The organism is Pseudonocardia acidicola (assembly GCF_012911935.1).
In the GTDB taxonomy this organism is placed as follows: domain Bacteria; phylum Actinomycetota; class Actinomycetes; order Mycobacteriales; family Pseudonocardiaceae; genus Pseudonocardia; species Pseudonocardia acidicola.
The window spans coordinates 1-57,391 of the sequence record NZ_JAAXLA010000029.1 but is presented as its reverse complement, the minus strand read 5'-3'; the positions used below and the strand labels follow the sequence as shown (position 1 = coordinate 57,391).

51 protein-coding genes and 1 tRNA gene (1 of these 52 cut by a window edge) are annotated in these 57,391 nt (G+C 72.1%); 37 read left to right on the top strand and 15 right to left on the bottom strand.

Going from position 1 to position 57,391, the window contains the following annotated elements; translation table 11 throughout:
* The 5 genes from HF526_RS16870 to HF526_RS16850 all read left to right on the top strand — a co-directional run.
* Positions 1 to 292: the end of an MFS transporter gene (locus HF526_RS16870; protein ID WP_169382409.1), read on the top strand. It extends 1,262 nt beyond the left edge of the window; the window shows 292 of its 1,554 coding nt (coding positions 1,263-1,554); its start codon lies off the left edge, out of view; it ends in the stop codon at positions 290 to 292.
* A gap of 470 nt (positions 293 to 762) precedes the next feature.
* Positions 763 to 2,598: a phosphoenolpyruvate carboxykinase (GTP) gene (locus HF526_RS16865; RefSeq protein WP_169382408.1), complete on the top strand. Its 1,836-nt coding sequence runs from the start codon at positions 763 to 765 to the stop codon at positions 2,596 to 2,598.
* 177 nt (positions 2,599 to 2,775) lie between these two features.
* Positions 2,776 to 3,063, top strand: coding sequence for a DUF3311 domain-containing protein (locus tag HF526_RS16860; RefSeq protein WP_169382429.1), 288 nt, complete (start codon positions 2,776 to 2,778; stop codon positions 3,061 to 3,063).
* Entirely contained in the window at positions 3,060 to 4,772 is a 1,713-nt protein-coding gene (gene mctP, locus HF526_RS16855; RefSeq protein ID WP_169382407.1) for a monocarboxylate uptake permease MctP, read from the top strand. Before HF526_RS16860 ends, mctP begins: the two co-directional genes overlap by 4 nt.
* A gap of 308 nt (positions 4,773 to 5,080) precedes the next feature.
* Positions 5,081 to 7,003, top strand: coding sequence for a hypothetical protein (locus tag HF526_RS16850; RefSeq protein ID WP_169382406.1), 1,923 nt, complete (start codon positions 5,081 to 5,083; stop codon positions 7,001 to 7,003).
* A gap of 21 nt (positions 7,004 to 7,024) precedes the next feature.
* Here HF526_RS16850 and HF526_RS16845 read toward each other — a convergent pair whose 3' ends face one another.
* Positions 7,025 to 7,387, bottom strand: a complete 363-nt coding sequence (locus tag HF526_RS16845) for a DUF3024 domain-containing protein (RefSeq protein ID WP_169382405.1) — start codon at positions 7,385 to 7,387, stop codon at positions 7,025 to 7,027.
* Between the two features lie 41 nt (positions 7,388 to 7,428).
* Here HF526_RS16845 and HF526_RS16840 point away from each other — a divergent pair, with 41 nt between their 5' ends.
* The 6 genes from HF526_RS16840 to HF526_RS16815 all read left to right on the top strand — a co-directional run bounded on the left by HF526_RS16840 (position 7,429) and on the right by HF526_RS16815 (position 12,784).
* Entirely contained in the window at positions 7,429 to 8,013 is a 585-nt protein-coding gene (locus HF526_RS16840) for a peroxidase-related enzyme (protein ID WP_169382404.1), read from the top strand.
* Between the two features lie 196 nt (positions 8,014 to 8,209).
* Positions 8,210 to 8,482 carry an antitoxin gene (locus HF526_RS16835; protein WP_169382403.1) on the top strand — a complete coding sequence of 91 codons (273 nt, stop codon included), beginning with the start codon at positions 8,210 to 8,212 and terminating at the stop codon, positions 8,480 to 8,482.
* 201 nt (positions 8,483 to 8,683) lie between these two features.
* Positions 8,684 to 9,868 carry a thiamine pyrophosphate-dependent enzyme gene (locus HF526_RS16830; RefSeq protein WP_169382402.1) on the top strand — a complete coding sequence of 395 codons (1,185 nt, stop codon included), beginning with the start codon at positions 8,684 to 8,686 and terminating at the stop codon, positions 9,866 to 9,868.
* The gene (locus HF526_RS16825; RefSeq protein WP_169382401.1) at positions 9,868 to 10,842 is read left to right on the top strand and encodes an alpha-ketoacid dehydrogenase subunit beta; all 975 of its coding nucleotides are present in this window, start codon (positions 9,868 to 9,870) and stop codon (positions 10,840 to 10,842) included. The genes HF526_RS16830 and HF526_RS16825 overlap by 1 nt, the downstream gene beginning before the upstream one ends.
* Positions 10,843 to 10,866: 24 nt before the next feature.
* Positions 10,867 to 12,210: a dihydrolipoamide acetyltransferase family protein gene (locus tag HF526_RS16820; protein WP_239028779.1), complete on the top strand. Its 1,344-nt coding sequence runs from the start codon at positions 10,867 to 10,869 to the stop codon at positions 12,208 to 12,210.
* Positions 12,211 to 12,262: 52 nt separating this feature from the next.
* Entirely contained in the window at positions 12,263 to 12,784 is a 522-nt protein-coding gene (locus tag HF526_RS16815; protein ID WP_169382399.1) for an FxsA family protein, read from the top strand.
* Between the two features lie 88 nt (positions 12,785 to 12,872).
* Here the strand turns inward: HF526_RS16815 and HF526_RS16810 are convergent, their stop codons facing one another.
* Both HF526_RS16810 and HF526_RS16805 read right to left on the bottom strand, forming a co-directional pair.
* Positions 12,873 to 13,100, bottom strand: coding sequence for a hypothetical protein (locus tag HF526_RS16810; protein WP_169382398.1), 228 nt, complete (start codon positions 13,098 to 13,100; stop codon positions 12,873 to 12,875).
* A gap of 252 nt (positions 13,101 to 13,352) precedes the next feature.
* Entirely contained in the window at positions 13,353 to 13,988 is a 636-nt protein-coding gene (locus HF526_RS16805; protein WP_169382397.1) for an SIMPL domain-containing protein, read from the bottom strand.
* Positions 13,989 to 14,090: 102 nt separating this feature from the next.
* Between HF526_RS16805 and HF526_RS16800 the strand changes: the two genes are divergently transcribed.
* The 5 genes from HF526_RS16800 (at position 14,091) to HF526_RS16780 (ending at position 19,796) form a co-directional block, all read left to right on the top strand.
* Entirely contained in the window at positions 14,091 to 14,930 is an 840-nt protein-coding gene (locus HF526_RS16800; RefSeq protein ID WP_169382396.1) for a DUF1206 domain-containing protein, read from the top strand.
* A 193-nt stretch (positions 14,931 to 15,123) separates the two neighbouring features.
* Positions 15,124 to 16,314 carry an ATP-binding protein gene (locus HF526_RS16795; RefSeq protein WP_169382395.1) on the top strand — a complete coding sequence of 397 codons (1,191 nt, stop codon included), beginning with the start codon at positions 15,124 to 15,126 and terminating at the stop codon, positions 16,312 to 16,314.
* A gap of 243 nt (positions 16,315 to 16,557) precedes the next feature.
* The gene (locus HF526_RS16790; protein ID WP_211177351.1) at positions 16,558 to 16,851 is read left to right on the top strand and encodes a GroES family chaperonin; all 294 of its coding nucleotides are present in this window, start codon (positions 16,558 to 16,560) and stop codon (positions 16,849 to 16,851) included.
* Between the two features lie 128 nt (positions 16,852 to 16,979).
* A complete protein-coding gene (locus HF526_RS16785; RefSeq protein ID WP_211177339.1) occupies positions 16,980 to 19,262 on the top strand; it encodes a VanW family protein in 2,283 nt (760 codons plus the stop codon).
* A 108-nt stretch (positions 19,263 to 19,370) separates the two neighbouring features.
* Positions 19,371 to 19,796: a CBS domain-containing protein gene (locus tag HF526_RS16780; protein WP_169382393.1), complete on the top strand. Its 426-nt coding sequence runs from the start codon at positions 19,371 to 19,373 to the stop codon at positions 19,794 to 19,796.
* Between the two features lie 58 nt (positions 19,797 to 19,854).
* Here the strand turns inward: HF526_RS16780 and HF526_RS16775 are convergent, their stop codons facing one another.
* Positions 19,855 to 21,699 (bottom strand): acyl-CoA dehydrogenase, encoded by a 1,845-nt coding sequence (locus HF526_RS16775; RefSeq protein WP_169382392.1) that lies wholly within the window; start codon positions 21,697 to 21,699, stop codon positions 19,855 to 19,857.
* Positions 21,700 to 21,967: 268 nt separating this feature from the next.
* On the opposite strand from HF526_RS16775, the gene HF526_RS16770 reads away from it, so the two are divergent.
* Both HF526_RS16770 and HF526_RS16765 read left to right on the top strand, forming a co-directional pair.
* Positions 21,968 to 22,984, top strand: a complete 1,017-nt coding sequence (locus HF526_RS16770) for a peptidoglycan recognition protein family protein (RefSeq protein WP_211177338.1) — start codon at positions 21,968 to 21,970, stop codon at positions 22,982 to 22,984.
* Between the two features lie 82 nt (positions 22,985 to 23,066).
* Positions 23,067 to 24,257: a methyltransferase domain-containing protein gene (locus tag HF526_RS16765; RefSeq protein WP_169382390.1), complete on the top strand. Its 1,191-nt coding sequence runs from the start codon at positions 23,067 to 23,069 to the stop codon at positions 24,255 to 24,257.
* 10 nt (positions 24,258 to 24,267) lie between these two features.
* Here HF526_RS16765 and HF526_RS16760 read toward each other — a convergent pair whose 3' ends face one another.
* Positions 24,268 to 25,083 carry a glucose-1-phosphate cytidylyltransferase gene (locus tag HF526_RS16760; RefSeq protein WP_169382389.1) on the bottom strand — a complete coding sequence of 272 codons (816 nt, stop codon included), beginning with the start codon at positions 25,081 to 25,083 and terminating at the stop codon, positions 24,268 to 24,270.
* Positions 25,083 to 25,844 carry a 2-C-methyl-D-erythritol 4-phosphate cytidylyltransferase gene (locus tag HF526_RS16755; RefSeq protein WP_169382388.1) on the bottom strand — a complete coding sequence of 254 codons (762 nt, stop codon included), beginning with the start codon at positions 25,842 to 25,844 and terminating at the stop codon, positions 25,083 to 25,085. Before HF526_RS16755 ends, HF526_RS16760 begins: the two co-directional genes overlap by 1 nt.
* Before the next feature lie 309 nt (positions 25,845 to 26,153).
* Here HF526_RS16755 and HF526_RS16750 point away from each other — a divergent pair, with 309 nt between their 5' ends.
* Entirely contained in the window at positions 26,154 to 28,862 is a 2,709-nt protein-coding gene (locus tag HF526_RS16750) for a helix-turn-helix transcriptional regulator (RefSeq protein WP_338051530.1), read from the top strand.
* Between the two features lie 12 nt (positions 28,863 to 28,874).
* Here HF526_RS16750 and HF526_RS16745 read toward each other — a convergent pair whose 3' ends face one another.
* From HF526_RS16745 to HF526_RS16730, 4 genes are all read right to left on the bottom strand, one after another.
* On the bottom strand, positions 28,875 to 30,371 hold the full coding sequence (locus HF526_RS16745) for a dynamin family protein (protein WP_169382387.1): 1,497 nt from the start codon (positions 30,369 to 30,371) through the stop codon (positions 28,875 to 28,877).
* Positions 30,368 to 32,200 (bottom strand): dynamin family protein, encoded by a 1,833-nt coding sequence (locus HF526_RS16740; RefSeq protein WP_169382386.1) that lies wholly within the window; start codon positions 32,198 to 32,200, stop codon positions 30,368 to 30,370. The genes HF526_RS16745 and HF526_RS16740 overlap by 4 nt, the downstream gene beginning before the upstream one ends.
* A gap of 188 nt (positions 32,201 to 32,388) precedes the next feature.
* On the bottom strand, positions 32,389 to 33,249 hold the full coding sequence (locus HF526_RS16735; RefSeq protein ID WP_169382385.1) for an IniB N-terminal domain-containing protein: 861 nt from the start codon (positions 33,247 to 33,249) through the stop codon (positions 32,389 to 32,391).
* A gap of 296 nt (positions 33,250 to 33,545) precedes the next feature.
* Entirely contained in the window at positions 33,546 to 34,412 is an 867-nt protein-coding gene (locus tag HF526_RS16730) for an IniB N-terminal domain-containing protein (protein WP_169382426.1), read from the bottom strand.
* A gap of 307 nt (positions 34,413 to 34,719) precedes the next feature.
* On the opposite strand from HF526_RS16730, the gene HF526_RS16725 reads away from it, so the two are divergent.
* The 4 genes from HF526_RS16725 (at position 34,720) to HF526_RS16710 (ending at position 38,851) form a co-directional block, all read left to right on the top strand.
* Entirely contained in the window at positions 34,720 to 36,810 is a 2,091-nt protein-coding gene (locus tag HF526_RS16725; RefSeq protein WP_169382384.1) for an Hsp70 family protein, read from the top strand.
* Between the two features lie 194 nt (positions 36,811 to 37,004).
* Positions 37,005 to 37,295: a hypothetical protein gene (locus HF526_RS16720; protein WP_169382383.1), complete on the top strand. Its 291-nt coding sequence runs from the start codon at positions 37,005 to 37,007 to the stop codon at positions 37,293 to 37,295.
* Positions 37,296 to 37,336: 41 nt separating this feature from the next.
* On the top strand, positions 37,337 to 37,795 hold the full coding sequence (locus HF526_RS16715) for a GNAT family N-acetyltransferase (RefSeq protein WP_169382382.1): 459 nt from the start codon (positions 37,337 to 37,339) through the stop codon (positions 37,793 to 37,795).
* 225 nt (positions 37,796 to 38,020) lie between these two features.
* Positions 38,021 to 38,851, top strand: coding sequence for a hypothetical protein (locus HF526_RS16710; RefSeq protein ID WP_169382381.1), 831 nt, complete (start codon positions 38,021 to 38,023; stop codon positions 38,849 to 38,851).
* A 102-nt stretch (positions 38,852 to 38,953) separates the two neighbouring features.
* Here the strand turns inward: HF526_RS16710 and HF526_RS16705 are convergent, their stop codons facing one another.
* Positions 38,954 to 39,547, bottom strand: coding sequence for a cadmium resistance transporter (locus HF526_RS16705; RefSeq protein ID WP_169382380.1), 594 nt, complete (start codon positions 39,545 to 39,547; stop codon positions 38,954 to 38,956).
* Between the two features lie 115 nt (positions 39,548 to 39,662).
* Between HF526_RS16705 and HF526_RS16700 the strand changes: the two genes are divergently transcribed.
* The 3 genes from HF526_RS16700 to HF526_RS16690 are packed head-to-tail and all read left to right on the top strand — an operon-like array spanning position 39,663 to position 41,260.
* On the top strand, positions 39,663 to 40,388 hold the full coding sequence (locus HF526_RS16700; protein ID WP_169382379.1) for an alpha/beta fold hydrolase: 726 nt from the start codon (positions 39,663 to 39,665) through the stop codon (positions 40,386 to 40,388).
* A 60-nt stretch (positions 40,389 to 40,448) separates the two neighbouring features.
* Entirely contained in the window at positions 40,449 to 40,808 is a 360-nt protein-coding gene (locus tag HF526_RS16695; protein WP_169382378.1) for an MmcQ/YjbR family DNA-binding protein, read from the top strand.
* 14 nt (positions 40,809 to 40,822) lie between these two features.
* Complete coding sequence (locus HF526_RS16690) at positions 40,823 to 41,260, top strand: DUF7677 family protein (protein WP_211177337.1); 438 nt, start codon at positions 40,823 to 40,825, stop codon at positions 41,258 to 41,260.
* Here the strand turns inward: HF526_RS16690 and HF526_RS16685 are convergent.
* Positions 41,257 to 41,958 carry an SRPBCC family protein gene (locus HF526_RS16685; RefSeq protein WP_169382377.1) on the bottom strand — a complete coding sequence of 234 codons (702 nt, stop codon included), beginning with the start codon at positions 41,956 to 41,958 and terminating at the stop codon, positions 41,257 to 41,259. The two genes, HF526_RS16690 and HF526_RS16685, sit on opposite strands and share 4 nt — an antisense overlap.
* A 1-nt stretch (position 41,959) precedes the next feature.
* Positions 41,960 to 42,571, bottom strand: a complete 612-nt coding sequence (locus tag HF526_RS16680) for an ArsR/SmtB family transcription factor (RefSeq protein WP_338051529.1) — start codon at positions 42,569 to 42,571, stop codon at positions 41,960 to 41,962.
* A 242-nt stretch (positions 42,572 to 42,813) separates the two neighbouring features.
* On the opposite strand from HF526_RS16680, the gene HF526_RS16675 reads away from it, so the two are divergent.
* Positions 42,814 to 43,407, top strand: a complete 594-nt coding sequence (locus HF526_RS16675) for a dihydrofolate reductase family protein (RefSeq protein ID WP_169382376.1) — start codon at positions 42,814 to 42,816, stop codon at positions 43,405 to 43,407.
* Positions 43,408 to 43,582: 175 nt separating this feature from the next.
* On the opposite strand, the gene HF526_RS16670 is transcribed toward HF526_RS16675, so the two are convergent.
* Positions 43,583 to 43,653 (bottom strand) — tRNA-Gly (locus tag HF526_RS16670).
* 186 nt (positions 43,654 to 43,839) lie between these two features.
* Between HF526_RS16670 and HF526_RS16665 the strand changes: the two genes are divergently transcribed.
* The 3 genes from HF526_RS16665 to HF526_RS16655 all read left to right on the top strand — a co-directional run bounded on the left by HF526_RS16665 (position 43,840) and on the right by HF526_RS16655 (position 46,639).
* Positions 43,840 to 44,970: a UDP-N-acetylglucosamine 2-epimerase gene (locus HF526_RS16665; RefSeq protein ID WP_169382375.1), complete on the top strand. Its 1,131-nt coding sequence runs from the start codon at positions 43,840 to 43,842 to the stop codon at positions 44,968 to 44,970.
* A gap of 34 nt (positions 44,971 to 45,004) precedes the next feature.
* A complete protein-coding gene (gene dcd, locus HF526_RS16660; protein WP_169382374.1) occupies positions 45,005 to 45,586 on the top strand; it encodes a dCTP deaminase in 582 nt (193 codons plus the stop codon).
* Between the two features lie 102 nt (positions 45,587 to 45,688).
* A complete protein-coding gene (locus tag HF526_RS16655; RefSeq protein WP_169382373.1) occupies positions 45,689 to 46,639 on the top strand; it encodes a hypothetical protein in 951 nt (316 codons plus the stop codon).
* Between the two features lie 75 nt (positions 46,640 to 46,714).
* On the opposite strand, the gene HF526_RS16650 is transcribed toward HF526_RS16655, so the two are convergent.
* Entirely contained in the window at positions 46,715 to 49,012 is a 2,298-nt protein-coding gene (locus HF526_RS16650) for a heterodisulfide reductase-related iron-sulfur binding cluster (protein ID WP_169382372.1), read from the bottom strand.
* A 537-nt stretch (positions 49,013 to 49,549) separates the two neighbouring features.
* Between HF526_RS16650 and HF526_RS16645 the strand changes: the two genes are divergently transcribed.
* From HF526_RS16645 to HF526_RS16615, 7 genes are read left to right on the top strand one after another with little or no spacing between them, the layout of a single operon-like run.
* On the top strand, positions 49,550 to 49,813 hold the full coding sequence (locus HF526_RS16645) for a hypothetical protein (RefSeq protein WP_169382371.1): 264 nt from the start codon (positions 49,550 to 49,552) through the stop codon (positions 49,811 to 49,813).
* A gap of 4 nt (positions 49,814 to 49,817) precedes the next feature.
* Positions 49,818 to 50,276, top strand: coding sequence for a hypothetical protein (locus HF526_RS16640; RefSeq protein WP_169382370.1), 459 nt, complete (start codon positions 49,818 to 49,820; stop codon positions 50,274 to 50,276).
* Positions 50,263 to 53,310 carry an ATP-binding protein gene (locus HF526_RS16635; protein WP_169382369.1) on the top strand — a complete coding sequence of 1,016 codons (3,048 nt, stop codon included), beginning with the start codon at positions 50,263 to 50,265 and terminating at the stop codon, positions 53,308 to 53,310. The genes HF526_RS16640 and HF526_RS16635 overlap by 14 nt, the downstream gene beginning before the upstream one ends.
* On the top strand, positions 53,307 to 55,253 hold the full coding sequence (locus tag HF526_RS16630) for a hypothetical protein (protein WP_338051528.1): 1,947 nt from the start codon (positions 53,307 to 53,309) through the stop codon (positions 55,251 to 55,253). Before HF526_RS16635 ends, HF526_RS16630 begins: the two co-directional genes overlap by 4 nt.
* Positions 55,243 to 55,851 (top strand): hypothetical protein, encoded by a 609-nt coding sequence (locus HF526_RS16625; RefSeq protein ID WP_169382368.1) that lies wholly within the window; start codon positions 55,243 to 55,245, stop codon positions 55,849 to 55,851. The genes HF526_RS16630 and HF526_RS16625 overlap by 11 nt, the downstream gene beginning before the upstream one ends.
* A gap of 50 nt (positions 55,852 to 55,901) precedes the next feature.
* The gene (locus tag HF526_RS16620) at positions 55,902 to 56,921 is read left to right on the top strand and encodes a C40 family peptidase (RefSeq protein WP_169382367.1); all 1,020 of its coding nucleotides are present in this window, start codon (positions 55,902 to 55,904) and stop codon (positions 56,919 to 56,921) included.
* A gap of 38 nt (positions 56,922 to 56,959) precedes the next feature.
* Entirely contained in the window at positions 56,960 to 57,388 is a 429-nt protein-coding gene (locus tag HF526_RS16615) for a hypothetical protein (protein WP_169382366.1), read from the top strand.
* The last annotated feature ends 3 nt before the right edge of the window (positions 57,389 to 57,391 follow it).

Sequence of the window (57,391 nt, the reverse complement as noted above, 5' to 3'; positions counted from 1 at the left end):
GCTCGGCACCGCGGTGCTCGGCAGCGCGCTCACCGCCGCCTACCGCTCGTCGGTGCAGGTGCCGGCCGTCCTCGACCCCGCCGCCGCGGCCGCCGCACGGGAGACCCTGGGCGGCGCCGTCGACGCCGCGGCCGGGCTGCCCGTCCCGGAGGGTCCCGCCCTGCTCGCATCCGCGCAGGAGGCCTTCGCCGCCGGAGTCGACCTCACCGCCTGGCTCGGCGCCGCCGTGCTCATCGCCGTCGCGACCGTGGCCGCGCTGACGCTGCGTCGCTACCCCGCGCCCTCGCAGTGAGCCGGTGCCGGCCGGGCCCAGCGGGGCCGAGAACATCCCCGGCGACCTCATGATCGAGGCCGGGGAGGCCGAGGGCACCTGGCCGATCTGACGGCGAACCTGCTCGGCGGCGCCAACCTCCCCCAGGGTGTCCGCCCGCTCAACCGACCTCCCGGCCCGGCGGCGCACTCGTCCGTCCGCCGCCGTGCCGAACGTCTCCGGGAAGCGGGCCGGAGGGCCCCGGCGGACTCGTGACCTCCTCCTCTTGTGTCCCGGCGCAAGGAGAAAAAGGGCTGCTCCTTACGCTTCTGAATCGATTACATGATCGGTCTTGTGAGTGAGCCGACAGTTGCCGCCGGTGGGTAAACGGGTATCTCGCCGGTAGCCTCTTGACTCATCTTTCCCAGCCACATCCGGCCGGCCCCCGGCTTGGATGGGCGCAAGCATTCCCGCGGTCGGGTGATGGCCCGGCCAGCTAGGAGACAAACGAGATGACTGCAGCGACCGTGCCAGGGATCGACGACGCACCCACGACCAACGCTCGCCTGCTGTCATGGGTGCGCGAGGTCGCAGACCTGACGACGCCGGACCGGATCGTGTGGTGCGACGGTTCGGACGCCGAGTGGGAGCGCATGACGTCCCAGCTGGTCGCGGCCGGGACATTCGTCAAGCTGGACGAGGAGAAGAAACCGAACTCGTTCTGGGCTGCCTCCGACCCCAATGACGTCGCGCGGGTCGAGGAGCGCACCTTCATCTGTTCGGTCGACGAGGCCGACGCCGGGGTCACCAACAACTGGATGGACCCGGCCGAGATGAAGTCGATCATGACCGGGCTGTACCGCGGGTGCATGCGCGGCCGGACGATGTACGTCATCCCGTTCTGCATGGGCCCGGTCACCGCCGAGAAGCCGATGCTCGGTGTCGAGATCACCGACTCCGAGTACGTCGTCGCCTCGATGAAGATCATGACGCGCATGGGTGCCTCGGTGCTCCCGCTGTTCGACGGCCCGAACGGGGACGACTTCGTCCCCGCGCTGCACTCCGTCGGCGCCCCGCTCGAGCCGGGTCAGAAGGACGTTCCCTGGCCCTGCAACGAGACCAAGTACATCACCCACTTCCCCGAGGAGCGGCTGATCTGGAGCTTCGGCTCCGGCTACGGCGGCAACGCCCTGCTGGGCAAGAAGTGCTACTCGCTGCGCATCGCCTCGGCGATGGCGCGCGACGAGGGCTGGCTCGCCGAGCACATGCTGATCCTCAAGCTGATCAGCCCCGAGGACAAGACGTACTACGTGGCCGCGGCGTTCCCGTCGGCCTGCGGCAAGACCAACCTCGCGATGCTCGAGCCGACCATCCCGGGCTGGAAGGTCGAGACCCTGGGCGATGACATCGCCTGGATGCGCTTCGGCGAAGACGGCCGGCTCTACGCGGTCAACCCGGAGTACGGCTTCTTCGGTGTCGCGCCGGGCACCAACTGGAAGACCAACCCGAACGCGATGCGCACCATCGAGAAGGGCAACTCGCTGTTCACCAACGTCGCGCTGACCGACGACGGTGACATCTGGTGGGAGGGCATGGAGAACGAGCCCGCCCACGCCACCTCGTGGAAGGGCAAGGACTGGACCCCGGCCGACGGTGAGGCCGGCGAGCCGTCCAGCCACCCGAACTCCCGTTACTGCACCCCGATGGCGCAGTGCCCGGTGCTCGCGCCCGAGTGGGATGACCCGAAGGGCGTGCCGATCTCGGCGATCTTCTTCGGCGGCCGCCGCAAGGAGACCATCCCGCTGGTCACCGAGTCCCGCGACTGGCAGCACGGCACCTTCATGGGCGCCACGCTGTCCAGCGAGAAGACCGCCGCCGCGACCGGTGGGCTCGGCCAGGTCCGCCGCGACCCGATGGCCATGCTGCCGTTCATCGGCTACAACGTCGCCGACTACTTCCAGCACTGGATCAACGTCGGCAAGGGCGCGGACGCCGACAAGCTGCCGAAGATCTTCTACGTGAACTGGTTCCGCCGTGGCGAGGACGGCCGCTTCCTGTGGCCGGGCTTCGGCGAGAACAGCCGCGTCCTCAAGTGGGCCATCGAGCGGATCGAGGGCAAGGCGGCGGCCACCGAGACCGCCATCGGCTACGTCCCGACCGCCGACGCGATCGACATCGACGGCCTCGACACGCCGATCGAGGACGTCGAGGCGGCGCTGAGGGTCGACGTCGAGGAGTGGAAGGCCGAGATCCCGCTGATCGAGGAGTGGTTCGACAAGATCGGCGACAAGCTGCCGACGTCGATGCGCGACGAGCTGGAGGCCCTGAAGCTGCGTCTCGGCGCCTGAGCACGAGGACCTGACGGGGTCTGACACACCCGATCCGACCGGCCCGCCGCGCACCCGCGCGGCGGGCCGTCGTCGTGTTCGGGTCGTGGGTTTCGTGACCGCAGGAGTGCCCCACGGTCGGTGACCGTGATCTACGATTCCTCCCGCCCGGCCACCGGAACGGGGGAGGTCCACCCGATGTCACCGACGACGTCCCGGCCACCGCACGAGCGCTCCGGGCTGCAGTGGAGCTGGTGGAACCTGCTCCTGTTGGTCCCATTTCTCATGCTCGTCACGCCGTGGTTCAACTCGATCGAGCCGCAGTTGTTCGGAATGCCGTTCTTCTACTGGTCGCAGTTCGCCTGGGTGCCGGTCGGCGTGATCTGCGTGGCGATCGTCCACCTCAAGACCCGCGACGAGGCGACGACGCCCGCGGGCCCGGGCCGCCCCGACGTCGACGATCCGGCCGAGAGGACGGCGCGATGATCCAGTGGACCCAGCTCGTGGTCTTCGCGGTGCTGTTCGTGGTGGTCACCGTGATGGGCTTCCTGGCCTCGCGCTGGCAGCGCGGCGGCGACCTCGGCCACCTCGACGAGTGGGGCCTGGGCGGGCGCAAGTTCGGTTCGTGGGTCACCTGGTTCCTCGTCGGTGGTGACCTCTACACGGCGTATACGTTCGTCGCAGTGCCCGCGCTGCTGTTCGGCGCCGGGGCGACCGGCTTCTTCGCGTTGCCGTACACCGTGATCCTCTATCCGCTGGTGTTCCTGCCGGTGCTGCGACTGTGGTCGGTGTCGCGGGTGCACGGCTACGTGACCCCGGCCGACTTCGTCCGCGGCCGCTACGGCAGCGCGCTGCTCGCGTTCCTCGTCGCGATCACCGGGATCGTCGCGACGATGCCCTACATCGCGCTGCAGCTCGCCGGGCTGGAGGCGGTGCTGCGCACGATGGGGCTGAACGGGGCCGGGGTCGGCGGGCATCTGCCGCTGCTGGTCGCGTTCGTCATCCTGGCCGTCTACACCTACCAATCGGGGCTGCGCGCCCCCGCGCTGATCGCGTTCGTCAAGGATCTGCTGATCTACCTGGTGATCGTGGTGGCGGTCGTCTACCTGCCGGCGAAGCTCGGCGGCTGGTCGGCCGTCTTCGGCGCCGCCTCGCAGAAGCTCGCCCAGCCCAGCCCCGCCACCGGTGCCCCGCAGGGCTCGATCCTGCTCACGCCGAACAACCAGTTGCAGTACGTCACGCTGGCGCTGGGTTCCGCGCTCGCGCTGTTCCTCTACCCGCACTCGGTGACCGGGATCCTGGCCTCCCGCGGCCGCAACGTCATCAAGCGCAACATGATGGCGCTGCCGGCCTACTCGCTGCTGCTCGGGCTGCTGGCGTTGCTGGGCTACGTGGCCATCGCCGCGCACGTCAAGCCGATCACCAACAACGCCACCGGACGACCCGACACCAACACGATCGTCCCGGTGCTGTTCGACAACCAGTTCGGCTCGGTGTTCGCCGGTATCGCGTTCGCGGCGATCGGCATCGGCGCCCTGGTCCCCGCGGCGATCATGTCGATCGCGGCGGCCAACCTGTGGACCCGCAACATCTACAAGGAGTACCTCAAGCGCGACGCCACCCCGGCGCAGGAGGCGAAGCAGGCCAAGCTGGCCTCGCTGGTGGTCAAGTTTGGTGCGGTGGCCTTCATCCTGTTCATCGACCCGCAGTTCTCCATCGACCTGCAGCTCATCGGCGGCGTGATCATCCTGCAGACGCTGCCCGCGGTGGCGATCGCGCTCTACACCCGCTGGCTGCACCGCTGGGGTCTGGTCGCGGGCTGGATGGCCGGCATGGCCTACGGGCTGTACCTGCTCTACCTGATCCCGAACCCGGCGGTGAACCGCCAGCACTTCGGCGGTTCCGCGCTCAGGCTGGAGGAGCTGACGCTGCTGGGCTGGCACCCGTTCGCGGGCTCCCAGGTGCAGATCTACGTCGGTTTCGTGGCACTGTCGGTGAACATCGTCGTCGCGGTCGTGGTGTCGGCCCTGGCGCGGTACCGGAAGGTGTTCAACGGCACCGACCAGACCGATCCGGCCGACTACCACGCCGATGAGGGCTCGCCACGGCTGCGCCCGGTGGCCGGTGCGCTCGCCGGGCACGGTGGTGGCCGGGTGGTCGCCGGCGGCGGCAGCCCGGCGCCGGCCGGCGACTGATCCGGTGACCTGCGAAAAAGATCTTACGGTGAGTAACGGTTGGACTTAAGCCGGGCTGTGACCAGGGTAAACGTGCTGCGCCGTTCAAACGTCGAGCGGTCAATCTCACCCGGCGAGTGACATGTGAGCCGCCGTTTGGCACCCTGCGGTGTGATGAACGCCCGTTTCCGCGCTCCCTCCGCCGCTGAGAGTCACCGTCGGTCGTCCCTCGGTTGCGGATATACACCATTGGGGTGGAACATTTCGGGGTTCTGCGCGATACAACCTGTGACCGCCGGCCCGGCGGCGGCCAGGCGGAGGTGACCGAAGTGCTGGATGTCGGACCGTCGAGCAATGTCGACGACGAGGCGCATCTGACGACGTTCCTGGACCGGCTCGCCGGCGCCGGCCCGGACGAGCCCACCGCCGCAGCGCAGAAGCAGATCCGCACGAGCATCGAGGCCGGCTCCCCGCCGGCGGGGCTGCGCAGGCTGGCCGAGGCGTTGGCGGCTTCGGCCGCAGACGGCCCGCCGCCGCCGCGCCGCCCCACCGACGACCTGCCCTCCGTCGTCGCCGCCGTGGGTGAGAACAACCTCGTGGTGCTCGACGAGTTCGGGCCGGAGGCGGTCGCCGCCGCGGTCACCGCACTGCTCGTCGACGGCCGCCGCGTCGTGGTGACCGCCGCCGACCGCGCCGAGCTGATCGCGCTGCGCGACGTGCTGCCGGCCGAGGTGTACGACCGCTGCCTGGACGTGCTGCCCCCGCTCTCCCCCGCCGAGCAGCGTGAGCTGCGGCGCCTGCTGGCGACCGCGACCCCGGGGCGGCGGGCCCGGAGCGGGCAGCAGCTGCCCGCGCAGGAGGCGGTCCCCGAGATCCAGCAGGTCGGCGAGCTGTGCCGGCGCGCGCGCCGGGCGCGGGGCGGTAACAGCGCGCCGGACCTCATCCCCGGTCTGCTGGCCGGCCTGGAGCCGGAGCGCCGGACCGCGGTCACCCAGGTCGCGCGCTGTGTCGACCGGTCGCTCGAGGCGCTGCGTCCCCGGGAGAATCGGTCGTGGGCCTGGGCGTTGTTGTCCGATCTCATCTACAGCCGGCACCGCGCCACGTTCGAGCGGCTGCTCGAGGACACCGCGCAGGCGACCGCGGCGGCGGACCGGTCCCGCAACAGCCCGCCGATCACCGTTGTCGGGCCGCTGCCCGCGGAGGCGGGCGAGCTGCTGCGGCGCTACCTCGGGTTCCTGCAGTCCGGCGGCCGCGCCCGGTCCTACTTCCGCAGCGGCGTGCAGCGCGACGTGCAGCCGGTGCTGAGCCAGCTCCGCATCGGGGGTGCGATCCCCGAGACCGCCGAGCAGATCCAGCTGACGGTCGAGCACGTGGATCTCGCCGAGCGGCTGACCCGCATCGACGCGGGCTGCCGGGAGGTCGGGATCCCCGCCCCGCGCAACGCCGACGAGCTCGCCGAGCTCGCCGACGGGCTGACCGGGATCAGCGCCGCCGCGCGATCAGTGGGCGCGCTGCGTCACGACGTCCTGTTCATCCACCCGAACTCGCCGATCGCGGTCCCCGACCTCGCCACCGCCGAGCAGATCGCGACCGCGATCATCGACTACGCCGAGCACGGCTCGGTCGCCGAGGCCGAGCAGCGGCTCGACCGGCTCGCCGCCGAGCTCGCCGGCCAGGTCCCGGCGCAGATGACCGCCCCCGAGCACGAGTGGGCCGTCAACGCCGTGCGTGAGCGGGACGCGGCGGCGTACACCGCCGCGGTGGAGGCGCTGCTCGCCGCCCGCCGGGAGGTGCAGGACCAGGAGCGCTGCACCGCGCTGCTCGACCGGCTGCGGGCCAGGACCCCACGGCTGGCCGACGCCTGGGCCGCGGCCAGCGAGACCGGCTCCGGTGGGTTCGGACTGGCCTGGTTCGTCGAGGTGGACCGGCTGCTGCAGGACCTGCCCGCGGCCGACAGTGCCGACGTCGTGATGGTGTTGGGCGCGGCCGAGCTCGGCGTCGATCGGTTGCTGCTGACCGCGGTCGCCCCGCGGCTGGTCGCCGTCGTCGGCTCCGGGGCGCGCCCGCCCGCCGGCGGGCCGACCTTGCTCACCGTGCTGCAGCGGGCCGCCGCCCTGGTGATCCGGGGCCGCACCCCCGCCCAGGACACGACGGGGCGGGTCGTCCGGCTGCCCTCGGGTGCCGCCGCAGGCGGGCCGCGGGCGGTGGGCGTGGCCGGCAACCGTGGGCCGGTGGAGCAGGCGGGCGCCTGAGCCGGCCGGCTCGGTCCGCGGTCAGTCGGCTCCGGGTTCCCGGGCCGGGGGTGCGCTGACGCGGATCGCGTCTTCGATGCGGGTGAGCAGGGCCAGCGGGTCCTCCGCGGAGCCGCCGCCGTCGGGTTCCCACGCATCCGGGTCGTCGGTGGCGGCGGGCCGCCACAGCGACCAGCGGCCCGGCTCGTCGTTGCGCAACTGCGCGACCGGCGTCGAGATCCACGCTGCGCCGAGTTCGGGGAACGTCGGCGGCCGGCGGTCCAGCAGCGTCACCTGCTCGCCGGAGGTCGTGTAGCCGATCTGGCGCTGTGAGCGTTCGGCGTCGGGCACCTGATCGGCGCACCATCGGGACAGACGGACACGGATCTCCTCGGGGACCGGCATGCCGGGGATGATCCCGCGGGCAGCGGCTACCGTCGACTCCTATGAGCGAGCAGCACGCGATCAGCCGCTTCGGCGCGGTCGAACTCGAAGACATGCCGGAGGATCTCCGGGAGCGCATCGGCGCGATCGCGGAGAAGTCCGGCTTCGTGCCCAACGTGTTCCGGGCCCTGGCTCGCCGCCCGGCCGAGTTGCGCGCGTTCCTCGACTACCACGACGCGCTGATGGAACGCAGCGACGGGCTGAGCAAGGCCGAGCGCGAGCTGATCGTGGTGGCGACCTCCGGGGCGAACCACTGCACCTACTGCGTCGTCGCGCACGGCGCGATCCTGCGGGTGCGCACCAAGGACCCGGAGATCGCCGACCGGGTGGCGACCAACCCATGGGGTGTGGAGCTGAGCCCGCGGGAGCGGGCGATCGTCGACCTCGCACTGCTGATCGCGACCGACTCGGCCGCACTCACCGAGGCCGAGCTCGACGACGCGCGCGCGGCCGGGCTGAGCGACGACGAGATCTGGGACATCGGCGCCATCACCGCGCTGTTCGCGATGTCCAACCGGCTCGCCCACCTCACGGCGCTGCGTCCCAACCCGGAGTTCTTCCTGATGGGGCGGCTGCCGCGCGGGTAGGTCGGCGCGGCTCGGGAAGCGGGGGTCCGGCCGCCGAGTGCCACACCACGGTGGTCGGCGCATGATCGAACTACCGTGACGCAGCACTCGGCGTGCAGGAGCCGGGGATTCGCCGGTGGCCTCAGCGGGTAGGGGAACTCGGACAATCTGCCCGTTCGTTCGGCAGTCGAGAAGCACACGATCACCGGAGGACACAATGCCGCTGTTCAGGAAGCTCGCGACGCTGGCCGGTGCGGCCGAGGCCGCTCGCCGTTACGCCAAGAAGAACCCCGACAAGGCAGCGCGGTTCGTCGACCAGGCGGCCCAGTTCGTCGACAAGCAGACCAAGGGTAGGTACTCGGGCCAGATCGACGGCGCGGCGCGCAAGGTCAAGGACGCCGCCGGCGCCGGCCGGCCGGGTCAGGGCCGGCAGGCCGACGGCTACCCCGGCGGGTACGGCACCGATCGGGGCCGTCGCCCCGGCTCCTGACCCACCTCCGGGCTGCGGTTTCGCCACAACCTTCGAGCCGATCATGTGGTTCGGCGCGCTGCCCACAGCGCGCCGGGCGTGCCAGGATCGTGGTCACGAACACAGTTCGCTGCCGGGGCGGCCCCCTACACCGAGGTGGGGCCGTCCCGGCACGACCGGGGACGCCACGAGCGGACCGGGTCGTGACCACGAGGAGGCACCGTGTCCACACCACAGGCCTGGAACCCTGCCGATCCCCGATCCCGGCCGAGTCGCGAGCAGGTCCTCGCCGGGCTCCGGGGCACCGACGCCGGCGGTGAGGAACTCGTCCAGTTGCTGACCCCGGAGGGTCAGCGGCTGTCCGACCCTCGCTTCGACGCCTACGCCGACGACGTCGACGCGGAGTCGATCAAGGCGCTCTACCGGGACATGGTCCTGGTCCGCCGGGCCGACCGCGAGGGCAACGCGCTGCAGCGGCAGGGCCAGCTCGGCATCTGGGTTCCGCTGCTCGGCCAGGAGGCCGCGCAGATCGGTGCAGGCCGGGCGCTGCAGCCACAGGACATGGCGTTCCCGAGCTACCGCGAGCACGGCGTCGCCTGGTGCCGGGGCATCGACCCGACCGACCTGCTCGGCATCTTCCGCGGGACCGACAACGGCAGCTGGGACCCCCTGGCCACCCGGTTCAACCTGTACACGATCGTCATCGGCAACCAGTGCCTCAACGCGGCCGGCTACGCCATGGGCCAGCGCTTCGAGGGCAAGGTGGGTGACGGACCGGACGCCGAGGCGACGATCTGCTTCTTCGGCGACGGCGCCACCTCCCAGGGCGACGTGCACGAGGGCTTCGTCTGGGCCGCAGCCTACGACGCGCCCGTCGTCTTCTACTGCCAGAACAACCAGTGGGCCATCTCGGTGCCGCTGGAGCGTCAGACCCGGGTGCCGCTCTACGAGCGCGCCCGCGGCTACGGCTTCCCCGGCATCCGGGTCGACGGCAACGACGTGCTCGCCTGCCTCGCCGTCACCCGCTGGGCCCTCGAGGAGTGCCGCACCGGCAACGGCCCGGTGCTCATCGAGGCCTACACGTACCGGATGGACGCGCACACCACCTCCGACGACCCGAGCCGCTACCGGTTGGCCGACGAGCTCGAGCTGTGGAAGCTCAAGGACCCCATCGAGCGGGTGCGGGTCAACCTGGTCCGCGAGCACCACGTCGGGAGTGAGTTCTTCGACGGCGTCGCCGCCGAGGCCGACGAACTGGCCGCGCGACTGCGCGAGTTCTGCCTGGCCATGCCCGACCCGGCGCCGGACCGGATGTTCTCCGAGGTCTACACCGAACCGTCGCCGCTGGTGGAGGCGGAGCGCGCGGAGTTCCTGGCGTACCACGCTTCGTTCGAGGCGGTGGACTGATGGCGACCCTGACCATGGCGAAGGCCCTCAACGACGGCCTGCGCGCCGCGATGGAGCGCGACCCCAAGGTGATCATCATGGGCGAGGACGTCGGCAAGCTCGGCGGCGTCTTCCGCATCACCGACGGGCTGCAGAAGGACTTCGGGGAGCAGCGCGTTCTGGACACCCCGCTGTCGGAGTCGGGAATCATCGGCACCGCGGTCGGGCTGGCGGTACGCGGCTTCCGGCCGGTGTGTGAGATCCAGTTCGACGGCTTCGTGTTCCCCGGTTTCGACCAGATCGTCTCCCAGCTCGCGAAGACCCATTTCCGGTCGCAGGGCAAGGTCCGGATGCCGGTGGTGGTGCGCATCCCGTTCGGCGGTGGGATCGGCGCGGTCGAGCATCACAGCGAGTCCCCGGAGTCGCTGTTCGCGCACGTCGCCGGGCTCAAGGTCGTCGCGTGCTCGAACCCGTCGGACGCCTACTGGATGATTCAGCAGGCCGTGGCCAGCGACGACCCGGTGATCTTCTTCGAGCCCAAGCGCCGGTACTGGGAGAAGGCGGAGGTCGATCCCGGCGCGACCCCGCCGCCGTTGTTCTCCTCACGGGTGCTGCGTACCGGGTCGTCGGTCACCGTTGCCGGCTACGGGCCGCTCGTCCGGACCTGTCTGGACGCGGCGGTCGCGGCCGAGGCCGACGGCGTCGAACTCGAGGTGATCGACCTGCGCACGCTGTCACCGCTCGACCTGGGCCCGGTGTTCGACTCGGTCCGGCGCACCGGCCGGCTCGTGGTGGTGTCCGAGGCGCCGTCCGAGTCGTCGATCACCTCGGAGGTCGCGGCCCGCGTGCAGCAGGAGTGCTTCTTCTCCCTGGAAGCGCCGGTGCTGCGGGTGACCGGGTTCGACACCCCGTACCCCCCGTCGAAGTGCGAGGAGGACTACCTCCCCGATCTCGATCGGGTGCTCGACGCCGTCGACCGTTCGCTGGCCTGGTGATCCGGCATGCGACATGAGTTCCGAATGCCCGATGTGGGCGAGGGCCTGACCGAGGCCGAGATCATCAGCTGGCACGTCGCGCCGGGCGACATGGTGGCGGTCAACCAGATCATCGTGGAGATCGAGACCGCCAAGGCGGCCGTTGAGCTGCCGTCACCGTTCGCGGGCACGGTCGGCGAACTGCTGGCCGAGCCGGGGCAGACCGTCGAGGTCGGCACGCCGATCATCGCCATCGAGACCGGGGCTCCCGCGGCCGGGGCCGCCGCCGCGTCCGAGGGTGGCACGAGGATCGGGGAAGCCGGCGCGGGCAGGCGCATCCCCACCCTGGTCGGCTACGGGCCGCGGCAGGGCACGGTGACCCGCCGGCCGCGCCGGGCGGGCGCCCCGGGAAGCACGGCCCCGCCCTCCCGCGGTGATCAGCAGCTGGGCGGCGGTGGCCGTGCACAGCGCGGCTCCACGGTCCCGGACGCCGATCATGTGGACGCGAGGGGCGGGCTGGTGCCGCTGGCCAAGCCCCCGGTGCGCAAGCTGGCCCGCGACCTGGGCGTCGACCTGCACGCTGTCACCGGATCCGGACCGGGCGGCGTGATCACCCGCGACGACGTGCAGGCTGTGGCGGCGGGGGCCGCGGCCGAACCGGAAGCGGTGCCGGCACCTGCACCGGTGGCCGGCGGCGTACGCCGGGAGCCGATCCGCGGGGTCCGCAAGGCCACCGCGGCGGCCATGGTGTCCAGCGCGTTCACGGCCCCGCACGTCACCGAGTTCCTCGCCGTCGACGTGACCGCGACGATGGCGCTGCGCGACCGGCTGCGCGGTTCGCGGGCGTTCGCCGGGATCAAGCTGACCCCGCTGGCGTTCGTGGCCAAGGCGGTCTGCCTGGCCGCGCGGCGCACCCCGGAGGTCAACGCGAGCTGGGACGACGCGGCGGGCGAGATCGTCTACTACGACCGGATGCAGCTCGGCATCGCCGCGGCGACCCCGCGCGGGCTGATCGTGCCGAAGATCCGCGACGCCGACATGCTCGACCTGCTCGGGCTGGCGACCGCGCTCGGTGAGCTCACCGAGACCGCGCGGGCGGGCAGGACCCCCCCGGCGGGCCTGGTCGGCGGCACGTTCACGATCACCAATGTCGGCGTGTTCGGGGTGGACACGGGCACCCCGATCGTCAACCCGGGAGAGGCGGCGATCCTGGCCGTCGGGGCGATCAAGCCGACGCCCTGGGTGGTCGACGGCGAGCTCGCCGTGCGGACCGTGTGCCAGCTCGCGCTGTCCTTCGACCACCGGCTGGTCGACGGCGAGCAGGGCTCCCGGTTCCTGGCCGATGTCGGTGCGCTGCTGGAGGATCCGGGCATCGCGCTGACCTGGTGACACCGATTCCCACAGCCGGGAGCACGAGCGGCATCCCGTTCGTTGTACGGGTATGCCGTTCGTGCTCTTGTATCTCGTTGTCGAGATCGTCGCGCTGGTCGCCCTCGGCTCCTGGATCGGGGTGGGCTGGACGCTGCTGGTCCTGCTGGCCGGTTCGCTGCTGGGCCTGTGGCTGGCGCGGCGCGAGGGTGTGCGAGCGGCACAGGCCCTGGCCGAGGCGACGCGCAGCAGGCGGATCGCGCATGTGGAGCTGACCGACGGATTGCTGGTCGCCGCCGGTGGCCTGCTGCTGTTCCTGCCGGGCCTGGTCAGCGACCTGGCCGGCCTGCTGCTGGTGTTGCCGCCGACCCGGGCGCTGGTCCGGCAGTGGATCGTCCGGGTGGCCGAACGCCGGGCCCCGGGGCTGCGCACGGCCCGGATCCGGGCCGACGGCCCGATCGTCGACGGCGACGTCGTGCCGAGTCCCGGCCCCGCGGAGCCCACCGGCTCCGGCGACCGGTCGCGGCGGGCCCCGCTGGTCATCGAGGGCACCGTCGCAGAGGAGCCGACCGAGCGCGGTCGGGCCGCCGGCTGACCCGGCCCCGTCCGCCGGGGCGCCGAACACCGTCCGAGCGGCGAGTTCGAATTCGCGCCGGCGGACGGCCGGCCTCCCGCGGAGGTTCTTATTCGCCGCTCGGCGACGAGACGGGAACGATTTCCCCGGGGACGACGCCGTTGTTGAAGCCGGTCGCCGTCCCGGTCACGATCAATAGGGCCACAGTGCCGGCGAGAAGTGCTCGGGTCGCGGCCAGCACGCCGGCCTTTCGCTGCGACTTCTTCTGCGGATACCGCAGCGGCAGTTCGTTCCTGGTCTTTCGAGCCAGTCTGTGCTTTCCCCGGCGTCGGTTCATGAAATGCACCCCCAACGACTCGATTAGGCCAAACGAGTGTCTGCTTTCGCGGGATGCTCGCGCTACTCCGAGCGCGGATACCACCCCATCGAGAACGTGCCGGGCTCGCGTCGCAACCGTTGGTGTGTGATCGATGCCTGGAATAGGTTCGTGATCGGCATTTTCCGATCCGGGTCCACTCCACAGTGGTTCGTCACGGCGCGCCCGTTCGCCCACCGCAAGCATCCGATGCGGCGCCGGCGTGCGGCCGGCTCAGCTCAGCAGTGACCAGGACGTGGTGCAGCGGGCGGTGATCCGGACCGGCTCGGGCTCCAGGCCGAGTTCCTGCACGTCGACGGCGGCCTCGGCCCTGGCGGCCATCCGGAACGCCACCGGGGAGGCGTGGTCGGGTGCCTCGGACAGCCGGCGCAGCGGCCCGAGCAGCCCGCCCAGCGCCGCTGCGTATCCCTCGGCGCGGTCCCGGGCGTCGGCGACCGCGCGCTGCTGGGCCTCCCGGAGCGCGGCCGACGGGTCCCGGAGGGTCCAGCGTGGACCGTTGACGGCGGCGGGCTCGGTGCTGATCAGCCTGCCCAGCACATCCTCCAGCGACTCCACCTCGGTGATCAGCAGGGCGATCTCCTCGTCGGCCCGGCAGCCGGCAGTCCTGCTGCCGCGCCAGTCGGTGTGCACCCAGAGGCGGCGGTGGCGCACGGTCAGCCCGGGCCGCGACAGCACCGGCTCGGCCGCGGCGACCCGCCGGCCGAGTTCGCGGACGGCCGCGGCGCGGGTCTTGCCGGTCGCGGAGAAGCTGACGTCGATCTCGGCCTGGTCGGCCCGCTGCTCGAACCAGCCGGTGCCCTCGGTGATGATCTCGGGGCGGTCGGCCGCTCCGGGCGCGGTGGCAGTCACGCCCCTCAGCCAACCAGATCGTCTTCCCTACGGCCGTCTAGCAACCATCCAAGATCGTCCGATACAGCGGTAGCGGCGCGGTCCGAGTAACCTCGAGCGATCATGTCCGGTCCGTTGCCGCGCCTGCGCCGCCTGGTGCGCGAGGGTCGCTCGGATGCCCCGGGCCGGGCCGTCGACCTGCTCGGCCGGGTCGGGCTCGTCGGCTACGGGGTGGTGCACCTGCTCGTCGCCTGGCTGGCACTGCAGATCGTGGCCGGGGCGCTGCCACGCGGTTCGGCTGACGCGCAGGGTGCCGTGGCCGCCGTCGCGGTGACGCCCTACGGCGCGGTGGCGCTCGTGGTGACCACGGCCGGGCTGATCGCCTTCGCGGTCTGGCAGTTCACCGCGGCGGTGATCGGTTTCCGCTGGGTCACCGGCGGCGAGCGGACCCGCAAACGCGCCGGGGCGATCGCGAAGGCCGTCGCGATGGTCGGGCTGGCCACGGTGTCGGCCGGCTTCGTCGATGGCCGCGGAGCCCCGTCCGGCGACCCGGGGGCCCGGACCCTCACCGCCGACCTGCTGGCCGTTCCGGCCGGGCGCGTGCTGGTCGCGCTGGTCGCCGCGGTGCTGTTCGTGATCGCCGGGACGATGACCTACACCGGGACCCGCCGCACGTTCATGGGAGATCTCGACGTGCGCAGGCTCCGCCCTGCGGCGCGGCGGGGCATCGAGTGGCTGGGTGTCGCGGGGCATCTGTCGCGGGCGCTCGCGCTGGCCGTCGTCGGGTTGCTCATGGGCGCGGCAGCGTTCGCGTCGGATCCCCGCCTCGCCGGTGGCCTGGACGCGGCGCTGCGCGCGATCGGGGCCACCGCACCGGGCCGGGTGCTGCTGGCCGTCGTCGCGCTGGGCTTCGGTGCGTTCGGGCTGTTCTGCCTGGCCGACGCGGCGACCCGGCGCGCCTGATCCGCTCCCCCGGATCGCGAGGTATCGGGCCCTCTCGGGTTTTTCCGAGAAAGCGCGATAGTCGGCGATCGGCCTGTCTCGTGGACTCTCGGGGATCCACTAGACAGTCGTAGACACGGCGATCGCCGACACGCCGTCGCGGTCGATAGCGAAATCTAGGAACCAGGCAAGACGGCCGGATACCGTCCGATCCATGGATCCCGTGCGCAATCCCTTCGCTCCCGGCGCAGGTCAGCGGCCTCCGGAGCTGGCCGGCCGGGACAAGGAGGTCGACGCGTTCGAGATCGTGCTGGAGCGCGTGGCGCGCGGGCGCCCGGAACGCAGCCTGGTGCTCACCGGACTGCGCGGGGTGGGCAAGACGGTACTGCTCGGAGAGCTGCGCTCGATGGCGCTGCGGCAGGGCTGGGGTACCGGCAAGATCGAGGCCCGGCCGGACGCCGATCTGCGCCGGCCGCTGTCGGCGGCGCTGCACCGGGCGATCCGGGATCTCGCCGTCCGGCACCGCGCGCCCGACCGGGTCGACGCGGTGCTCGGCGTGCTCAAGGCGTTCGCGCTGCGCTCCGCGCCGGACGGTGCCAAGCTGCGGGACCGCTGGCAGCCCGGCATCGACGTGCCGGTGAAGAACGGCCGCGCCGACTCCGGGGACATCGAGATCGACCTGGTCGAGCTGTTCACCGAGGTCGCCGAGCTCGCCGCCGACGTCGGCACCGGTGTCGCGCTGCTCATCGACGAGATGCAGGACCTGCGCCCCGACGACGTGTCGGCGCTGTGCGCGGCCTGCCACGAACTGTCCCAGCTGCGCGCCCCGCTCGTCGTGGTCGGCGCCGGGTTGCCGCACCTGCCGGCGGTGCTCTCGGCGTCCAAGTCGTACTCCGAGCGGCTGTTCACGTACGCCCGGATCGGACAGCTCGACCGCGCCGACGCCGACTTCGCGCTGCTCGCCCCGGCGCAGCGGGAGGACGCCGGCTTCGACGGCGAGGCCCTCGAGTCGCTGTACGAGCGCTCCGGCGGCTACCCCTACTTCGTCCAGGCCTACGGGAAGGCCGCCTGGGACGCCGCGCCGACCAGCCCGATCGGTGCCGCGGATGTCGCGATGGCAGCCCCGGAGGCGGACGCGGAGCTCGCCGTCGGGTTCTTCGGGTCCCGGTTCGAGCGGGCCACCCCGGCCGAGCGCGAGTACCTGCGCGCGATGGCCGAGCTGACCGACGGGCATGACGAGCCGGTGGTCACCTCGAGCATCGCGGAACACCTGGCCCGGCGCGCGTCCTCGCTGTCCCCCGCGCGTGACAGCCTGCTGAAGAAGGGTCTCGTGTTCTCGGCCCAGCGCGGCCAGATCGCCTTCACCGTGCCCCACTTCGGCCGCTACCTGCTCACCCATACCTGACCGAGCGGCTGCGCCGAACGGGTGAAACCGGGGCAACCGGCCGGACGCTGTAACGCGGCGGCCCCGGTCCCCGATTCCCTGTATAGCCCCGCGGCGCTGTCGGACCCCCGACCTGGCAGCGCTGCGGGGTTTTCCATTGCCCCGGCGCTCGGCGGCCGGTCAGGGCGGGTGCGGGCGCTCGCAAGTCGGTCATCGGTGACCCGTAGCATCAACCGGGTGCCGGACCCACGATTCGAGATCCAGATGCTGCACGACCGCGTCATGATCAAGATCGTCGAGGGCGGCGGCGAACGTCGGAGCAACGCGGGAATCGTCATCCCGGCAACCGCTCAGGTCGCCAAGCGTCTGCTCTGGGGGGAGGTCTTCGGGATCGGGCAGCACGTCCGCACCGTCAAGGTGGGGGACCGGGTGCTGCTCAGCCCGGACGACCAGTACGAGGTCGAGGTGCAGGGCACTGCCTACCTGGTGATGCGGGAGCGCGACCTGCACGCCGTCGCTTCCGAGCGTATCGAGCACGGGACCGGCCTGTACCTGTGACGGCCCGGCCCCGAGGGGCCGAACCGGAGTTGTGCGGTGAAGGGAAGACGGACTTCATGCCCGAGCGCCAGCCCTCGCCTGGCGAGGTGACGCAGCGCCCGACGTCGACGGAGCCCGAGGTCTCTCCGTTGCCGGGCGATCGGACGAACGGTGCCGCCGACGGTGCGGCCCCCGACGGTGCCCCGGACGGTCACGGCACGCCGGCCGAGGATCCGGCGGCCGCCGAGCCCGGGGAGCCCGCGCCCGCCGCGGCGGACTCCGCGGTGTCCGGCGAGGGGGCCGCCGATCCGGCCGCCGCCGACGGCGCGAGCGCCGTCGCTGCGCAGGTCCCGGCGCCGTCTCCGCGCCCCCGGCCGCGCCCGGCCGCCGACGAGAACGCCGACGAGAACGCCGACGCCGCCGATCCGGCACCGGCCGGCACACCCGACCCGGCGGACGCCGCTGCGGCCGATGTCGAGGAGACCACGGTGCGCACCGCTGCGGTCGGCGCCGACCCTGCCGTGACGCCCGCACCGGCCGCCGGCGCAGCCTGGTTCAGGCCCTCGGACGCTGAGGCCACCCAGGCGATCCCGCTCGCCGGGGCCGCGCGGCCGGCGCCGCCGCAGTCCGAGCAGCCGACCCAGCAGTTGCGGCGTGCCGCCTCGTTCGACCCGCCGACCGAGCGGATCCAGCTGCCGGCCGCCGGGTCGCCGCCGCCCACCGGGCCGGCCGGGCCCGCGGATGCCGGGGAGGGCCCGGCGCCGCGGCGGCGTAGGCGGCTGCTGGTCGGTGTCGCGCTGGTGGCGCTGCTGGCCCTGCTCTACGTCGCCGATCTGGCCTTCAGCATGGGCGGTGTGCCGCGCGGGGTCAGCGTGGCCGGGCTGCAGGTCGGTGGCTTGACGCGCGGCGAGGCCGAGCAGAGACTGCGCGCGGCGATCGAGCCGCGGGCCACCCGGCCGGTGGCCGTGACGGCGGGCGACGTGCGGACCGAGATCGATCCGCAGGCGGCCGGCCTGCAGGTGGACTGGGGGGCGACGCTCGACCAGGCCGGTTCCCAGCCGCTGAACCCGATCACCAGGATCGCCTCGTTCTTCACCACCCGCGAGGTCGGCGTGATCAACAGCGCCGACGAGCGTTCGGTGACCACGGCGCTGGAGCAGCTCGCCCCGCTCGTGGACAGACAGCCGGTCGAGGGCTCGGTGCGCTTCGAGGGCCTGAAGCCGGTGCCGGTGGCGCCGGTCGACGGCCGACGACTCGACCTGCCCGCCGCCGTCGGCGTGCTGGAGCGGGATTGGGCCGGCGGCGCCCCGGTCGCGCTGCCGCTGGTCCCGCTGCGGGCCGCCACCACCACCGACGACGTGCAGCAGGCCATCGACGCGGTGGCCCGGCCGGCGGTCTCGGCCCCGGTCACGGTCAACGGCGAGGGCGCGCAGGCGACCCTGGCCCCGGAGGTCGTCGCCTCCGCGCTGAGCTTCCGGGCCGACCCGGCCGCCGACCCCAAGCTGGTTCCCGAGATCAACGAGGAGAAGATCACCGACGCGCTGAACCCGCAGCTCGCCGCGACCGAGAAGCCGAACCGGGACGCCACGCTCGACTTCTCCTCCGGCTCACCGGTCGTCGTCCCGTCGCAGGACGGCCGCGGTGTCGACTACGACACGACGCTGCGGGACCTGCTCAAGGTGCTGACCCAGCCCGCGCCGCGGCAGATCACCGCGGTCTACGCCGACCAGCCGGCCAAGGTGACCACCGACGACATCAACAAGCTGGGCATCGTCGGGGAGATCAGCTCCTTCACCACCGGCGGCTTCGCGGCCGACTCCGGGCAGAACATCAAGCGGGCCGCCGAGCAGATCGACGGCAGCATCGTGGAGCCGGGCGAGACGTTCAGCCTCAACGCGAAGACCAACCCCCGGGACGCCGCGCACGGGTACGTCGAGGCCGGGATCATCGAGGACGGGCACCCGGCCCGTGGCGTCGGCGGCGGGGTCTCCCAGGTCGCGACCACGCTCTACAACGCCGCCTACTTCGCCGGCATGGTGAACGTCGCGCACAAGGAGCACAGCTTCTACATCAGCCGCTACCCGGTGGCCCGTGAGGCGACGGTCTTCGACAACGTGATCGACCTGAAGTTCCGCAACGACGGCCCGACCGGCGTGCTGATCAAGACGATCTGGACCCCGTCCTCGCTGACCGTGAAGATGTTCGGGACCAAGCGGTACGAGGTCACCTCGACGACCGGGCCGCGGACGAACGTGACGCAACCCAACACGGTCACCATCCCGCCGGGCCAGCCGTGCAGCCCGAGCAACGGCGCGCCGGGCTTCACCGCGACCGACACCCGGACCCTGCGGAACATCCAGACCGGTGAGACCCGCAGCGAGACCCGGACGGTGAAATACAACCCGTCACCGATCGTCGTCTGCGGACGGTGACGGTGCGCCGATCGGAGTAACCCGGTCGTGGCCCACGTCTTCCGAGACCTGTGTCACACTTCGTACCCTCGACGGCATCGGTGCTGGTCACGAGGATCGGGGGTTCGGATGCGGATCGCGGATGTCCTACGGGGCAAGGGCGACTCGGTTGCGACGGTCGGCCCGGCGGCCACCGTCGCCGAGGTGATCGCCGCACTCGTCGACGGCAACTATGGAGCGTTACCCGTCGTCAACGGCGGGCGGCTGGTCGGCATCGTCTCGGAACGCGACGTGGTGCGCCGCCTGCACGAGCACGGGCCGGATCTGCTCCGGCGACCCGTCACCGAGATCATGGTCACCGACGTGGTGACCTGCCTGCCCACCGACAGCACGGTGGACCTGGCCCGGATCATGACGTCGCGGCGGATCCGGCACCTGCCGGTCGTCGTCGAGGGCGAGCTACGCGGCATCGTCAGCATCGGCGACGTCGTGAAGGCGCGCATCGACACCCTGGAAGAGGAACGCGGACAACTCGAGTCCTACATCGCCGGCTGACCCCGACATGCGAACGGCGGGTGGCGCCTTCGGGCGCCACCCGCCGTTCCGGGTCTGATCAGAACGCGGCTTCGGGCAGGTCCATCAGCGCGTTGTCGGCGGTCTCCACGATCGCTCGCTGCGCGGTGAGCTGCGGCAGAACCGTCTTGGCGAAGAACCGGGCGGCCCCGACCTTGCCCTCGTAGAAGGCCTGGTCCTTGGCGGACACCTCGCCGCCCAGGGCGGTGAGTGCGACCTCCGCCTGGCGCAGCAGCATCCAGCCGACCAGCAGATCACCGACGGCCATCAGCAAGCGCACGGTGTGCTGACCGACCTTGTACATGTTGGCCGGGTCCTCGGCCGAGGCCATCAGGTAGCGGGTCAGCGCGCCGAGGATGCCCTGCACGTCGCCCAGTGCGGTGGCCAGCAGCGCACGTTCCTCCTTGAGCCGGCCGTTCCCGGACTCGGCGTCGAGGAAGGCCTGGATCTCGCCGGCCACGTGGGTCAGCGCCTGGCCGTTGTCCCGGACGATCTTGCGGAACAGGAAGTCGAGCGACTGGATCGCCGTGGTGCCCTCGTAGAGGGAGTCGATCTTGGCGTCGCGGATGTACTGCTCGATCGGGTAGTCCTGCAGGTAGCCCGAACCGCCCAGGGTCTGCAGGGACAGCAGCAGCATCTCGCTCGCGCGCTCGGAGCCGACGCCCTTGACGATCGGCAGCAGCAGGTCGTTGACCTTCTCGGCCAGCGAGACGTCCTGGCCGGCGGCCTCGCCGACGCGGATCTGGTCCTGGAACGTCGCGGTGTAGGTGTAGACGGCGCGCAGGCCCTCGGCGTAGGCCTTCTGCAGCATCAGGAGGCGGCGCACGTCGGGGTGGTGGGTGATGGCCACCCGCGGGGCGGTCTTGTCGAGCATCCTCGGCAGGTCGGCGCCCTGCACGCGCTCCTTGGCGTACTCCAGCGCGGCGAGGTAGCCGGCCGACAGCGTGCCGATGGCCTTGGTGCCGACCATCATCCGGGCGTACTCGATGACCTGGAACATCTGCGCGATGCCGTCGTGCACCTCGCCGAGCAGCCAGCCGACGGCCGGAGTGCCGTGCTGGCCGAAGGTCAGCTCGCAGGTGGTAGAGGCCTTGAGGCCCATCTTGTGCTCGACGTTCGTGACGAAGGCGCCGTTGCGCTCGCCCGGCTCGCCGGTCTCGGGGTCGAAGTGGAACTTCGGCACCAGGAACAGCGACAGGCCCTTGGTGCCCGGCTTCGGGTCGAGGCCGGGACCCTCGGGACGGGCCAGCACCAGGTGCAGGATGTTCTCGGTGATGTCCTGCTCGGCCGAGGTGATGAAGCGCTTGACGCCCTCGATGTGCCAGGTCCCGTCGGCCTGCTGCACGGCCTTGGTGCGGCCGGCGCCGACGTCGGAGCCCGCGTCCGGCTCGGTGAGCACCATCGTGGCGCCCCAGCCCCGGTCGATCATGATCTCGGCCCAGCGCTTCTGCTCGTCGGTGCCGTTGCGGTGCACCACGGAGGCGAAGTTCGGGCCGGCCATGTACATGAAGGCGGGTGCGTTCGAGCCGAGGATCAGCTCGGCCGCGGCCCACTGCACCGACGGCGGGATGCCGTAGCCGCCCAGCTCGTTGGGCAGGCCCAGTCGCCACCACTCGCCGTCCCAGAGGACCTTGTAGGCGTCCTTGAGCGACTGCGGCAGCGTGACCGAGTGCGTGGCCGGGTCGAAGACCGGCGGGTTGCGGTCGGCGTCGACGAACGACTCGGCCAGCGGGCCGGTCGCGACCGCGTTGAGCTCCTTGAGCACACCGCGCGCGGTGTCGGGGTCCATCCCGTCGAAGGGCGCCGTGCCCATCCGGTCCTGCACGCGGAACACCTCGAAGAGGTTGAACTCGAGGTCGCGCAGATTGCTTCTGAAGTGGCCCATCGCCGTCACCGCCGTTCCCGATGGCCCGGCCGGCCGTCCCTGGCGAACGGCACTACTCGCCGGTAACAGGATGAGCTTATTACTCGCCGGTAACCCCGGGCAAGAGCGGGTTGTCCGTCGATCCGCCCCGGGCGGGCGATCACACATTCGGGTCCCGGCGTTGTGCACCCTCCGTATGTGTTGGATGGTGCAGGTGGTCCTGATGGGAATGATGTGACTCAAGGTGCATCACCTGGTCGGCTGGGGGACAACCGTGGGTCGAGGCGACGTGACGCGACGGAGCGTGCTGCTCGGTGGGCTCGCCGTGGCCGGCACCGGCGTCCTGACCGGTGCGCTCGGCTCCGGCGCGGCATGGGCCGCCGCCGCCCCGCCGATCGTCGACTGCGCGGGCTGGGGCGCCCGGCCCAACAGTGCGGTCGTGCCGATCTGGAACCAGCGGCCGGTGAAGATCCTGGTGCACCACACCGCGACGGCCAACCAGGCCGACGTCAGCCGGGACGCCGCGTTCGCGTTGGCGCGGGGCATCCAGAACTACCACATGGACGTGCGGCACTGGCTCGACACCGGGCAGCACTTCACGATCAGCCGCGGCGGGATCGTGATGGAGGGCCGGCACCGCAGCCTGGAGGTGCTCCGGATCGGCCGGCGCCAGGTCGAGGGCGCGCACTGCACGGGGCAGAACATCGTCGCCGTCGGCATCGAGAACGAGGGCACCTACACCGCCGCCGACCCGCCGGCCGCGCTGTGGAACGCGCTGCGCGACATGTGCGCCTACATCTGCGGCCAGTACGGCATCCGGCCCACCGAGCTCTTCGGCCACCGCGACTTCAAGGACACCGCGTGCCCCGGTGACCGGCTCTACGGGATGCTGCCGCGACTGCGCACCGAGGTGGCCGGTGTGCTGGGCCAGCGGCTGGAGGGAGCGGCCGCGGTGAAGGCGTCATGGCCGCTGCTGCGCATCGCCGACCGCGGGCCCGTCGTCCTCGCCGCCCAGTACCTGCTGCGCGACGCGGGGGCGACCGGACTCGTTCCCGACGGCCGGTTCGGCCGGCCGATGGCCGACGCCATTCGCCGGTTCCAGGCCCAGCACGGGTTCGAGCACGTCAACGGCATGATCGGCGGTGAATCCTGGCCGGTGCTGGCCCGGCCGGTGCGGCGCGGTGAGGGCGGGGACGCCGAACGCGCGGTGGAGACGCTGGCCGGCCGCCGCGGTGCCGAGAGCCTCCCCGACGTGATCACCGCGCCGGTGTGGCAGAAGCTGCTCGGCACCGGCGGCGCTCCCTGACCGAACAGTCCGAGGTTCGGCGGCCGGCGACGGGATGCGGCGGCCTCGGCGCGTGCCGGGCGCCGACCTAGCATCGTCAGGTGTGCTGACCCGGTGCCCGGCGTGCGACGCCGCGTCCCCCGCCCCCTTCTTCGAACTGACCGGCCTGCCCGTGCACGGCACCGCCGTGCTCCCGGATCCCGCGGCTGCCCGCGCCGTGCCGGTCGGCGACCAGGTGCTCGTCCTGTGCGAGTACTGCGGGCTCGTGTTCAACCGGTCCTTCGACGAGCGATTGCTCGACTACACCGGCCAGCACGAGGAGTCCCAGCACCACTCCCCCCGGTTCGCCGCGTACGCCGACGAGATCACCAAGGACTGGGTGGCCCGCTACGACCTGACCGGCCGGCACCTCGTCGAGATCGGCTGCGGGTCGGGTGACTTCGCCGCCGAGCTGCTCTCCGCCGGCGTCGGCCGGGTCACCGGCGTCGACCCGCACTTCACCCCCGACCGGGTGCGCCCGCAGCTGGCCGGGCGGCTCACCGCGGTGCCGGAGTTCTTCGCCGCGGACATGGTCGAGCCCTCGACCGCCGCGCTGGTGTGCCGGCACACCCTCGAGCACATCCCGGCGCTCGCCGGGTTCGGTGCGGAGATCGTCGCCGGGATGCGCGGCGCGCGCACCCCACTGCTGCTCGCCGAGGTTCCCGATCTGGGGCGCATCCTCACCGAGGGTGCCTTCTGGGACCTGCAGTACGAGCACTGCTCCTACTTCACCCCGACCACCATGCACGGCTTCCTCACCGGTCTGGGCTTCGACGGCCCCGAGGTGCGGACCACCTACTCCGACCAGTACGTGGTGGCCGAGGCGCGGCTGGGCGACCGGCCGATCGAGCCGGTCGCGCTGCCGGTGGCGGAACTGGACCGGCTGCGCGCGGGTTGCCGGAGCTTCGCCGACCGGGTCGCCGAGCAGATCGGCCGCTGGCGGACCTGGCTGGACGAGCGGGCCGCCGCGGGTGACCCCGTCGTGGTGTGGGGTGGCGGCGCGAAGGGCCTGACGTTCCTCAACGTCGTCGGCGGGCCCAGCCGGGAAGCGCCGGTGCGCGCCGTCGTCGACATCAACCCCGGGCTGCAGGGCCGTCACATGGGTGGGCTGGGCCTGCCCATCTGCGGTCCGGACGACCTGGTCGGGTCGCGGCCGCGCAGCGTGCTGCTGATGAACCCGGTCTATCTCGGGGAGGTCCGTGACATGCTCGACGCGCGCGGCCTGGAGTCCACGGAGTTGCTGGCCGTCCAGTGACGCCGCGGCGTCACCAGGAGCGCTGCTCCTCCTCCCACAGCCTCCAGGGCGCCTGCCCGGTGGCCCACAGCGCGTTGAGCTGCTGATAGTCCTTGTAGGTGTCCATGGCGGCCCAGAAGCCCTCGTGCGGGTTGACCGTGAGCTGGCCGTCGCGGGCGAGGCGCTGCAGTGGCTCGTGCTCGAGGAACAGGCCCTCGTCGTCGTTGAGGTAGTCGTCGAGGAACGACCGCTCGAACATGAAGTAGCCGCCGCTGACGAAGCCGGTCACCTGGGTGGGCTTCTCGTTGAACTCGGCCACGCGGTCGCCGTCGACCTGCATCTCGCCGAACTTCGAGGTCGGGTGCACGCCGGTGACGGTGCCGATCCGCCCGCTCGCGACGTGCGTCTTGACCAGGCGGTCGATGTCGACGGCGCTGACGCCGTCACCGTAGGTCATCATGAAGCTCGGCGTGTCGATGTACTGCCGGATGCGGCGCAGCCGGGCGCCGGTGCCGGCGTCCAGGCCGGTCTCGGCGAAGGTGATCTCCCAGTTCTCGTCAGCCCGCCCGTTGTGGAACTGCGGCTGGTGGTCGCCCTGCGACAGCGAGATCGTGAAGTCCGACAGGTGGGCGCGGTAATCCAGGAAGAACTGCTTGATCTCCCAGCCCTTGTACCCCAGGCACAGGATGAACCGGTGGTAGCCGTAGTGGCTGTACAGCTTCATGATGTGCCACAGGACCGGCCGGCCGCCGATCTCCACCATTCCCTTGGGCAGCCGCTCGCTGACCTCCCGGATCCGGGTGCCCTGGCCCCCGCAGAGAATGACCACCGGGGTGTCGTAGTCCATCAGGACGCGTTTCCCTCCGCTGTCCGGGCGCCGGGCCGTGCGTGCCCGGCCATGCGTTGATTGTCCGATTCGCCAGTGACCTCTGTGTGTAGTGGTCGGTCGGCGCGAACAGCAACTTCGGCCCGTGTGAGCCTGTGCACGAGATCGAGTTCCTCCGGCGTGGTGACGTGGAGGTTCCCGGGGTCGCCCGGGACGGTGTCGACCCGGTACCCCCGCTCCACGAGCAGCCCGGAGTTCTCCACGGGCCGCGGCCGGTCCATGTGGACGGTGCGCAGGACGTCGGCCCGGAACGCGTGGGGGGACTGAGTGATCACCAGGTCGGACCTGGGCACGGTGCCGACGACCCGGCCGTCGCACACGCGCTGGATGACCTCCAGGATCGGCACCACCGGCACCGCGCCGTCGGCCCCGGCGCGGACCGCCTCGATCACCCTGGTGAACAGCGCATCCGCAGCGAGCGGGTGGGCGGGGTCGGCCGCGACGATGATGCCGGCGCTGTCGGGCACCGTGGCCAGCCCGGCGCGCAGTGACTCGGACTGGTGGTCGCCGCCCACGGCGAGGGCGTCCACCGGTGCGCCGTCCCAGGCCCGGCCGGGCGGCAGCACCAGGGCGACCCGGTCGCAGGTCCGGCGCGCCGCGGCGACGGTGCGGTCGACCATCCGGATCCCGCCGACGCGTTCGAACTGCTTCGGACGACCGAATCGGCGGGCCACGCCGCCGGCGAGCACGATGGCCCACACGTCACCCGTGTCGCTGGCCACCTGGTCGTCCTCCGGATCCGTGATGCTCGGCGACGCATCTTCCCACCCGGTCCGCGCACGTCGTCGGCGGCGCCGATTGCTCCGTTCCGGTGGCCGCCGGGCGTTCGGACGCACCCAGTACGCTCGCTGCGCTCTCCCCGTTCGGGTGAGCTACGTGCAGACGCGCGACACCTGCCTGTCAGGGTGGAGCCATGACCGGCGCCGCCCTCCGGCCGGGGTCGACGCCAGGGTGCTGGGCGCCCGCGGTGCGGCGATCACACATCGCCGCGACCGACGCTGGTGCCCACCGGCGAGAGGGGTGCGGAAGTCGTGACGACCCGAACCCCGGTGGGCCCGGAGTCGATCCGGACCGAACCGGACGCGGCGCTGGCCGGGACCACGGCCGCCCGGCGGCTCTACCGGGAGATCGTCGCGGATCCCGCGAGCGATCGGCGCATCGACGTGGTCGCCCCCGGCGGGCACGGCAAGACCGTCCTGCTGGACACCCTCGCGACCGCGCTCCGGGCCGGCGGGGTCCCGGTGCTGCGCGCACTGCCCGGGGCCGGCGAGCCGGTCGACCCGGCCGCGGCCCTGATCGTCGACGACGCCCACCTGCTGACCGGGCCCGACCTCGTGCGGCTGTGTGAACTGGCGACCGGCAGCGGCCGGCAGATGATCGTGGCGCACCGGCCGTGGCCGCGGACCCCCGAGATGGCGGCCCTGGGTGCTGCGCTCGCCGGACCCCCGCTGGTACTCGGCCCGCTCGACCGTGGCGGCGTCGCCGCACGCGCCGCGCTGGCCCTGCGGGAACGCCCCCCGGCCGCACTGGTCGACCACGTCGCCCGGCAGACCGCCGGCCTGCCCGGACTGGTGGACCGGCTGATCGCGGCGCTGATCGAGCAGGCCGGTCCGGCCGACCGGGCCCGTCTCGCGCAACCCGGCTCGCTGCCCGACGAGGCGCCTGCCGCGCTGATCCAGCAGATCGGCTACACCGTCTACGGACTGGAGCGGCGGGTCCGGGAACTGCTGGTGGCGTTCGCCCTGGGCGCGCCGCGCGATGCCGAGGTGCTCGTCCCGCTGCTCGGCCTGGCCGACTCCGCGGGCGGGGGCATCGACGAGGTCGAGGAGCTCGTCGAGGAGGCCAGGGCCGCGGGCTACCTCACCGCCGAGGGCCGGCTCGCGCCGCTGGTGGCGGCGGCGATCACCGCCCGGACACCGACGGCGCGCCGCCTGGAGCTGCGCCGCACGCTGGCCGAGATCGAGATCGACCGTGGCGGCAGCGTGCTGGAGGCGGCCCGCGGCCTGCTCGGCACCGGGGCCACCGGGGCGCGCGCGGCGGAGGTCTTCACCGCGGGAGCCGACGAGGCGGTGCGGGTGGGCTCGCCGGCCGCCGGTGAGCTCTACGCCGCCGCGGTCCAGGCCGGTGCGCCCGCGTTGCGGGTGGCCGCGCGCCGGGCCGAGGCGGCGGTGCTGGCCGGAGATCTCGACCTCGCGCTGGACCAGGCCGACCACGTGCTGTCCGCTGTGGACCAGGTCGAGACCGAGGACGCCGTGCTGGCCGGCACGGTGGCCGCCGCGGTCCTCGCGCACCGCGGGCTGCTGGGCCGCAGCGCCGAGCTCTACCGCTGGATGGGTGGCGCCGCAGGGCCGGCGCTGGGGACCGCCGCGGTCCTGGCGGTCCCCGCACTGATCGGCACCGGCGCGCTCGACGAGGCCCGGGACGTGTTGCGCGGGCCGGCCGTCCCGGGTCGGCCGGGCCGCCCGCCGACGCTGCTGGCCGGGGCCGAGGAGCTGACGGCCAAGGGCGTCTACGACTCGGTTGCCGGGTCACCGACGGCGGCACTGTCGCAGCTCACCCGTGCGGCCGCGCTGCTGGAGTCGTCGAACCGGGCCGCGCTGCTGCCCGACACCCCGGCCGCTCTCGCCGCGCTCGTCGCGATCCACTGCGGCGAGCTGGACGTCGCCCAGTCGGTGCTCGAACGGGCGGTGCAGGTCCGGCTGGGCGGCAAGGCCGCCGCGACCCGGCACCGGCTGCTGCTGGGCTGGATCGCGCTGTTCCGCGGGGCCACGACGACGGCGCGCTCGCTGCTGGCCGTGGCGTCGCCGCGCGAGGTCCGCCTGGAGCCGCGCGACGAACTGCTCGCCGCAGCGCTGGAGGTGGCGCTGGCCCGGCGGGCCGGTGACCTGGCCTCACTGATGCCGGCCTGGGGCCGGGCCCGGGAGGCGATCGTGCGGCACCCGGTGGACCTGTTCGTGCTGCAGCCGCTGGGTGAGCTGGCGATCGCGGCCACCCGGCTGCGCGAGTCGAGTTGGGTGCGTCCGCACCTGGATGAGGCGGCGTCGCTGCTGACCCGGCTCGGCGACCCGGCGCTCTGGTCGGCGCCGCTGCACTGGTCCGAACTGCACGCGGCGATCCTGGCCGAGAGCCGCGAGGCCGCCGGACGGCACGCGGAGGCCCTCGCGGCGGCCGCGGACGGCAGCCGGTACACCGCGGCGCTGGCCGCGGCCGCCCTGCACTGGGTGCGCCTGATGGACTCCGATGTGGACGCCGAGGCCGTCGAGGCGGCGGCCCGCGGGCTGCACGCGGTCGGGCTGTCCTGGGAGGGCGGCAAGCTCGCCGGCCAGGCGGCGATCCGGACCCGCGACCGCAAGGCGATGAGCGCGCTGCTCGGTTGCGCCCGCGCTCTGCAGAGCAGCGGCCCGGCGGCCGCCCCGGCGCCGCGCCCGGCCACCGACACCGGCTCGACCGGCGTCCCCGTCATCCCGGTACCGGCCACGCCCGGCCGGCATCCCGCGCCCGCCGCCGACGCGGCGCCGGCTGCGGAGCAGAACGGCGACGGCCCGCTCAGCGAGCGCGAGCGTGAGGTCGCGACCCTGGTCCTCGACGGGCTGACCTACAAGCAGATCGGCGAGCAGCTGTTCATCTCGGCGAAGACCGTCGAGCACCACGTGGCCCGGATGCGCCAGCGGCTCGGGTCGAGCAGCCGGGGGGAGCTGTTCGCGCAGCTGCGGCAGATCGTGGGGCCGACGGCCGAGTAGGGGCGGTGGCCCCTAGCGCTGCACCGCGCCGAGTCCCATCAGGATCCCCTCGCAGCTACGCACGACGACCCGAGCGGCGTCCGCAGTGGACCGGCTCGACATCGGGCTCTCCGCCTTGCGCTGCCAGCGCGCCACCGCGTCCAGCGCGGCCGCGCGCAGGTCCGCGGCGCCGGCCCCGGGGGGCAGCCCGAGCCGGGCCGCGGCAGAGCCACCGTCCCCGCCGAGTAGCCGCTCGGCGTCCTCCATGGCCTCGACGGGCAGCCGGACCCCGCCCGCCCGCAGCGTCGACAGCATCCGCAGCTCGGCGAACTCGTGCGCGCCGGCCAGGATCCGCTCCACCTCGGCCGCCAGCGGGGCCGCCGCGGGCCGCGGCTCGCGTTGCAGCACCAGCTCGACGGCCAGCAGCGCCGACCGGGCCTTGAGCAGGTCACGGCGCTCGCTGAACTGGTTGTTCAGCACCATGCGCAGCTCGTCGAGACCGCTGCGCTTGACGAGCTCCTCGGCGATCCGCGTCGGATCGTTGATGCCTTGGCGGACCAGCGTCGTGCCCAGCCGCACCCCGAACAGCCCGAACCGTTCGATCAACCGGGCCCGGGTGTCGGAGCTGGGCACGGCTCGATCGGCCGGATCGTTGCGGACGAACCGGTCGGCGGACAGCAGCATCGAGTCCAGATCGGCGCGCGGCAGCGCGGCGAGCTCGACGAGGGCGGCGAACTCGTCCTGGCGCATGGTCCGGCCGGTCTGGGCGAGCAGCCCGGCCACCGCGACGACGGTCTGGCACAGCCCGCGCAGCTTGTCGTCCGAGCGGTAGCGGCGCGCGATCCGCCGCGCCGAGCTCAGCGCGTCCAGCCGCCCGACACCGATCTCGTCGGCCCGGGACAGCACCGCGATCGTGTTGACCGGGGTCGCGCGGGCCACCCCCTGGTCGAAGAACGACTCCAGGAAGCGCACGTCGCTCGCGTGCAGGTGGCGCATCAGATAGATGACGGCGTCGGCCTGTGACGGCGAATCCTCCGGCGCGAGGAAGGCGCCGGCCCGCGCCGAGGTGTCGGCCGACAGCGACGCGATCCCCGGGGTGTCGATCAGCGTGGTGGACCGCAGGTTCTGCGAGGGCCAGTCGACGACGAGCCGGTCGACGTCCTCGGTCGGGGTGCCCTGCAGGTCGAAGGTCAGCGCCCCGCGGGAGCGGCTGATGGTCAGCGGCCGGGGCGGCGCGGAACGCGGGTACATGAGCACCCGGGGCGCCGGCGCGTCCTGGTACCAGGTCACGACCCGGGTGCACTCGCCCGCGTCGGTCGGTGCGATCTCCTCGCCGACCAGCGCGTTGAGCAGCGTCGACTTCCCTGCCTTGACCTTGCCCGCGATGGCCACCCGCAGCGGCTCGTCGAAGCGGCCGAGGTGGTGCTGCAGCCAGCCGACGGCCTGTGGGCTGTCGCGGTAGGTGTCGATGGTGCGGCGCAGCAGGACACGGACGACCGAACCGAGGCTCGGCACGGTGGGTGCCGTCATGCGCTGCCCTGCACGGTCTCGGCCGGGGCCAGCAGCGCCACGGCGCGCTTGCTCAGCGCGTCGATGCGGGCGAGCTCCGCCTTGAGGTCGGCGATGCGCCGGTCGCGTCCCGACACGTTGGTCTTGACCGCGCTCTGCGCCGCCGCGACCGATTCGGCCAGCGACGTGGACAGCTCCTCGGCGAGCGCGGTGAAGTGGTCGCGCAGTTGGCGCTGGATGGTGCGGAGCATGTCGCGGGAGTCCTTGGAGACCTGGAAGGTGACCTCGTCGATGTGCCGGCGCACGGCGTTCTTCGACTCGGCCTGCCGGCGTTGCTTCAGGCGTTTGCGCTCGTCGTGCACGGTCTTGCCGCCGAACAGCACGGCCGCGCCGATCGAGATCGGGTTGAGCAGCGCGAGGCCGGCGAACGTCGTCGCCATCCCGATCATCAGCATGCCGCCGTAGCCACCGCGCATGCCCGTGAACAGCGCCCCGCCGATGCTCAGCTTCTCGTCGACGGGCTGTTCCACGGCGTTGACCTTCCCGGCCACCGCGGCGGACTGGTCGAACCGCAACTCCGGCAGCGCGACGTCGGCGCCCTCGGCGAAGTGCTCGGCCACCTGCCCGGCCAGCCAGCGGGCCCGTTGCGTGGTCCAGACGAAATTGGCCGACGCCGCGGAGGCCACCTGTTGCTGCAGCCATTCGGAGAACTGGTCCCAGATGGCGGCCGGGTCGGCGTCGTCGAGCAGTTGCTCGGCCTCGCGCGCGATGGTGCGCAGCCGGTCGCGGAGGTCGTAGTCGATGTCGGAGATGAGGTCGGCGACGCCGTCGTTGAGCGTGGTCTGCCAGCGGGCCGAACGCTGCCGCAGCTCGTCGGCCCGGGTCTTGGCCCGGGTCAGCTCGGACACCAGCGCCTCGGCGCGCTCGGGGTCCTCCTGCGCCATCAGCTCGGCCTTCATGCTGGCCGCGAGCTGCTCGGCGACGGCCTGCACGTCATGGCCGGTGGAGCGGCGGTCCAGGTCGTCGGCGCGGGCGACGACCTTGCGCAGCAGAAAGCTGATCAACTCCGTGAACCCGGACTCGTCCATGAGCGCGGCGTCCTGGGTCTGCGCCGCGTGCAGCCGCAGCATCGAGGACACCGGGAAGATCTCGGCGTCGATCCCGGCCTCGGCCAGGTGCCCCTTGTCGAGCTCGACGATGCGCCGCCAGTGCGGGTAGAGATCGGTCTTGGTGACCACGCACGCCACGTTCGGGCACAGCTTCATCGCCGCGGCGAGGAACTCCAGTTCGGGGCCGGTGTACTCCTGCGCGGCGTCGGAGACCAGCACCACCGCGTCCGCGCTGGGCAGCGCCGACATCGTCGCGGCGCCGTGCGCGGAGCCGAGACCGCCGACGCCGGGTGTGTCGACGAGCACCAGGCCACCGGCCAGCAGCTTGCGGGGCAGGCTGACCTCGGCGTAGGAGAGATTCGCCCGGTTGCCCGGGTTGCCGGCCTCGGAGACGTACTCGGCGAGCCGGCCGATCGGGACCACGGTGCGCTCCGGCGGGCGCTCGTCACTCTCGCTGCCGGGTTCCCGAACGAGCGTCACCGACGTCGTCTCGCCGTGCCGGACGACGGTCGGGACGGCGGTGGAGATGTCGTCGTCCACAGGGCACACCGGGGCGTTGACCAGCGCGTTGACCAGCTGGCTCTTACCCTGCTTGAACTCCCCGACGATCAGCACCCGGACGTTGGGGTCGGCGAGCCGCCTGCGCGTCTGCTGCAGCCGGGCGCCGAGGTCGGGGCGCTCGTAAGCGGTCGTCGCCTTCAGTGCGAGGTCGACGAGATCGACCGCTGCGGGAACTGCCACGGTCTTGCTGACCTCCTCGCCTCCTCGCCGTCCACGGTCGTGGACGTCGGCCTACAGACTGCACCTTGTACCTACACGACGAAGCCGGCCCCACCACCCCCGGGTGTCCGGGAACGGTGGAGCCGGCTGTCGCATCAGGGGAGCCTACTCCGGGTGGGGCATGCATCCCTGAGCTGTGAGGATGTGGATCAGAGGCCGACGGTGGCGTTGCCCGAGTCGTGCGTGCTCGCGTCGACCGCGGTGTTGTACGAGTCGTCGATGCTGTTGTGGCTGTTGTCGTTGCCCGAGTCGTTGACGCTCGCGTCGACGTCGACGTTGCCCACGTTCTCCTGGCTGTTGTCGCTGAAGTCGTTGCCCGAGTCGTTCGTGCTGTTGTCGCTGAAGTCGTTGAACGAGTCGTTCGTGCTGTTGTCGGTGTTGTGGACCGCGGCGCCGCCGCCGGAGGCGAAGGCCGCGCCGTCGCCCAGGTTGACGTCGCCGCCGACCTCGGTGCTGGTGGCGTCGCCGTTGCCGAAGGCCGTGGTGTTGTCGTGACCGTTCACGACGTGGTTGCCGTCGCCGACGACGTTGCCGTTGCCGGTGGTGATGGTGGAGTCCTCGATGTCGCCGCCGGCCGCCACCGCGCCGTCGCCGGACGCGACGACCGAGTCGACGTCGATGTCCTGCTCGAAGTAGCCACCGCGGTTGTCGATGTTCTGGTTGATCGAGTTGTCGACGATGGTGTCGCGGTCGTCGACGTAGTTGTTGGTGATGTAGGTGTTCAGGTACTTGATCGCGGCCTCGTGGTGGCTCTCGCCCGGGGCCGGGTGCGGCGCCGGCGGGGGCGGGGGCAGCTGAACGTGGTTGCCACCGGTGTGGTGGTCGCGGTCGAAGCTCGAGTCGTGGCTGTCCTGCGCCAGGACCACGGCGTCGTGGACGTCCTCCGGGGACAGCTCGGTGATACCGCAGGAGGACAGGAAGCTCTGCGGGTCCTCCTGGAAGGCGGCCAGCGCCTCGGGGTCGCGCAGCAGGTTGAGCAGCAGCTCGATCAGCGAGGTCGGAGCGCTCATACGGATCATCTCCTGAGGGAAGTTCGGTGCGTTCTGCCGGATTCGTCATCCCGGCGCTGAAGAGAAAGTTAGGTCGGTTTGCGCGCTGGGCCATCGGGGATCGGCCAGAGTTCGATCTGCGTGCCGTGCGGGGGTCGTGCGCCGGCGCGGTAGGGGGTTCGGGGATGCGCGGACGAGCCCTGATGCGGGGTATCGGGGGGATGAATCCGCAGGTCAGCGCCACCGTACGCATGACGACCCCGCCGCCCGGGGTGATGCCGGGTCGACGGGGTCGCGGCGTGCTGGCGGGAGCGTGATCAGCCGAGCGCGATGTCCTGGTTGTAGGAGTTGGTGGTACCGGCGTTGACGGCGGTGTTGCCCGAGTCCTCGACCGAGTTGGCGCTGTTGTCGTTGTAGGAGTCGTTGGTGCTCTCGTCGATGTCGACGTTGAACGAGTCCTCGACGCTGTAGTCGCTGTGGTCGTTGAACGAGTCGTTCGTGCTGTTGTCGCTGAAGTCGTTGAACGAGTCGTTCGTGCTGTTGTCGGTGTTGTGGACCACCGCGCCGCCGCCGGAGGCGAAGGCCGCGCCGTCGCCCAGGTTGACGTCGCCGCCGACCTCGGTGCTGGTGGCGTCGCCGCGGCCGAACGCGGTGGTGTTGTCGTGACCGTTCACGACGTGGTTGCCGTCGCCGACGACGTTGCCGTTGCCGGTGGTGATGGTGGAGTCCTCGATGTCGCCGCCGGCCGCCACCGCGCCGTCGCCGGACGCGACGACCGAGTCGACGTCGATGTCCTGCTCGAAGTAGCCACCGCGGTTGTCGATGTTCTGGTTGATCGAGTTGTCGACGATGGTGTCGCGGTCGTCGACGTAGTTGTTGGTGATGTAGGTGTTCAGGTATTCGACCGCGGCCTTGTGCGACTCGGGTCCCGCGTGGACCGGCACCGGCGGCAGGTGGAACGAGCCGGTGGCGATCGCGTTGTGGCCGGTGTCGTAGCTGCGGTCGAAGCTGGCGGTGTGGCTGTCCTGGATCAGCACCAGGGCGTCGTGGACGTCCTCCGCGGACAGATCCTCGAGACCATGCTCGGCCAGCTCCCCGTACGGGTCCGCGCTGAAGTGCTCGCGGGCGCCCTCGTCGTTGAGCAGGTGCAGGATGAACTCCAGCAGGGAGAACTGCTCGGCCATCGTGATCATCTCCTGGTCGGTCGCGACTGCGATGCGGGCCGGGGGGCTGCCCTGGCGTTGCGGCTGAAGGTAGGCAGCCGATGGCCGCAGGCCATCGGGGATCGGCCAGGGTTCGCCGGCGCCGGCGATGGGGACCGGCTCCGGGCGATTAGGGGGACATGGGGGGATCGCCCGGTTCGCTCCTCTTTCGAGGAGTAGCCGCCGAAGAGTGCTAACGAGGGGCCGACATACTCCGATGGGCGGTACAGGTGCCCGCACCCGCGATGTGGCGGGGGCAGAAGGGCAGCCGGGGGGTAAGGGGACGGCCATGGGCTACCAGCTCGGGATCGATCTGGGCACGACGTACACGGCGGCAGCCGTCTGTCGCGCGTCGGACCGTCACTGGGTCGAGCCCGAGGTGGTCACCCTCGGCACCCGCACCGCGACCGTCCCCTCGGTGTTGTTCGTGGCGCCGGATGGTGCGGTGGTGGTCGGGGAGGCCGCGGAGCGGCGGGCGCTGACCGATCCGGATCGGGTGGTGCGGGAGTTCAAGCGCCGGATCGGGGATCCGACGCCGGTGGTGGTGGCCGGGCGGGCGTGGGCGCCGGAGGAGCTCTCGGCGCGGTTGGTGCGCTGGGTGGTCGATCGGGTGGCCGAGCGCGAGGGGGGCCCGGCGGCGCGGATCGCGGTGACCCATCCGGCGTCGTGGGGGGCGCACAAGAAGGAGTTGCTGGCCGCTGCGCTGGCCGGGCAGGGGCTGGCGGTGACGTTTCTGGCCGAGCCGCAGGCCGCGGCGTTGCACTACGCGGCGGCCGAGCGGGTCGAGCCGGGCTCGACGATCGCGGTCTATGACCTGGGTGGGGGCACCTTCGACGCCGCGGTGGTGCGCAAGGACGCGGGCTTCGGGTTGCTGGGCCGGCCGGAGGGGCTGGAGCGCCTGGGCGGGGTGGATTTCGACGAGGTGGTGTTCGACCACGTCCGGGACGGGTTGCCGGAGGCGTTCGAGGGGCTGGACGAGGCGGATGCGGCGGTGCTGGCCGGGGTGGCCCGGGTGCGGCGGGAGTGCACCGAGGCCAAGGAGGCGTTGAGCGCGGACACCGAGGTGTCGGTGCCGGTGTTGTTGCCCGGGTCGCGGGGGGCGGTGCGGTTGCATCGCAGCGAGTTCGAGCAAATGATCCGCCCGCAGGTCGAGGAGACGGTGGCGGCGTTGCGCCGGGCGGTGGCCTCGGCCGGGTTGACCCCGGAGGGGCTCTCGGCGGTGCTGTTGGTGGGTGGGTCCTCGCGGATCCCGCTGGTGGCGCAGCTGGTCTCCGAGCAGTTGGGCCGGCCGGTCGCGGTGGACGCCGACCCGAAGAACGCCATCGCCAAGGGCGCCGCCCTCGCTGTCTCCCCCAAGCCGACGGCGTCCTGGCCGGAGGTGTCGGTGGCCCCGGTCGCCGCGGCCGCCCCGGCCGCCGCCGGCATGGCCGGGACCGCGCTGGCCGCACCCCCGGCCGTCGGAGCCCCCGAGGTCACCACCCCCGCGCCCGGCTTCCCCGCGCAGCACTACCCGACCACCGTCGGCCTCTGGAATGCGTCGCCGCGGCCGCCGGGGGCGCTCTTCGAGCCGGCCGTCCCGGCGGAACGTGACACCGCGCTGTTGCCGCCGTCGGGCCCGCAGCCCGGGCGGCCGCCGATGTACCACCTGCCGCAGCCGGACTGGGACTACGACAACGAGCCGCCGGCCAAGCGCCGTCCGGTGGGGCTGCTCGTCGGAGCCGGTGGTGCGCTGGCCGCCGCGGCCGTGCTGATCGCGGCACTGACCTGGCCCACCTCGACGTCCTCGACCCCCACCAGCGAGGTCAGTACCGGCGGTTCGGTGGCGACCACCCGCGCCGAGGCACCGACCGTGACCCCGAACCTGGCGCCGGCCCCGGCAGATGCCGCGGGGCCCGTGGTCGCCCGGACGGGTTCTGGAAACGGCAATCGCACATCGGCAGGGAACGCCAGCGGCCATGGCGGGGCCACGGTGGGGCCAGGGACCGGTGGAGTCCCGGGAGGGGCCGTTCCGGCGCCCGTGGGCGGTCCCCCGGCGTCCACCGGGGCGGCTCCGGCGCCGGCGCCCGTTCCGGGCGGTACCGCACCAGGTGCCGGGGCGCCGCAGAGCGGGGGTGCGGCGCCTCCGGCGAGTGGGGGCTCCACAACACCCTCGGGCGGTGCGGCGCCTCCGGCGAGTGGGGGCTCCACAACACCCTCGGGCGGTGCGGCGCCTCCGGCGAACGGCGGCACGCCACCGGCGGGCGGCGGCACCACAGGTAGCGGGTCTCCCCCTCAGGCCCCGAGCGGGGGCGGCAACAGCGCCGAAGGCGGCTCGGCGGCAACGCCGGTTGCCGCACCGCCAACCGCGTCCGGCGGGGGATCGGCGATCTCGCCGGCCTGACCGGCCGCGACCGCCTCGTCGCCGGTCGGTGAACGAAAGGGGTCGGATCGCCGCGGAAACGGAGCCCTCGTATCGGCTTGGTCTCGTTTCGATCTCGACTGAACGCAGCGGGTCACGTGCGCCCGGCCACCGTCGATGACGGGTCGGGGCCGCCGGGGACGCGGCCAGAAGTTGAGTACGGAAAGGGGACCGTGGTGGCGCGGTTGGCGGGGGCGGTCATCGCGATGGAGGTTGCGGCGCTGGTCGTCGCGTATCTGGCGTTCGGCTGGCTGGTGTTGCTGGTCGGTGCCCCACTGCTGGTGGGCACGGTCCTCGTGCTCGTCGCCGTCCGGGCCACCGAGGTCGCGCGGCGCAAGCTGCAGGACCTGCGCCCCACCCGATGGGACATCGACGCCCCGGCCCCGGGTGGGCTGATGAGCGGGTTCTTCGAGATCCCCCGGCAGGGCGGGTCGATGCAGGTGACCAGCGGTTCCGCGCGCGGTTGAGGGAGGACGCGCCGACGCAGGATCGGTGCCATCGTGGTGGGGTGCTGATCCGTCCGGCCCGTCCTGACGAGGCCGACCTGCTCACCGGGATCGCGGTGCGATCCAAGGCGTACTGGCCCTACCCTGATCGGTTCATCGCGCGGTTCGCCCGCTCGCTCGGCCTCTCACCCGAGGTGATCGCGGCGAACGAGGTGTGGGTGGCCGACCGCGACGACGTCGTGGTCGGCTTCTACACCGTGCTGCAGCGCGGCGAACTGGCCGTCCTCGACGACATGTGGCTGGAACCGGCCGAGATCGGCTGCGGCCTGGGCCGGCGGTTGTTCGAGCACGCCCGGGCCCGGGCGACAGCGGTCGGTGCCGCCGTCCTGGAGTGGGAGGCCGAGCCGTACGCGGTCGGGTTCTACGAACGGATGGGCGGCCGGCAGGTCCGGATGACCGACTCCCCACTGGGGCGCAAGCTCCCGGTGATGCGGCTTGCCCTGGGCGGCTCCCGGGGCTGAGAACCGGACTGGGCCGTGCGCGGTGACGGGTGCTCCAGCAGCACGACCTGTACACCCGGTCGGCGGTCATCGGGTTTCCTGGAAGCCGGGGCAGGGCATGCTTGCGAGCGGCGACGATGACCGGGGCGGTCGTGGTGAGAGCACGACGGGAAGGGGGCCGGATGGGCGGCGAACTGCCCCTGCAGCCGGTCGCGGCCGTGCCGATCGCGTGAACGGCCCGGCCTCGTGCTGATCGGGCTGCTGTTCGCGGTCACCGCGATGGTGCTCAACAGTGTCGCCGGCCTGTTGCAGGCCGACGGGGCCGGCCGCGCCACCCGGCGGCGGCCGCTGGTCGTGCAGCCGCGCTACCTCATCGGCCTGGTCGTCGACGGGCTGGCCTGGGGGTGCACGGTGGTGGCCCTGCGGCATCTGCCGGTCTTCGCCGTGCAGGCGATCCTGGGCGGAGCGATCGCGCTGACCGCGATCGCGACCCGGGTGCTGTACGGCACCGTGTTGCGCGTGATCGACCGGCTGGCCATCGGGGCCTGCCTGGTCGGCCTGGTGCTGGTGGCGGGCAGCGCCGGCGGGGACGAACCGCAGGCGGTCCCGTTCACCGCCGATCTGATTCTGTTCGCCGCGCTCATCCTCCTCGCCGGGGCGCTGCTCGCGCTGGCCAACACCCGGCATTCCTGGCCGCTGGCGGTGATCGCCGGGCTCGGGTTCGGCGGCACGTCACTCGGGGTGCGCGCGGTGCAGATCCGCAACGGGGTGGGTGCCGACGTCGTCGGGTTGCTGGGCCAACCGGCGACGTACCTCGTGATCGGCTTCTGGCTGGTCGGACTGATCAGCTATTCGCGCGCGCTCGGGCTGGGTGAGCTGGCCGCGGTGACGGCCGTGTTCACGGTGACCGAGGTCGTCCTGCCCGGCCTGGTCGGAATCGGGCTGCTCGACGACCCGGTCCGCCAGGGCTGGGGATGGGTGCTGGCGGCGGGTCTGCTGCTGGCCGGCGCCGGGGTCGTGGTGCTCGCGCGGTCGCCTGCGCAGCGCCGCAAGGACGATCGCCACTGGGTCCGCTGACCGGTAGCCGCTACGACCGGCCCCAGGACCAGGCGAGCCCGAGGTTGATCACCACCAGGAGTCCCGGCACGACGGCCGGGCGAGGTGTTCGCCCGGCCGCGGTCAGCCGAACACCCCGCCCTCGACGAGGATGGCCAGCCCGACCCCGATGAGCACGACCGGCACCACGACATGTCCCCAGCGGGACAGGGACCTGGCGATGACCGGCCGCGTGGCGAGGCCGCGGCCCACCGCGCACCAGATGCCGACGAGGACCAGGAAGACCACGGCGTACAGCACCGTGCGGCCGGGGCCCTCGGCGCTGAACACCGGGATGTAGACGCCCAGGTTGTCCGCGCCGCCGGCCACGGTCACCCCGGCGACGGTGAGCACACCCGGCCCGGTGGGGACGGACTCGTCATCGGTGTCGCCGGTTCCTCGGCGTTCGCGCCATGCCTGCCAGCCGGCCCGTAGCCCGAGCGCGATCGGCGCCAGCCCGAGATAGGGGCGCACCGGGTCGGGCAGCAGCGTCGCGCCCAGGCTCCCGGCCGCCGCGATCAGCAGGATCGCCGCGAACCCCAGGTACTGGCCGAGCACGATCCGCCCGGCGGCGGCCCGGCCCGGGACGCGGCCGAAGAACAGGGCCAGGAGCACGATGTCGTCGATGTTGGTGACGGCGAACATGCCGGTGGCCTGCCCGACGAGCCCCAGCGTCACGGGCCGACCCTAGCGGCGCGCCGGCGTTGTGCGGAGCATCAGGCGTTGCATCCGGTGCACGCCCCGTTGCTGTGCTGGACTAGCGCCCGGCACACCGATCGGAAGGGGAGGACCGATGGGGACCTTCGAGCGGGACGGCACCACGATCTACTACGAGGAGCACGGGACGGGCTTCCCGGTGTTGCTCATCGCGCCGGGCGGCATGCGGTCGTCCATCGAGGCCTGGGAGCGCGCCCCGTGGAATCCCGTGGAGCAGCTCTCGTCCAGCTACCGGGTCATCGCCATGGACCAGCGCAACGCGGGCCGCTCGACCGGCCCGATCAGCGGCTCGGACGGCTGGGCGACCTACACCACCGACCAGCTCGCGCTGCTCGACCATCTCGGCGTCGACCGCTTCCACGTACTGGGGATGTGCATCGGCGGCTCCTACATCGTGAACCTGCTGCACGAGGTGCCGGCACGGGTGGCGTCCGCCGTCGCGCTGCAGCCGATCGGCCTGGACGGCAACCGGGACGCCTTCTACGAGATGTTCGACGGGTGGGCGGCCGAGCAGAAGGCGGCCCACCCGGAGGCCGACGAGAGTGACTGGGCCGGTTTCCGCGAGGGCATGTACGGCGGCGGCGACATGTTGTTCAGCGTTCCCGCCTCGGAGATCGCGGCTTTCGTGACGCCGATTCTGGTGCTGATGGGCAACGACCGGTTCCACCCGCGGAGCGCCTCCCGCAAGCTCGCCGCGACGGCGCCCAACGCGATTCTGGTGGAACAGTGGAAGGAGCCGGAGCACCAGCCGGCGGCGCGAGCGGCCGTCGAGAAATTCCTGGCCGAGAACACCCCGGGCTGATCCGCGTTATTTGTTCCGCGCCACCGCGCCACCGCGCCACCGGCCCGCGATGATGGGGCCATGCCGACATGGAATGACGTGGTGGCGATCGGGACGGAGCTGCCCGAGGTCGAGGAGTCGACGTCGTATCGGACGCCGTCGCTGAAGGTGCGCGGCACGTCGTTCGCCCGGCTGCGCATCGAGGCCGAGGGCGGCCTGATGCTGCCGTGCCGGCTCGACGAGAAGGAGGCGCTGCTCGCCTCGGGCGATCCGGCGTTCTACACCACGCCGCACTACGACGGATACGGTGCGATCCTCGTCGATCTGACGAAAATCGGCCGTGACCAGCTCGTCGAGCTGATCGAGGACGCCTGGCGGGAGAAGGCTCCGGCCCGGCTGCGGGCCGCCTTCGACGCCGGCCGGTGGTCCTCGTCGGTCTGACGAAAACTCTGTTCGTGGGCCTGTCGACCTGGCTGCCGGTCGGCCGGTCCGTATCGGCACCCGGCGAGGCTGCCCCGGCGGGGCGCGTCCCGAGAATGATGTGGCTGGGAGTCAACTCCCGCTTGGTGTCCGCAGTGCGTTTCCGGTACTTCGCGTTCTACCTGGGCAACGGAACACTCGCGCCGGACGTTCTCGGTCCGCTCGGCGATTGTCGCCCTGCGCTGGTCGAGTTCGTTTCGGTGTCGGAGATGGTGTTCGCCATTCTCGGCAACGTGCTCGACGTTTCGTCGGACGGCACGGTGGCGAACGAGGAGGATGCCGCCCGCCGCGCTGCGCAGTACGCCCGCCAGTACCTCGGCAACGAGTACGTGGTGGAGCCGCCCTTCGAAGACGGGGAGGTCGAACTCCCCCTGAGCAGTCGGCGAGAACCGGGCTGCGGCCGCGGCGCCTAGGTGAACAACCCGTCGAGCCAGGAGCGCCAGGTCCGCTCGATCTGCTTCCCATCCACGTCACCGGAGTACACGTGCTGCGCGACGGCCACCGGCATCCCCAGCCCGGACCGGCCGTGGAACCGGATCAGGGCGTTGCCGGTGCGCACGCCGAGGAAGTCCGGCCCGACGTAGTCGGCCACGCCTTCGATCGGCGGGAGACCGTGCGGGGTGAGCCGCACCTGGTCGCCCTGGGCAACCGGACCGGCCGGCCTGAGCCCCTCGAGGATCACCGGCCACGCGCCGGCCTCGGCCGACGCCGGCGGCCCCTCGGCTTCGACGTAGGTGGCGGACCGGCCCGGGAAGTACGTCAGGTACTCGGCCAGCGTGTGCAGGTACATGTCCCAGCCATGGCTCGTCATGCCCTCGTACTCGGCGTCCCAGCCGTCGCCGAGGAAGCCGCTGTGCACGAACCGGAGGACGGTGCTGCCGCCGTCGCGCGCCTCGATGAGGTATTCGAAGGCCTGGGTCGTGCCGTCCTCGGCCTCGGGGGTCCGGACGGCGAGGTGTTCGGGTGGATCCCAGACGGTGGCCCCGTCGGGCCCGATCTCCATCGGCATGAACCAGGCCGCGAGTCCGGGACCGGTGGCAATCGCCTCCCATACCTGCTCCGGGGTGGCATCGAGCGGGATCTCCTTGCGGATCTCGAACTCACGGGGCATCTCAGGGTTCCTTCGTCTCGGTTCCGGCCGCGTCGGGCGCGACGCTGGGATGCACGGCGACCACCACCCGGTGGGAGCGCCCGCGTTCCGCCGTCTCGTCGTGGTACTTGCCGACCAGAGTGGCGACTGCTCCCGCCAGTTCTTCGGCGAAGGCCGCGCGGTCGGCCGCCGAGGCGAAGCGCACCTCGCCGTCCAACGCGAACGTCGCGACCCGTTTGCGGGCCCGCGCCGCGCCGGTGATCAGGCTCCCGACGTCCCGCACCAGTCGGCCGGCGAGGGCGAGCAGCCAGCGCGCGGACAACTGGTCCGGTGCGCGGGCCGGGTCGGGCTGCACCGGGGCGAAAGCGGCCGGCGAGATCACGTAGGACGCCGCCGTCGCGCGCAGCACCCGTTCGGTGCAGTTGCCCTTCCGGCGTTCTTCCACGAGCTCGATCAGCCCGTGCCGCTCCAGCGCCTTGAGGTGGTAGTTCACCTTCTGTCGTGGCAGGCCGACCCGCGCGGCCAGCGACGTGGCCGACCCGGGCTCGGCCAGCTCGGCCAGCAGCCGGGCCCGGACCGGGTCCAGCGAGACCTCGGCCGCGGCCGGGTCCTCGATCACCGCCACATCGAACACGGCCCGACGCTCTCACCGACAACAAAACTTGTCAATGATGTTGAAGTTGTCGAGCGGATGACCAGCACGAACAGGCCCAGGTCGCGATCGGTTCGTTGCGTGAGGCCAGTTGCCGCGCTCTCGCCCGGGGCGCACCGCCCGGCGTTCCGCATGCGACGGTGCAGCGGGGCGATGACTTCGCCGCACGCCCCGGGTCTTACCTGCTGACCGGCCCGCCCGGGCCGCCTGACGAGGGAGCGGCGATGCAGATCATCCTCAGCGACTTCATGAGCCTGGACGGTGTCGTGCAGGCCCCCGGCGGTCGTGAGGAGGACACCGACGGCGGGTTCACCCACGGCGGCTGGTCGATGCCGTACTTCGACCCCGAGGCCATGGGCACGGCGATCGGTGAGGTCATGACGACAACGGAGGCGCTGCTGTTCGGCCGGCGCACCTGGCAGACGATGGCCGCTGCCTGGCCCGACCGCGCCGGCGACCCGTTCGCCGACCGCATGAACGAGATCCCGAAGTACGTGGCATCGCGCACCCTCACCCAGCAGGACCTCACCTGGCCCGGTTCGACGCTGCTGCCCGCGGACGACGCGATCGGCGCGGTGCGCGACCTGCGAGCGCGGGACGGCAAGGGGCTGCTGATCATGGGCAGTGCCTCGCTCGCCGCGCAACTGATCGAGCACGACCTCGTCGACGAGTACCGGCTGATGATCGAGCCGATCCTGCTCGGCGGCGGCAAGCGGCTGTTCCCCGGCGGCGGCCAGGCCCGCCCACTCGAGCTGGTATCGACCGCGACAGCCGGGACCGGCGTCCTGATCTGCACCTATCGGCCGGCGGGGCGATGACGCTGTTCCCGGGAGATGGCCGGGTGACCTGCGACCGGGCAGGCGGGGCTTCCGGTGACAGTCCCAATGACATCTGAAGCCCCGTCGAGTGGTTGCTGCCACCCCTGCCGACCCCGGGTACGACAAAGGCCCAGGTCCCGGTTGGACATCCGGTGACCTGGGCCTTCGTGGCGAGAGCGGATGACGGGAATCGAACCCGCGTATTCAGCTTGGGAAGCTGATGTTCTACCATTGAACTACATCCGCAGCGTGCGATCTGAACCTTAGCACCTCACGTAAAGCAGTGAAGCACCCCCTCCGGATGCCTCCATCGGGGTGGTTCTGACACTTCCGAGTCTTCCGCAACCGGGACCTGCTCGACGCGCCGTAGTGGTGTGGTCCACACTGCAGAGCACCAGCAGGTCAAGCTCCCCCGCCGCAAAGGATCTCCGGATGACGGCGTTCGGCCCGCTCCTGGGCGCGCTCCCGACCCAGGACCACGATCACGATGTGCTGCTCATCGCCGGCAGCCGCCCCGAGGTGGCCCGGCTCGCCCCCGTGGCCACCGCGATCGCCGAGGCGAACCGGATCCGCGGCCTCACGGTCGCGACCGGGCCCGACCCGATGGCGGTGCACGAGGCTTTCGAGGCGCTGGGGGTGCCCGCCGACATCACGATGCTGCTCCGGGAACACCCGGGCCACACGCCCGCCGCGGTCGCCGCGACCTTGATGGCCCGGATCGACGGGCTGCTGGTCGACCAGGACCCGTCGGCGATCATGGTGTACGGCGGTGGAATGACCGCCGTCGTGGCCGCGCAGGTCGCGTTCTGGCGGCAGATCCCGGTTGTGCACCTGCAGGCCGGGGTGGCCAGCGACGATCTGCTCTGCCCGTTCCCGCAGGAGGCCAACCGCCGCATCATCGGGCAGCTGGCGTCGCTGTTCCTCACCACCAGCGGGGCTGCGCTCGGCAGCCCGCTCGGCCCGAACGTGATCACCGTCGGTGACACCATGGCCGTCAATCCGCAGCCCTCCGACGTCCGGTTCGCCCGACTGGTCCGCAGGGTCGAGGCCGGCGAATCCCGGCTGGTGCTGGTCGGGCTGGACAACGCCGCATCCTCCGAGATCATCGACGGGCTGCCCGAGCTGCTCGAACGCGACGCCGACACCGAGGTCGTGCTGTTCGGCGAGTTGTGCGACGACGACGCCGCGTGCCGGCTCGCCGAGCGCGACCGTGCGATCGTGGTGCACGCGCTGCCACTGGCGGAGCTGGTCGGCCTGGTCGCCGCGGCCACCGTGCTGGTGTCCGACGACCCGGAGCTGGTCGCCGACGCCCCCGGGCTCGGTACGCCCGCGGTGCTCGTCGACGGCCCGCACGCCGCCCATCCCGGCGACTCGATCCGCAGCATCGTCAGCCCGGCCGTGATGTCGACGGTCATGCAGGTACTCGACGCCGATCCCCGCCAGCCCGCCGAGCCGACCGACGGCCACGAGGCGGTCCGGGTGGAGCAGGCGGTGGCCTGGATGTTCGGGATGAGCACCACCCCGAAGCTGCAGCCCCCGCAGCCGTCGGCGACCGACGCCTGAATCCCGGCGGCGGGCCGCCCGTTAGGGTGGCGCCGTGCTGCTGTCGGACGGAGACCTGCGCAAGGAGCTCGACGCCGGGCGTCTGGTGCTCGACCCGTGGGATCCGTCGATGCTCCAGCCCTCGAGCATCGATGTCCGCCTGGACCGGTTCTTCCGGGTCTTCCAGAACTCCCGCTACACCCACATCGACCCCTCCGAGCAGCAGGACGAGCTGACGACGACGGTCGAGCCCGAGGGCGACGACCCGTTCGTGCTGCACCCCGGCGAGTTCGTGCTGGGCTCGACGTTCGAGTCGGTCGGCCTGCCCGACGACCTGGCCGGCCGCCTGGAGGGCAAGTCGAGCCTGGGCCGGCTCGGCCTGCTCACGCACTCCACCGCCGGGTTCATCGACCCGGGCTTCACCGGTCACATCACCCTCGAGCTGTCCAACGTGGCGAACCTGCCGATCACGCTGTGGCCCGGGATGAAGATCGGCCAGCTGTGCCTGTTCCGGCTGTCCAGCCCGGCCGAGCGCCCCTACGGCAGCGAGGGCGTCGGCTCCCGCTACCAGGGGCAGCGCGGACCGACGCCCTCGCGGGCCCACCTCAACTTCCACCGGGCCGACACCCGGCGCTGATTCAGCGCCCGGCGGACCCGCCGGCCCGCTGCTGGCTGTAACCGGGGCGTCGCCGGTTCGTCGGACGCACGGAGGGTGATCGGGCCAGTACTGTGACGCGCGATGGAGCCGCCCCGGACACCACCGACTCCGCCGCAGGGGAACCTGCCCGCGGTGCCGCCGCAGGCCTCGGACGCCGGAGGCGCCCTGGAGCCGTTACCGCCCCGCTACGAGCCGCCGCCCTTCGAGCCGCCGCGTTACCCGCCGCCGTTGCACCGGCCGCCGAGTGCGTGGTCGCGGTTCCGGCTGCGGAACTGGCGCGGCGCTGTGGGGCTCGGCCTTGCCGGAGCGGCGGTGCTGCTCTTCCCGTTCCTCGACGATCCGGGCCGGTGGTGGGTGCCGGTCGCGGCGGGTCTCGGGACGCTGATCCTGCTGGTGGTGCTGCGGCTCGATCGGCTGCTGCGAGGCTGGACCTGGCACCTGGCCGGCCTCGCGCTCGTCGTCGGGCTGATGTTCTCGACCGGACCCTGGGCCTGGGCGATGGCGGCCAGTATCGGAGTATTGATCGCGGGCCTGCTGCGGCTGCCCGCCTGGAAGCTCCTCGCCGTCGGCGTCGTGCTCTGCGCCGGCTCGGGCCTCGGGTACGGGCTGTCGACCGTCCGCACCACGGAGCAGGTGGAGGCCCAGCAGGTACAGACGCATCTGCAGAGCCGGGGCCAGCTCGGAGCGCCGCGGCCGACGGCGGTACTGCCCGTGCTGTTGAACAGCATCGCCCGCGGCGACACCGGCGCGATCTGCGACAACCTGCTCGCCGAGCCGGCCCAGCCCTCATTCGCGGCGTCCGCGGGCCAACCCGACTGCGCCGCTGCCGTCCAGGCGCTGGCCGCCCGGGTCACCGACCCGAGCGGCTACGCGAGGGCGACCGCGGAGAGCACCTCCAGCGGTGATGTCACCACCGTGGACGCCTGCCACATGACCTGGGACGCTGCCCCCGCAGGCCCCCAGCTCGGCCGGCTGACGGTGGGGCGCACGACCGGTTCGACCTACGTCGTGACCGGCTTCGCCCCCTGCTGAGCCCTCCGAAACGGCGACGGGGCCGGTCCGCACCGTGTGCGGACCGGCCCCGTCGGCTCGGTGGTTCGCGCCCGATCAGCTCTGCGGCGCCGACTCCTTCTCGGCGTCCGCCTTCTCCGCCGCGACGCCGTTGCCGGAGCCGTCACCGCGCTTGACCGCGGCGAGCAGCATCTGCGCGACGTCCTGAACCTGGACGTTCTCGCCCAGCCCACCGGACTGCTTCTCGGTCAGGCCGTCGGAGAGCATGGTCTTGCAGAACGGGCAGCCGACCGCAATGGTGCCGCCGGCGGCGGCCCCGTCCGATCCCGCGACCCCGGTCAGGGTGTCGAGGGCCTCCTCGGTGCGGACGACGTTGACCCGCTGCCCGATGCGCTCCTCCATCCACATCCGGGCCCCGCCCGCGCCACAGCACATGGAGCGGTCGGCGTGGCGCGGCATCTCGGTCAGCGTCGCGCCAGCGGCGCTGACGAGCTCGCGCGGCTCGGTGTAGACCTCGTTGTGCCGGCCCAGGTAGCACGGGTCGTGGTAGGTGACGGGTGCGGCCTTGTCGGCGGCCGGCTCGGCGACCGGGACGAGCTTGCCTTCCCGGACCAGCTTGTTGAGCAGCTGGGTGTGGTGCACGACCTCGTAGTGCCCGTCGAGCTGCGGGTACTCCCGGCCCAGGGTGTTGAGGCAGTGCGGGCAGGTGGTGACGATCTTGCGAGTGCCCGGCTCGCGACCCTCGAACACGGAGTTGAGGATCTCGACGTTCTGCTGGGCCAGCATCTGGAACAAGAACTCGTTACCCGAGCGGCGCGCCGGGTCGCCGGTGCAGGACTCCTCCGGGCCGAGGACGGTGTAGCCCACGCCGGCCCGGTGCAGCAGCTCGGCGGTGGCCCGCACGGTCTTCTTGGCGTTGTCGTCGAACGCGCCGGCGCAGCCGACCCAGAACAGGTACTCGGTGTCGGCCGAGAGCTCGCCGTCGAACACCGGGACCTCGAAGTCCAGGCTCTTGGTCCACTCGAGGCGGTCCTTGGCGTTCTGGCCCCAGGGGTTGCCCTTGTTCTCCAGGTTGCGGAACAGCACGCCCAGCTCGGACGGGAACTCCGACTCGATCATCACCTGGTGACGGCGCATGTCGATGATGTGGTCGACGTGCTCGATGTCCACCGGGCACTGCTCGACGCACGCCCCGCAGCTGGTGCAGGACCACAGCACGTCGGGGTCGATGACGCCGCCCTGCTCGGCCGTGCCGACCAGCGGGCGGGCCGCCTGCTCAGGGCCGGACCCGATGATCCGGCCGAAGCCGGACTCGGGCACCCCGTGGTGAATGAGGTGGCTGTCGTCGGTGAGGCCTGCGGAGAAGTCGATCGAGCCCTCCGCGGGGGCCTCCTTGCCGCCGATGATGTAGGGCGCCTTCGCGAACAGGTGGTCGCGCAGGTCCATGATCACGAGCTTCGGGGACAGCGGCTTGCCGGTGTTCCACGCCGGGCACTGGCTCTGGCAGCGACCGCACTCGGTGCAGGTCGCGAAGTCGAGCATGCCCTTCCAGGTGAAGTCCTCGATCTTGCCGCGGCCGAACGTGTCGTCCTCGCCCGGGTCCTCGAAGTCGATCGGCTTGCCGTTCGACTCCATCGGCAGCAGCGGGCCCAGCGCCTTGGGCAGTCGCTTGCCCGAGACGTTGATCGGGGCGGTGAAGATGTGCAGGTGCTTCGAGTAGGCGACGATGACCAGGAAGACCAGCATCACGCCGATGTGCAGCAGCAGTCCGACGCTCTCGACCACCTCGAGGGCGGTGTGGGACAGGCCGGTGAACAGCTGTCCCAGCCCGATCGAAGCCCACGCACCGGACTTGTAGGGGAAGGTGCCCAGCGCCGAGGACGCCGCCCGGAAGAAGAACAGCGTCCAGAGGACGTTGAAGATCATGAACAGGATGAGCCAGGCCCCACCGGTGTGGGAGCCGTAGAACCGTGACGCCCGTGCCTTGCGCTCCGGGGCGTTGCGGATGCGGATCACGCTGAACACGGCCAGGGAGATCAGGCACAGCACCGCGATCGTGTCCTGCAGGAAGCCGAGCACGCCCCAGCGGCCGATCAGCGGGATGTGGAAGGTCGGGTTGAACAGCGCCCCGTAGGCCTCGAGGTAGACGGTGGCCAGAATGACGAACGCCCAGAACGTGAAGAAGTGCGCCAGGCCGGGGACCGACCACTTCAGCAGCTTGCGCTGCCCGAAGACCTCGACGAACTGCGCCTTGATCCGATCGTTCAGACCCTCGAGGCGGTCGTTGGCGGGCTGGCCTGCTTTGATCAGCTGGTAGATTTGGAGGGCCCGCCGGCCAGCGATCGCCAAGGCGATCACCGTTATCGCCAGGCCGATGACCAGTCTCACAACCACGAGTTCCTCCCTGAACTACAGGTGTTCGCGTGTGGTGGGACGCGAATGCACTTGCGCAGCAGGGTAAACCGGTCACCCCGTCCACGGCCGAGTGCGTACAGGTCGATCATCTATCTAGTTACTGACGGGTAACTAGACGACTGGTGAGTGAGGGTATCCCGGCCGCGGCGCGTCTGACATGCCGATGTGGTGCAGTCTGTGTCACTCTTCACGCGCGCGTGAGCGCCCAGGGATCGGCGGCAGGGGCGGCAGTCCCGCTTCCGGTGGGAGGCGAGAAGGGGGACCCGAGCGCCATGTGGACGCGCTCGGTGATCTCGACCGCCGCGCCCGCGGCGATCGGTCACCCAGATGGTCGGCATTGTCGCGCTCCGTAGCATCTCGCGTGGGCTCAACGGGCGCGTCCCCTAGGATCATGCTGGTCAACATGGTCTACTCGACGCCGGACGCGATGGCCGAGAAGATCGGGTCGGGTGTCCACCAGCCCGGGGCGTCGGGTACGGCACCTCGGGGCGGTAGCGCCCATAAGAAGGAGCCGTCATGACCGCACCGGAGGCCGTGGGGCTCTGGGCTGCGCAGAACCTGACGACCAACAGCCTGCAGGGCTGGATCCAGAGCAACATCGTCCCCCTGATCCTGCTCGGTATCGCGATCATCCTGCTGTGGATCGGTGGTCGCGGGGACAACGCCGGCGTCGCCCGGCGCAGCATCGGTCTGCTCGTCGGCCTGGTCGCACTCGGTATCGCCGTGTCCGGCTCCGGGCCGCGGGTGGGGCAGTTCCTCGCGTCGCTCATCGTGGGGTGATCCGGTGCTCGTCCGCACCGACGACGAGGTGTACCGGGTCGATGCCGTTTGGCTGGGCCCGCCCCGGGCCACCTTCCCCTGGCGCGCCCGCTACGTCAGCTACGGCCTCGGCCTGCTCGTCATGATCTTCATGATGTTCTTGCAGCGCAGGGTGGGCATCGGGCTCGACTTCTTCTCCGTGGCCTGGGCGCTCATCGCCACCATCGTCATCACCCGCTTCCTCGGGAAGCGGATCGGCTACGAGCGCCCGCTGGGTCAGGTGTTCGAGCTGTTCCGGCACGAGGTGACCGGTCCGCGCCGGCGGACCGCGGTCGCCGGTGGCGCCGTGCGCTCCGCGCACGTCAAGGTGCAGGGCGCCGGTGCGCGGGCATCGGCCGGGGCGCGGCCCGCCCAGGGACGGACCACGAACAGCGGAGCGCGGCTGTCGGGCCCGCGGAAGGGGTTCCGGCGTGCCCGGACGTGACAAGCGGCCCGACGACGCCTCCCCCGAGTCCGCCCGCGGGTGGCGCCGCCGTGGGCGCCAGCTCGCCGGAGAGGCGGGGCTGCCGAAGTATGTCCCGGACATCGCGCTGCGCTCGATCGACGGGCACCTGACGCGCACCGGCACCCAGGTGATGGCCTGGTACCGGCTGGCTGCACAGGCCTGGAGCTTCCGCAGCGACGGACAGCGCGAGATCCTCATCCGCCAGATCGCCTCCCAGCTCGGTGAGCTGCAGGGCCGCTGGTTGCATCTGCGGGTGACCACGCGGCCCTACCCCGTGCACATGTGGGCCGAGTCGTTCGACCACAACGCGCTCGGCCGGCTGCCCGACGTCGCCGGTGCGCTGGGCTGGGACGGGTTCCTGGAGGGCGAGCAGCGCCACCTCATGGGCCTGTCCATGTCGGACAAGGAGGTCTTCCTCGGTATCGAGGTATCCGGGCGCAGCGTGCTGGACCGGTGGGTGGATCTGGCCGCGCCGGTGCTCGGCAAGGTCGCGCCGGCCGCGGTGCGCGCCGAGCTCGCTGCACTCGAGTCCGAGGTCAACCACCTCGACGTGCTCGTCTCCGGGAGCGGGCTGGACGCGGTGCCGGCCACCGCGGAGGACATCGCCTGGCTGATGCACCGGTCCTGCGCGCTGGGTCTGCCGGCGCCGCGCACGCTCTCCGCGGTGCCCGGTGGCACCGGCCGGTGGGAGACCGAGGACCTGGCGGCGTTCACCGACGGCGTCGACATGTACCAGGAGCCGTACGCGCCGACCGTCAAGGTGGTGGGGCGGCTGCGGTCGCAGACCGTCACGCGCAACGTGGCGGTGCTGTCCGTCGGGCTCATGGAGGGATTGCGCATCCCCGAGGTCGACGACCCGTGGATGCAGCACTCCGACCGGTTGCCGTTCCCCGTGGAGTGGTCGGCGCGGATCTACGTCCGCCGCCCCGAGGACGTGACCGGGGAACTGCAGCGCCAGATGGGCAAGGTGCGCAGCCAGATTCGGCACTACACCCACGACCACGACCTCGACCCCCCGATGTCGCTGGCCAGGCAGGCCGACCGGGTTCTGGAGATCGAGGACGAGGTCACCACCGGCCTGACCCAGCTCAACACCCGGCTCTACGGCTGGTGGCGGATCGCCGTGGCCGGCCGCGATGAGGCCGAGGCGATCACGCGCGCGCAGCAGGTGCTCGACATCTACCGGCCGAAGGTCCAGATCGAGCACCCGGAGGCGCAGTACCGCTACGCCCGCGAGTTCATCCCCGGCGAGCCGCTCGCGTCCACGGCCTACCGCCGGCGCGGTTCGGTGACCTGGGCCGCGGCCGCGGTGCCGGCGGCCACGGCGTCGGTCGGTGACCGGCGCGGCATCATGCTCGGCGAGACCTGCACGGCGACCCGGCGCCCCGTGGCCTGGGACCCGTGGCTCGCCCAGGAGGTCCGGCGGGCGTCCGGCCTGACCGCGGTGGTCGGTGGTCTGGGGTCCGGGAAGTCCTTCCTCACCGGCCTCATCGTCTACAAGACCTTGCGGGCCGGCGCCCGGTGGACGGTGCTGGACCCGTCGGGGCCGCTGGCCGAGCTGACCCGGTTGCCCGAGCTGGCGCCGTTCTCCCGGCACATCAACCTGCTACGGGCCGACCCCGGCATCCTCAACCCGTACCGGGTGGTCGCCGAGCCGCGCCCCGAGCACTTCGCCGACGAGGAGGACCCGGAACGCGCCTGGCGCCGGGAACGCTCGCTGGCCGCCGCCACCCGGCGCCGCCTGGTGCTCGACGTGCTCACCGGGTTGCTGCCCTACGACGTGTCCCGGCTGCCGCACACCCGGATCGTGCTGCTGCGCGCGGTGCGCGAGGTCGGCGGCGCCGCGGATCGGCATCCCGGTCAGGTCATCGACTCGCTGCGCCGGCACGCCCGCGACGGCGAGGAGCACGCGGGCATCGTCGCCGACTTCCTGGAGGAGCGGCGCGAGCTCCCGCAGGCGGCGTTGCTGTTCCCGGACACCTCCCGGGACGACCCGTGGCACGCCGACCGCGACTATCGGCTGACCGTACTCACCATGCAGGGGATGACGTTGCCCCGGCCCGGCAGCCCTCGCGAGGAGTGGACCGACACCGAGTCCCTGGCCGTCGAGCTGCTCAACCTGGCGTCGTGGCTGACCCAGCGCACCATCTACGAGGCCGACCGGAACCTGCGCAAGGGCGTCGCACTCGACGAGACGCACTTCCTCTCGCAGGTTCCGACGGGCAAGGTGTTGATCGACCGGTTGGCCCGCGACTCCCGGAAGTTCAACGTGCGTGCGCTCTTCGCGTCCCAGCTCGCCGGCGACCTGCTGCGGGTCTCCGGCTTCGCGTCGCTGGTGAACGCGGTGTTCGTCGGGCGCACCGACGACGAGGAGGCGCAGGCGGACGCCCTGCGGCTGCTGCGGGTGCCCACCGGCGTCGGCTACGAGCAGATGCTCGGCACCCTGTCGCCCCGGCCGCGGCACGACGACCGGCCCGACGACACCCCGCGCCAGTTCGTCTTCGCCGACGGCCACGGCGGCGTGGAGAAGATCCGCATCGACCTCGAGGCCCCGCACCTCGAACACGTCCGGGAGGCACTGGACACCAACCCGGACGCCAGCCGGGTGTCCGCCCGCGGGGTGCCGGTCGCGGCCGCCTCGGCCGCCGAGGTGCACGCGCCGGACGAGCCGGCGGCGCTGCGCCGGGCCGATCGGGACGGCGACTTCGGCACCGCCGATGACATCCCGGTCAGTGGGCTCCGCAACGGCCACTCCGCCGCGTTCGGGGCCGGCTCCCACCGCGACGAGGTGCTCACCGGCCGCGGCGGCGTGCGTCCCGGGCCCGTCCCGGTCGTGCCGATGGACGCCGAACTGCTCGACGACGAGGAGCTCGACCTGCTGGGTGATCTCGACGGGGATCTCGTGGACGACCCGGCGGAGAGCTGGGACGACAACCCGGCCCGGGAACCCGGGCGGGAGGTGGGCCGGCCCGCCGGCTCCGAGGTGGGCGCGGCCGGCGAGGCCGGTCGGTGATCCCGGGAGGGCTGCCGACGGGCGTCGGCGCGTGGCCGGTGCTGCTCGTGATCGGGCTCGCGCTGCTGGCCGCCCGCCACCGCCGGAGACCGAACAGCGCGACCACGGCGCGGCCGCGGTCGCGCCGTGGGGTCGCCTTCCTGGTGGTCGCCGTCCTGGTCGGCGGCTCCGTGCTGCTGGGGCAGCCGGCCTTCGCGCAACCCTTCGACTGCAAGGAGGCCCCCGAACCCGACCGGCCGGGTACCGGCCTCGTCGGCTCACTCGATCCGCCCACCTACGGCGTCGGCGAACCCGGCAGCGTATACAACGAGGTCGGCTACGCGGGCATGGTGTGGCACAACTACGACCTCGGCTGTGCCGGCAGCGCCGTGCTCAACCCGGCGACGACCACGGACACGTGGCTGGGCAACCAGACGTTCAACGTGGCCAAGTTCGTCGTCGGCGGAGTGAACTGGGCGCATTACCTGATCGCCGACGGCGGACAGGTGCTCTCCCCGCTCGACGCACTGATCTCCGGGGCCACCAAGGCCATGTACCAGACGGTGTTCACCACCTGGATCGGCCCGGCGCTGCTCGTCCTCGCGGTGATCCTGCTGGTGCTGGCCATTCGCGGGGATCTGGCCCGGCAGGCCCAGCGCACCGGGTTCGCCGCGCTCGCACTCATGATCGGTTCGGCGGCGTACCTGGCCCCGGTGGACTGGGCCAAGGCCGCCGACGGGCTGCTGCTCAACGGTGTCACCCAGATGCAGGAGGGCTTCCTCAACCAGGTCGGGCTCGGCGACCGGGACACGCTGCCCACCGTGCTTGTCGACCAGGTCATCTACCAGAACTGGCTGCGCGGCGACTTCGGCTCGCCGGACGTCCCGCAGGCCCAGCAGCTGGGCCGGGACCTGCTGCGCGCCCAGACCTTCACCAAGCAAGAGGTCGCCGAGGGCCGCGACACCCCCGAGCTCGCCCAGCAGAAGAAGACCGACTTCGCGGCGATCGCCGGGCGCATGGGCGACCGGTACCCCTACTTCCAGGGCAAGTCCGGCAGCCGCGTCGGGGTCGGCGTGCTCGCTGTCGTGCAGGCCGTCTGCATCGCGCTGTTCCAGCTGTTGTCCAAGGTGCTGGTGCTCGTCGCGATGCTGCTGCTACGGCTCATGGTGATGACCGCACCGGCCATTGCGGTGCTCGCGGTGCTGAAACCGGAGGTGCTGCCCGCGCTGCTGCGGGTGGCCGGCGCGGCGATCGTCAACACTCTCGTCGTCGGCGCGCTCGCCGGGCTGCACGCCCTGATCGTGGTGTCGCTGTTCCGGCCCGGAGCCGGGATCGACCTGTGGCTCGCGCTACTGGTCACCGGCGTGGTGACCGTCGTGATGTGGGCGGTGGCGCGGCCGTTCCGGCGGCTGGTCTCGATGGTCTCGCTCACCCGCGAGCAGTTCGGCGGCATCGTGCCCGGCGCCGGCACCGGGCCGATGTCCCGGGTCTGGCAGCGGATGCGCGGCGGGCCCACCGACGACCGCCAGTCGCGCTGGTGGAACGAGCGGGGCGCTACAGGGGTGGGCGTCCGTGACGGCGAGAACGCCCGGCCCGAGGCCGCGCCGGGCGCGGCGGCCCCGCCGGCCGGGGCGCGGGCGCCCCGGCGTCGGGTGGACTCCGAGCCGCAGCCGGCGACGGCGCTGGTGCCGGCGGCGCGACGCCCTGCGTTGCCGTCGGGGTCGGGTGGGGTCGGCGGTGCCCGGGAGCCGCGCTGGCCCGATCTCGGCGAGGTGGACGAGCGAGTGATCTACCGGCGGCCCGACGCCGTGCCGATGCGGCCCGGTGGCGCTCGCCCGGTGCAACCCGAGCTCGTCGACGGGGTTCCGGTCTACCGCATCTACCGCCCGCGCCCCGCCCAGCCGGCATACGGCTCGGCGGGCTGGAACGGCTCTGCCGGGGACGGGTGGGGCCGTGCCGATTAGGTCCCCGCGCGGCCGCGGCGCCGCCTACCGCTCGGTGTGGCAGTGGCCGCTGCGGTCACCGGCCCGGCTGGCGGTGACCGCGGTGGTGGTCATCGCGGTCGCGGTGGGTGTCAGTCTGGCGGTCACGTCGCTGCGCGGCACGCCCGCCGCAGGATTGCTGGCCGGCGGCTCGGACACCGCGGCCACGCCGGGGGTCTCCGACCCGTCCCAGGTGGGCGCCGGCGCGGCCGGGCCGACCGTGCTGCCGCCGGTCGCCCCGCTCACGCCGACCGCCCTGCCGCTGTCCCAGGCTCCCGTCGCCGCCCTGCAGGTGGCGTCCCGCTGGTCGGCGGCCTGGGTGAACCATCCCGCCGGGATCACGTCCGAGCAGTGGCTGGCCGGTCTGCGTCCGTACACCACGGACGAGTACCTGGCGCAGCTCACGGACGTGGACCCGGCCAACGTCCCGGCCGACCGGGTGACCGGACCGCCGCGCGCCGTGCAGGTGGCACCCCGATCGCTCAAGGTCGAGGTGCCCACGGACGCGCTGACGCTGCTCGTGCTCGTTGTCGACACCGATAACAACGGCTGGCGGGTCGCCGGCTACGACCGGGCCTGACCGCCCATGGGTGGTCCCCGGCGGCGTCACGCACCTGCGGGTGAGCGGCGATGACGGCGCTGCGCCCGTTGCGCCCGCTGCGGCTGCTGGTGCCTGTCGTCGCGATCGCAGCCGCTCTCGGGTTGTTCCTCGGGATCGGCTTCATCGCCTTCCAGGTGGGCGGCGGGACCTCGTCGGGCGGCGGGCTGTGCAACGGCGACTTCCCACCGGTGGGCGTCGGCCTCGGCAGTCGGGCCGGCACCACCATCGGGGACCTCAGTGACGAGCAGCGCAGCAACGCCGCGACCATCATCTCCGTGGCCCGGGACATGGGTGCCCCGCCGCGGGCGTGGCTGATCGCGCTGGCCACCGCGATGCAGGAGTCCACCCTGCGCAACATCAACTACGGCGACCGGGACTCGCTCGGCCTGTTCCAGCAGCGGCCATCGCAGGGCTGGGGCTCGCCGTCGCAGGTCACCGACCCGATCTACAGCACGCGGATCTTCATTCAGCGGCTGTTGCAGGTCCCGGGCTGGGACCAGCTGCCGGTCACCGTCGCCGCGCAGACCGTGCAGCGTTCCGCCTTCCCGGACGCATACGCCAAGTGGGAGGGGCTGGCCACACAGCTCGTCGAGCAGCTCGCCAACGTCGTCCCGTCCCCGGCGCGCTGCGCTCCCTCGGCGGCCACGTTGCCCGCGGGCGCGGTCCGCACGGCCATCTCGTTCGCGCTCGGCGAGGTGGGCAAGCCCTACGTCTGGGGCGCCACGGGGCCGAACACCTACGACTGCTCGGGCCTGATGCTGCGCGCGTTCCAGGCTGCCGGCATCGAGTTGCCGCGGGTCTCGCGCGACCAGTTCAACGCCGGCGGGCACGTTCCGGTCAGGGACGCTCAGCCCGGCGACCTGCTGTTCTACGCGACGGATCCCAGCGACCCGTCGACGATCCATCACGTCATGCTCTACATGGGCGACGGGCAGATGGTGGAAGCGCCCTACAGCGGTGAGTCCGTCCGGGTGCAGCCGGTGCCGTGGAACTATAAGGAACTCGTGCCGCTGGCGACGCGTCCGGGAACCGCCCCGAACACCGCCTGACGCCGCGGCTCGGGTATCAGCACGACCGGGAGTACGCCATGCCTAGTGATCCCCCCGCGCCGGCGTCGACGACGCCGCTGCGGGACTACCTCGACCGTCCGGCGCCGGGCGCGACCCAGGACTACCTCGTCGTGCCGCGATCGCTCGCGCAGTCGATGCCGCTGCGCTGGCAGCAGGTCTTCACCGGCCTGCTCGCCGACCTGCACGACGCCTACGCCGATCTGCCGTGGCCGGACTACAAGGTCGTCCCCAGCCGGTGGGAATCGCTGGTGGACATGGACGAGGAGCAACTCGCGGCGGCCGGGTACCTGGCCGACCTGGGCCCCGACGGCGCGCTCGTCTACCGCGACGCCGCGGACAACCCCGTGGACGACCCGGAGGGCCACCGGGTGCTGGCCCCGGTCGACGATCCGCTGCCGCCGGCGTCGGCCGGCCGCGTAGAGCCCCGCCCCGCCGCCCCCCTCTGAGCC

Coding starts and splice junctions, on each gene's coding strand:
- HF526_RS16865 (WP_169382408.1), top strand. CDS start 763: ATGACTGCAGCGACCGTGCCAGGGATCGACGACGCACCCACGACCAAC.
- HF526_RS16860 (WP_169382429.1), top strand. CDS start 2,776: ATGTCACCGACGACGTCCCGGCCACCGCACGAGCGCTCCGGGCTGCAG.
- mctP (WP_169382407.1), top strand. CDS start 3,060: ATGATCCAGTGGACCCAGCTCGTGGTCTTCGCGGTGCTGTTCGTGGTG.
- HF526_RS16845 (WP_169382405.1), bottom strand. CDS start 7,387: ATGCCGGTCCCCGAGGAGATCCGTGTCCGTCTGTCCCGATGGTGCGCC.
- HF526_RS16840 (WP_169382404.1), top strand. CDS start 7,429: ATGAGCGAGCAGCACGCGATCAGCCGCTTCGGCGCGGTCGAACTCGAA.
- HF526_RS16835 (WP_169382403.1), top strand. CDS start 8,210: ATGCCGCTGTTCAGGAAGCTCGCGACGCTGGCCGGTGCGGCCGAGGCC.
- HF526_RS16825 (WP_169382401.1), top strand. CDS start 9,868: ATGGCGACCCTGACCATGGCGAAGGCCCTCAACGACGGCCTGCGCGCC.
- HF526_RS16820 (WP_239028779.1), top strand. CDS start 10,867: ATGCCCGATGTGGGCGAGGGCCTGACCGAGGCCGAGATCATCAGCTGG.
- HF526_RS16815 (WP_169382399.1), top strand. CDS start 12,263: ATGCCGTTCGTGCTCTTGTATCTCGTTGTCGAGATCGTCGCGCTGGTC.
- HF526_RS16810 (WP_169382398.1), bottom strand. CDS start 13,100: ATGAACCGACGCCGGGGAAAGCACAGACTGGCTCGAAAGACCAGGAAC.
- HF526_RS16800 (WP_169382396.1), top strand. CDS start 14,091: ATGTCCGGTCCGTTGCCGCGCCTGCGCCGCCTGGTGCGCGAGGGTCGC.
- HF526_RS16795 (WP_169382395.1), top strand. CDS start 15,124: ATGGATCCCGTGCGCAATCCCTTCGCTCCCGGCGCAGGTCAGCGGCCT.
- HF526_RS16790 (WP_211177351.1), top strand. CDS start 16,558: ATGCTGCACGACCGCGTCATGATCAAGATCGTCGAGGGCGGCGGCGAA.
- HF526_RS16780 (WP_169382393.1), top strand. CDS start 19,371: ATGCGGATCGCGGATGTCCTACGGGGCAAGGGCGACTCGGTTGCGACG.
- HF526_RS16775 (WP_169382392.1), bottom strand. CDS start 21,699: ATGGGCCACTTCAGAAGCAATCTGCGCGACCTCGAGTTCAACCTCTTC.
- HF526_RS16760 (WP_169382389.1), bottom strand. CDS start 25,083: ATGGACTACGACACCCCGGTGGTCATTCTCTGCGGGGGCCAGGGCACC.
- HF526_RS16745 (WP_169382387.1), bottom strand. CDS start 30,371: ATGACGGCACCCACCGTGCCGAGCCTCGGTTCGGTCGTCCGTGTCCTG.
- HF526_RS16735 (WP_169382385.1), bottom strand. CDS start 33,249: ATGAGCGCTCCGACCTCGCTGATCGAGCTGCTGCTCAACCTGCTGCGC.
- HF526_RS16730 (WP_169382426.1), bottom strand. CDS start 34,412: ATGGCCGAGCAGTTCTCCCTGCTGGAGTTCATCCTGCACCTGCTCAAC.
- HF526_RS16725 (WP_169382384.1), top strand. CDS start 34,720: ATGGGCTACCAGCTCGGGATCGATCTGGGCACGACGTACACGGCGGCA.
- HF526_RS16700 (WP_169382379.1), top strand. CDS start 39,663: ATGGGGACCTTCGAGCGGGACGGCACCACGATCTACTACGAGGAGCAC.
- HF526_RS16695 (WP_169382378.1), top strand. CDS start 40,449: ATGCCGACATGGAATGACGTGGTGGCGATCGGGACGGAGCTGCCCGAG.
- HF526_RS16685 (WP_169382377.1), bottom strand. CDS start 41,958: ATGCCCCGTGAGTTCGAGATCCGCAAGGAGATCCCGCTCGATGCCACC.
- HF526_RS16675 (WP_169382376.1), top strand. CDS start 42,814: ATGCAGATCATCCTCAGCGACTTCATGAGCCTGGACGGTGTCGTGCAG.
- HF526_RS16665 (WP_169382375.1), top strand. CDS start 43,840: ATGACGGCGTTCGGCCCGCTCCTGGGCGCGCTCCCGACCCAGGACCAC.
- HF526_RS16655 (WP_169382373.1), top strand. CDS start 45,689: ATGGAGCCGCCCCGGACACCACCGACTCCGCCGCAGGGGAACCTGCCC.
- HF526_RS16645 (WP_169382371.1), top strand. CDS start 49,550: ATGACCGCACCGGAGGCCGTGGGGCTCTGGGCTGCGCAGAACCTGACG.
- HF526_RS16620 (WP_169382367.1), top strand. CDS start 55,902: ATGACGGCGCTGCGCCCGTTGCGCCCGCTGCGGCTGCTGGTGCCTGTC.
- HF526_RS16615 (WP_169382366.1), top strand. CDS start 56,960: ATGCCTAGTGATCCCCCCGCGCCGGCGTCGACGACGCCGCTGCGGGAC.